The organism is Zeimonas arvi (assembly GCF_008039575.1).
In the GTDB taxonomy this organism is placed as follows: Bacteria; Pseudomonadota; Gammaproteobacteria; order Burkholderiales; family Burkholderiaceae_E; genus Zeimonas; species Zeimonas arvi.
Genome location: NZ_VDUY01000004.1, coordinates 276039 through 332373, shown reverse-complemented (window position 1 = coordinate 332373; position 56335 = coordinate 276039). Strand labels below are relative to the sequence as shown.

Genomic DNA, 56335 nt, shown 5'->3' with positions numbered 1-56335 from the left:
CGAATCCGGCGCAGTCGCTGTCGGGCGGCGAGCGCCGCCGGGTCGAGATCGCGCGGGCGCTGGCGGGCGCGCCCCGCTTCATCCTGCTCGACGAGCCCTTCGCCGGCGTGGATCCGATCGCGGTCATCGAGATCCAGCGGATCGTGCGATTTCTCAAGGAAAGGCGAATCGGGGTGCTGATTACGGACCACAACGTCCGCGAGACCCTTGGCATCTGCGATCGCGCGTATATCATCAGGGCTGGTACCGTTCTTGCTTATGGCCGCCCCGACGAGGTCGTCCAGAACGAGGACGTCCGACGCTACTACCTGGGCGAGCACTTCTCGATGTAGCCGCGGGGTCCGCCCGGCGGCCGCCCGGCAAGGCGCCCGCAGCCCCCGCGACGATGAAACCCTCTCTCCAGCTCAAGCTTTCCCAGCATCTGGCATTGACGCCCCAGCTGCAGCAGTCGATCCGGCTGCTGCAGCTGTCCACGCTGGAGCTGAACCAGGAGCTCGAGCAGATCCTCTCCGAGAACCCCCTGCTCGAACGGCTCGACGACCCGCTGCAGTCCTGCGTGGCCATCGCCCCCAACGGTGGCCTGGACGGCGTAGCGCCGGTGTCGAGCCTGGCGGGCGGCGATGCGCGCGAGCAAGGCGCCGAGGGGGCATCGGGGGAATCGCCGGCAGGCGAGCGTGGGGAAGCCAGCGAGGCGGCCCCCGACAGCTGGGACGACGCCGGCGGCGACTCGCCGCAGGACTGGGGCAGCGAGGCCGGCGCCCGGACCCGCAGCGACGACGGCGAAGACGAGCGCGACTGGCCGCAACTGACCGGAGGCGAGATCGGCCTGCGCGAACACCTGGTGTCGCAGCTCGCGGGCACGCACGTGTCGCCGCGCGACCGGGCCCTGGTCACGCTGCTGATCGACGAGCTGAACGGCGACGGCATGCTCGAAACGGCGCTGGACGAGATCGCGGCCTCTCTGCCCGCCGAGCTCGACGTGGAGCCCGAGGAACTCAGCGCGGCGCTGCGCCTGCTGCAGAGCTTCGATCCGGCCGGCATCGGCGCCCGCGACCTGCGCGAGTGCCTGTTGCTGCAACTGGCCGCGGGCGGCTTCGATGCCCGGCCCGAGGCGGCACTGCGGGCCGCGCGCGAGATCGTGGCCAACCACCTGGATGCGCTGGCCGCGCGGGACTATCCGCGGATCAAGCGGGCGCTGCGCTGCGATGACGACGCGCTGCGCGAGGCGCAGGCGCTGATCAGGCAGCTGAACCCGCGCCCGGGCGCGAGCTTCTCGAGCGAGGCGCCCGGCTACGTGGTGCCCGACGTGATCGTGAAGAAGGGCCGCAGCGGCTGGACGGTGTCGCTGAACCCCGACGTGATGCCGCGGCTCCGAATCAACGAAATGTACGCCGACATCCTCAGGCGCAACAGGGGTAGCCACACGGAATTGTCGGGTCGATTGCAGGAAGCTCGCTGGCTGGTGAAGAATGTCCAGCAGCGGTTCGACACCATCCTGCGGGTCTCGCAGGCGATCGTCGACCGCCAGCGAGCGTTCTTTTCGCATGGCCCGGTCGCCATGCGCCCGCTGGTCCTGCGGGAAATCGCTGACACCTTGGGATTGCACGAATCGACCGTATCCCGGGTCACGACGCAGAAGTACATGCTCACGCCTGCAGGCACCTTCGAGCTCAAGTATTTCTTCGGGAGCCACGTGGCGACCGACTCCGGCGGCGCGGCCTCCAGCACGGCGATCCGTGAAATGATCAGGCAACTCGTCTCGGCGGAGGACCCCACCCGACCCCTATCGGACAGCCGCATCGCAGAACTGCTCGGCGAGCAGGGTTTCGTGGTGGCGCGGCGCACGGTCGCCAAGTACCGCGAGGCACTGCGGATTCCCGCCGTCGCCCAGCGACGAGCGCTCTAGACACCGCGGTGTCTGGCAGCGCCGCCCCGGCGCCGGCTCGCCGGGTCGCGTGAACCCCATCGCGCGGCGCCCATCGCATGGCGCCGGCCACAGGAGGATGCATGAATCTCGCCATCAGCGGTCATCACGTCAGCGTCAGCCCGGCCCTTCGCGACTACGTCGCCTCGAAGCTCGACCGGATACGCAGGCACTTCGATCAGGTCATCGACGTCAACGTATTCCTGTCGGTCGACAAGCTGATCCAGAAGGCGGAGATCCATCTGAGAGTGCGCGGCAAGGCGCTCTTCGCCGAGGCGAGCGACGAGAACCTGTACGCGGCGATCGACCTGCTGGTCGACAAGCTCGACCGGCAGGTGATCAAATACAAGGACAAGCGCGTCGGTTTCGAGCATGATGCGCTCAAGCATCAGCCCGTCCCGACCTGACGAAACTGTCGAAACCCGACGAAAACGTGCCACCCGCTGGCCGGATGCCCCGGAAGGGCCGAGGAACTCCGTTGTTGCAATGCGGAAATTCCTCATTCCCTTTCGTGGCCCGGCCTTTATAATCCAGCATTCTCGAGACTTGCCCCTGAGGTAATTTCGGATGCTGCAAAGCGTCAAGGCAAGCCCCTGGGGCGCCAGTGCCATGAATCGTCTCTCCAGATTGCTGGCCCCGACCAACGTGGTCATCGACCTGTCGGTCACCAGCAAGAAGCGGTTGTTCGAGCAGGTCGGACTTCTCTTCGAGAACAACCAGGGCATCGAACGCAGCAAGGTGTTCGACTCGCTCTTCGCCCGCGAACGGCTCGGCTCCACCGGGCTCGGCGAGGGCGTTGCCATCCCGCACGGCCGCATCAAGGGCCTGAAGGAGGCCGTGGCCGCCGTGGTCCGCGTGGCCGAGCCGCTGGCCTTCGACGCGCCCGACGGAAAGCCGGTCCGGCTGCTGGTCTTCCTGCTCGTGCCCGAGCACGCCACCGAAGAGCACCTGGAACTGCTGTCCGAGCTCGCCGAACTGCTGTCCGACGATTCCGTCCGCCAGTCGCTGGCCACCGCCGACGATCCGGCGCAGGTGCACCGGATCCTCTCGAGCTGGGAACCCTGCCGCCCGGCGGCCTGAGCCCGCGGGCGCACCGTTTGCCGCGCGCATGAACCTCACCGTCCGCGCGCTCTTCGACCTGCACCGCGACGAGCTACGGCTCACCTGGCTGGCCGGCCACGCCGGCGGCGACAGGGCCGCGGCCGACGCAGCTTCCGAGCCAGCCGACCTGGTCGGCTACCTCAACCTGATCCACCCGAACCGGATCCACGTCTTCGGCTCGGCCGAGCGCGCCTACACGCAGCGGCTCGATCCGGCCCGCCGACGGGCGATCCTCGACGAGCTGGCGGCCGGACACCCGCCCGCGGTCATCGTGGCCGACGGCCTCGACCCCTCCTCCGAGCTGTCCCAGCGGGCCGAAGCCGACGGCCTGCCGCTGCTCGGCACGCCGCTGCCGGCCGCGCGCGTGATAGAGGCCCTGCGCATGTCGCTGGCCAAGACCGTAGCCCAGACCACCTCGATGCACGGCGTGTGCATGGACGTGCTCGGGATGGGGGTGCTGATCTCCGGCGAATCGGGTCTGGGCAAGAGCGAGCTCGCGCTGGAGCTGGTGAGCCGCGGCCACGGGCTGGTGGCCGACGACGTGGTCGAGTTCAGCCGGATCGCCCCGCATGTCGTGGAGGCGCGCTGCCCGCCCCTGCTGCAGAACCTGCTCGAAGTCCGCGGCCTGGGCCTGCTGGACATCCGCACGATCTTCGGCGAAACCGCGGTGCGCCGGAAGATGAAGCTCAACCTGATCGTGCACCTGGTGCGCACGCGCACGCTCGAGGACGAGTACCAGCGGATGCCGCTCGAGGCGCTGACCCAGGACGTTCTCGGCCTGCCGATCCGCAAGATGGTGATCCCCGTTGCGGCCGGGCGCAACCTGGCGGTGCTGACTGAGGCGGCGGTGCGCAGCACCATCCTGCAGCTTCGCGGCATCGACACCACCGGCGACTTCGTCGCCCGCCAGCGCGCGCTGATCGAGACGCAGGGGTGATCGCCCGCGCGGGCGCGGATTCGCACCCGCGCGATGTGGATTCGCCCCCGGCGAAGGCCTTTCACCGTAACATCAGGACATGCGTCTCGTTCTGATCACCGGCATCTCGGGCTCGGGAAAGTCCATCGCGCTGAACGTGCTCGAGGACGACGGGTTCTTCTGCATCGATAACCTGCCCGTGCGCTTCCTCGACGAGGTGATCGGCTCGCTGGCCGCGGCGGGTCACGAACGGCTCGCGGTGGCGATCGACGCGCGCAGCGGAGACTCGGTCGAGGGGCTCAAGCAGTCGGTCGGCGGGCTTGCCCGGCACGGTCACGACATCAAGATCCTCTTCCTGAACGCGCGCACCGACACGCTGGTGCAGCGCTACTCGGAAACCCGGCGCCGGCACCCGCTCTCGCTTCGCGTGCCGCGCGACGGCGAGCCCCCGACGCTGCTCGAGGCGATCGAGCAGGAGCGCGAGCTGATGTCGGTGCTCGAGAACATCGGCGTGTCGATCGACACCAGCGACCTGCATCCGAACGTGCTGCGCGGCTGGGTGCGCGACGTCGTCGGCGCCGAGCGCGCGCCGATCACGCTGCTGTTCGAATCCTTCGCCTTCAAGCACGGCGTGCCGCTCGATGCAGACCTGGTCTTCGACGCGCGCTGCCTGCCGAACCCCTACTACACGCCCGAGCTGCGGCCCATGACTGGCCAGGACGAACCGGTGGCCCAGTACCTGCGCGCGATTCCCTCGGTGCGGCGGCTGATCGACGACATCTCGGCCTTCCTGCACGCCTGGCTGCCGCACTACCTGCAGGAGAACCGCGCCTACCTGACCGTGGCGATCGGCTGCACCGGCGGCCAGCACCGCTCGGTGTTCTGCGTGGAGGAGCTCGCCCGCGAGTTCCGGCGCATCGAGCACGTGCTGGTCAGGCATCGCTCGCTGGCCAACCGGCTGGCCGGCGGCGCCTGAACCGGCCGAGCCCCGAGAGCGCACCAGGCCACGCGAGCGCGTTGTCGAAGACATGGACCGGACGAGCGAAATCCGCGGCTCGACGGCGAGCACGCCGGCCGAGCTGGCGATCTTCCCGCTGAACACGGTGCTGTTTCCGGGGGGCGTCCTGCCGCTGCGGATCTTCGAGGCGCGCTACATGGACATGGCGCGGGACTGCATGGCCGCGCAAGTCCCGTTCGGCGTGTGCCTGATCACCGCCGGCGGCGAGGTCGGCGAGCCGGCCGAGCACGAGGCGGTCGGCTGCGAAGCGCGGATCGTGGACTGGGACATGCAGCAGCTCGGGCTGCTCCAGGTGCGCACCATCGGCGGCCGGCGCTTCCGGGTGAGCACGCGGCGGGTGCAGCCCGATGGCCTCGTGCGCGCCGCGACCGAGCCGATCCCGGACGACCCGGACCTGCCGATCCCCGGTGAGCTGGCGGTGTGCGCCAGCCTGGTGGGTCGGCTGATCGAGGATCTGGTCGAGAAGGAGATCGATCCGATGAAGAAGATGATCGAGCCGCCCTACCGGCTCGACTCGGCCACCTGGGTCGGCAACCGGCTCTGCGAGTTCCTGCCGATCTCGCCGAAGGCCCGGCAGCGGCTGATGGCGCTCGACGACCCGCTCACGCGGCTGTCGGTGATCCATCAGTATCTGCAGCAGCACCGGGTGGTATAGGGTCGAGCGCCATCAGCAGGCGCTTGACCGGCCTGGGCAGCGCGGCGCCCGGCACCTCGTCCCGTGCGAGCCACACCGCGCCGGGCGCCGCGGCGCCGCGGGCGGCCACGACCCGGCACACGAAGGGCTCGATCCGCAGACGGAAATGCGTGAACGCATGCACGAAGGGCGCTGCCGCCTCGGGTGCTTCCGGCGTCGTGATCACCAGTCCGTGACGCGCCGCCACCTCGGCCGCGAATGCCTGCGCCGAGCCCGGCGCGCCGTCGGCGATCTCGCCCTGCGGCAGGCTCCAGAGCCCGCCCCAGATGCCCGAAGGCGGCCGCTTCTCCACCAGCCAGGCATCGCCTTGCCGAATCGCCAGCATCCGGCATTCGCGAAGCGGCACCGCGCGCGCGGGCCTGGGCGCGGGCAGCCGCCCGACGCTGTCCTCGCGCAAGGCCACGCAGCGCCCTGCGACCGGGCAGCGCTCGCAGGCCGGCCGGCTGCGCGTGCACACGGTGGCGCCCAGGTCCATCAGGCCCTGCGTGTAGGCCTCGATGCCGGCCTGGGGCAGCTCGCGTTCGGCGAGCTCCCAGAGTCGCTTCTCGACCGCGCGCTCGCCCGGCCAGCCCGCCACGCCGAAGGCCCGGCACAGCACCCGCTTCACGTTGCCGTCCAGGATCGCGGCGCGCGCGCCGCCGGCGAAGACCGCGATCGCCGCCGCGGTGGATCGTCCGATGCCCGGGAGCGTTTCCAGCGTGCCGGCATCGACCGGGAAGCGGCCGCCGTGACGCTCGACGACCTCGACCGCACAGCGATGCAGGTTGCGTGCGCGGCTGTAGTAGCCCAGCCCGCTCCACAGCCGCATGACCTGGTCGAGCGGCGCTCCGGCCAGCGCCGCCACGTCGGGAAAGGCCGCCAGGAAACGCTGGTAGTAGGGGACGACCGTCGCCACCTGGGTCTGCTGCAGCATCACCTCGGAGAGCCAGATCCGGTAGGCGTCGCGGGTGCCCTGCCAGGGCAGGTCGTGCCGGCCCTCGCGCCGCTGCCAGTCGACGACCGCCGCGGCGAAGCCGCCGCCGCTCACTGCGCGGCCGCCTGCGTCGCCAGGGCGGGAATCGCTTCGAGTCCTTCGAGCAAGGCACGCAGCTCGCCGGCTGCCGACTCCACCGCCGCGACCCGCTCCTCGATCGCCGCGCGCGCGGCCGACACGTCGGCGATCCGCGCCTCCAGGCTGTCGCTGGCCTCGAGCACGCGCTGCACCGACTCCGCGCGACGGCGCAGGTGCGCCTGGTGCTCGCGCACCTGCGACTCGATCGGCGCCATGACCGCGCGCTGCCAGGAACCGCAGTCGCGCGCCAGCCTCTCGTAGAGCTCGCACATGCGCAGGGCCACCGCCTCGAAGAACTTGCGCATCAGCACGTACTTCTCGTTCGTGACCAGCGACAGCGCGCCAAACTGGCGGCGCTGCATCTGTTCGATGCGGTCGAGCGCCTCGAGGTGCCGGCGCATCGAGAACTGCACCGGGTTGCCCAGCGACAATCCGTGCTCGGAGCTGAAGCTGCGGTACATCGCATTCATCAGCGTGGCGATCTCGGACAGGTGGCGCCCCGCCTCGTCGAAGTCGGCGCGCGCGGCCCCGAGCAGCGAGGCCATCGCGTCGCGCAGGCCGGTCGAGAAGTGACTGCCGCGCATCACGTCGCGGGCGTCGCGCAGGTGCCGCCGGGCCACGTCGGGGCTGATCGCGTCGCCGATGGCCTGGCCGTGCCGCCCGAGCACCGCGCGCAGCGCCTGCAACTGGCGCAGGCTGCGGGTGAACTCCTCGCGGTCGCGCTGCACCTGCGCGGCCATGCGGGCGATCGACTCGCGATTGCGCCCTCGCAGCGAATTCAGCTCCATCTGGAGCTCCACCTGCGCCCGCCTGCGAGCGCCCAGCGTGGCCGCGGCCCGCCGGTGCAGCGCGTCGAAGTCCCGGCGCAGCCGCTCGCGAACGATCTCGCGGCGCTGCCCGACCAGCTGGCCGCCGAGCGCGCGCTCGAGCTCGGGCAGGCGGCTGCGCCGAAGTAGCGCCTCGTCGTCGCGCAGCCGCGCAACCAGGGCCTTCTGGGCCGAGACCGGGAAGATCCTCTCGGCAGGCAGGTCCAGCGTCCGCGAGACGTTGCCGACCTGCCGCGCGATCTCGACCTCGATCTCGACGTCGTCGCGCAGGCCGTCCCAGAGCCCGTCGATCTTGTTCAGCACCACGAAGCGCCCGCGCCCCTGCCCGTGGCTGCGCGCCACATGGTCGCGCCAGATCTCGCCGTCGGAGCGGGTCACGCCGGCGTCGGCGGCGAGCACGAAGAGCACCGCGTCGGCCTCGGGAATCAGCTTGAGCGTGAGCTCGGGCTCGGCGCCGATCGCGTTGAGCCCCGGCGTGTCGATGATCACCAGCCCGCGCGCGAGCAGCGGGTGCGGATGGTTGACGATCGCATGGCGCCAGCGCGGGATCTCGACGACCGCGCTCGCAAGACCCACCGGCTCGTCGTGGCCGAAGCCCATCGCGGCAGCCTCCGCTTCCGGCACCTCGATGGTCTCCGACACGCTGCCGATCGCCCGCTCGAGCGAGGCCGGATCGGCCGGGTCGAAGGAAACGACGTGCCAGGCCGATTCGTCCTCGCGCAACGCGGCGAGCGGCGTGTCGCCGACGCGGGTCTCGATCGGCAGCAGCCGGACCGAGGGCGGGCGCCCCGGATCCCACAGCAGCTCGGTCGGGCACATCGTGGTGCGCCCGGCCGAGGACGGCACGATCCGCCGGCCCGCGTCGCCGAAGAACAGCGCGTTGATGAGCTCCGACTTGCCGCGCGAGAACTCGGCCACGAAGGCCACCGACAATCGCTCGGCGTTCAGCCTATCCTGCATCGCGGCCAGCCGCGCGCGGGCGTCGGCGTCGTCGAAGCGCGCCCCGACCAGTTGCCGGCCGTAGGCGGACAGCGCCCCGGCGACCGCGTCGCGCCATCCGCCGAAGTCGGCCAACTGCCTTTCGATCGATTCCACCGCAAGTCCCCCGATGGCCTTCGCCTCGGCCTGCGCCGGCCCGCCCGCTAGCGCTGGCATGCCGGACACCAGTAAGTGGCCCGCTGCTGGTCGCGGCGCATCGCGACCGGCGTGCCGCAGGCCCGGCAGGGCTGACCAGCGCGTCCGTAGACGAAACAGTCGAGCTGGAAGTATCCGCCCTGGCCGTCGCTGCCTACGAAATCCCGCAGCGAACTGCCGCCGCGGGCGATGGCGTCGGCCAGCGTCTCGCGGATCGCCCCGGCGAGCCGCTCGCAGCGCTCGCGCCCGATCCGGCGCGCCGGAGTGGAAGGCCGGATGCCGGCCCGGAACAGGCTTTCCGACGCGTAGATGTTGCCCACGCCCACCACCACCGTTCCGGAAAGCACCAATTGCTTGATCGCCACCGCGCGGCCGCGGGTCGCCCGGTAGAGCATCTCGCCATCGAACGCGTCGGAGAAGGGCTCGACGCCCAGGCCCGCCAGCAGGGGATGCGAGGCGACGGGGCCGTCCGCAGGCCTGTGCCAGAGCATGGCGCCGAAGCGGCGCGGGTCGTGGTAGCGCAGCAGGCGCTCGCCGAAGTCGATGTCGACGTGGTCGTGGCGGGCGGGCGCCTGCGGCGAGTCGAGGATCCTGAAGTTGCCCGACATGCCGAGGTGGGCGATCAGGGTGGCCCCGCCGAAATCCATCAGCAGGTACTTGCCGCGCCGCCCCACCGACTCGAGCCGGCGCCCGGCCAGCTCGCGGGACAGCCCTTCGGGAACCGGCCAGCGCAGCCTGGGCTCGCGCACCTCGACCCGGCTGACCACGCGCCGAGACAGTCCGGCCTGCAGGCCGCGACGAACCACTTCGACCTCGGGCAATTCGGGCATCTGGCTGCTTGCGATCGCGTCTCGGGTAACCTTGCCCGGCAGTGTAATTGAACCTAACATCGCCCCATGAAATCGAAGGCTCCGGCTCGCTCCGGCAATCTCCTCTGTCGGCTCGCGCCGCGCCATTCGACAGCGCTGCTGGCGCTTCCGTTCGCCGTGTTGCTGGCCGGCTGCGCCACGGGTTCCGCCGATCCGGATTCCGCCGCTGCGGGCGCCCCGGCGCCGGTCGCCCGGCAGGAGCGTGCCAACGACGGTCCGGATGCCACGCCCTCCGGGCGCGAGGCGCCGCGCGCCGGCCCGGCCGGCGACCCGCACCAGGCCGACGACGCCGGCCCGATCCCCGAGGTCGAGCTCAGCTCGCAGCTGATGTTCCAGCTGCTCGCATCCGAGATCGCCGCGCAGCGCGGCGAGCTGGCCAGCGCCACCACGACCTACCTGTCGATGGCGCGCCAGACCCGCGATCCGCGCCTGGCGCGGCGGGCCACCGAGATCGCGCTGGCCGAACGCTCGCTCGAGCGGGCCCTGCCCGCGGCGCAGCTCTGGAGCGAGCTCGCGCCGGGCTCCCGGCTGGCGGCACAGACCCTCGAGATGCTGCTGCTGAGCGCCGGCCGGCTGGCCGAAGCCGAACCGTTGCTCGCCGCCCGGCTGGAGCGCGCGCGCACCGAAGGCGGCCTGCCTGAGGCCTACGACGGGCTGCAGCGCGCGCTCGCCAGGGCGAGCGACCGCACCGCCGCGCTGGCAATGCTCGAACGGCTGGCCACCGCCGACGCCGGCGTGCCGCAGGCTCGCCTGGCACTGGCCGCGCAGGCGGCGGCAGCCGGAGACGGCGCCCGCGCCGCCCTCGAGGCCAGGACCGCGGTGGAGCTCGCGCCCGAGGACGAGTCGATCGCCGTGGCAGCCGCCCAGCACATCGCCGAAGGCGAGGCCCGGCCCGACGGCGCGATCGCGCTGCTCCAGGGCTTCGTCGCCCGCAAGCCCGACTCGCTCGAGGCGCGCTTCGCGCTGGCCAGGCTGCTCGCCTCGGCCGAGCGCAACGACGAGGCGCGGGCCCAGTTCGAGGCGGCGCTGAAACAGCAGCCGCAGAACCCGGCGATCCTCTTCTCGCTGGCGCAGCTCGCCTGGCAGGCCAAGCAGCCCGAGGTCGCGGAGTCCTACCTGAAGCGCTACATCGCGCTGCCCGAGGCCGTCCAGCGCAACGACAACCCGGCCTGGCTCTTCCTTGGCCAGATCGCCGAGAACGCCGGCCGGACCGACGAGGCAATCGCCCGCTACGCGAACGTGCGGCGCGGCGAGCAGTTCATGCCGGCGCTGATCCGCCGCGCCCTGCTGGTCGCCCGCCAGGGCCGGCTCGACGACGCGCGCCAGCTGCTGCGCGAGACCACCGTGTCGACCAACCGCGAGCGGGTCCAGCTGATCTCCGCCGAGGCGCAGCTGCTGCGCGAGGGCCGCCGCTACGACGAGGCGCTCGCGTTTCTCGGCAAGTCGCTCGAGCGCCTGCCGGAGAATCCGGACCTGCTCTACGACCACGCAATGGCCGCGGAGCGGGTCGATCGGCTCGACCTGATGGAAGGCAGCCTGCGCAAGCTGATGTCGCTTCGCCCCGACCACGCGCACGCCTACAACGCGCTCGGCTACACCTTCGCCGACCGGAACATCCGCCTCGAGGAGGCCCAGCAGCTGATCGAGAAGGCGCTGGAGCTGCGCCCCGACGACGCCCACATCCTCGACAGCATGGGCTGGGTGCGTTACCGCCGCGGCGACCTGCCCGGCGCCCTCGACTACCTGCGCCGGGCCTGGCAGGCCAGCCCCGAGGCGGAGATCGCGATCCACCTGGGCGAGGTGCTGTGGGTGAGCGGCGAGCGCGACGAGGCCCGGCGCCTGTGGCGCGAAGCCCGCAAGCTCGAGCCCGACAGTGAAACCCTGCGCGACACGCTGGCGCGACTGGGGGCCCAGCTGTGAGGGGCGCCCCGCGATGACCGGCCGACGGGCCGCGCTCGGCTGGCTGGCCGCGCTGCCGCTGCTCGCGGCCGGCTGCGCCACGCCCGGCGCGCCGCCCGCGCCGCTGCCGGTGTCCTTCGAAGCCAGCCGATGGGCCGGGCGCTTCGCGGTCACGATGACCGAGCCCGGCGCCGAGCCACGGGTGGAGCGCGCCAGCGGTCGCTTCGTCATCGAGTCCCGCTCCGGCGCAACGCTGCTCGAACTGTTCTCCCCGCTCGGCCAGACCCTGGCCACCGCCTCGCTGCAAGGCGGCCGTGCCGAGCTGCTCACCTCCGAGGGGCGGCGCTACGAGGCCGCATCGGCCGAGGATCTCACCGAACAGGTCTTCGGCTGGCGAATGCCGGTGGGCGACCTGCCCCGCTGGCTGCGCGGGCGCCTCGCCAACCCCAGCGAGACGTCGGAGGGTCGCCCGGCGGCGGGCACCGAGCGCGGCTGGGCCATCCGGCTCGACGACTGGCGCCCGGCCGGCCCCGCGCGCCTGAACCTGGACTGGCCTGCCGCCCCGAACGGCAGGCTCGAGATCAACCTGAAGCTGATCGTCGACGACGCCTCCTGAGCGCGCCCTTCCATGATCGAAGAACTGCGCAACCTTCCCGCCCCGGCAAAGCTGAACCTGTTCCTGCACGTCACCGGGCGACGGCACGATGGCTACCACCTGCTCGAGACCGTCTTCGACATGGTCGATCTCTGCGACCGGCTCACACTGCGGGTGCGCAACGACGGCGCGCTGATCCGGCGCGACACGCTGCCGGGCGTCACGCCGGAGCAGGACCTCACGGTGCGCGCCGCCCGCCTGCTGGCCGAGGAAACCGGTTGCCGGCTCGGGGTGGACATCGCCATCGACAAGCGCATCCCGATGGGCGCCGGCCTGGGCGGCGGCAGTTCCGATGCCGCCACGATGCTGCTCGGGCTCAACCGCCTGTGGGACCTCCGTCTGACCCGGCGCCAGCTGATGCGGCTCGCCGTCCGGCTCGGCGCCGACGTGCCCTTCTTCGTGTTCGGGCGCACCGCCTACGCCACCGGGATCGGCGAGAAGCTGCAGGCCCTGCCCCTGCCGCCGGCGCTGCACGTGATCGTGGTCCCGCCGGTCCCGGTCTCCACCGCCGGCGTGTTCTCGGCCCCCGATTTGACACGGGATACGAAACCCCTCACAATCTCAGGTCTTTCGCGAGAGAGTTCCGCTCGTCGCGGAAGAAACGACCTCGAGCCCGTCGTCTGCGCTGCCAATCCGGCGGTGGCAGCGGCACTTTCGGCTCTCGGGCAGGCTGCCAAGCATGTCGGTCTCGATGCCGGTTCGGCTCGAATGACAGGCTCCGGGTCCTGCGTGTTTCTTCCGGTACCCGACGAATCGGTCGCGGCCTCGATCCAGCAGGATCTGTCGCGGCGCCGGAACGGCTCGGCCGAGCCGATCGGAGACGTCGTCGTCGCCCGCTCGCTGGCCAGGCATCCGCTCTCGGACTGGGCTTTTGCCCCGGGTGACTGAAACCGGCCGTCAGGCCGGCGAATGCCACCCGCGGTCAGAATGCTGGGGAGTAGCCAAGTTGGTTAAGGCACCGGATTTTGATTCCGGCATGCGAGGGTTCGAATCCTTCCTCCCCAGCCACCTCTCAAAAACCTCGAGTCGACCATGCTTCACGGTTACCGTCGTAACGCCGACGTCGTGAGTCCGGAAGGTCTGATGATCTTCACGGGCAACGCCAACCCGAAACTGGCGGCCGAGGTCGCGAAGCACCTCCAGCTCCAGCTGGGCCGTGCCACCGTCGCACGCTTCTCCGACGGCGAGGTCAACGTCGAGATCCTCGAGAACGTCCGCGGGAAAGACGTCTTCGTCCTGCAGCCCACCTGCGCGCCCACGAACGACAACCTGATGGAGCTGATCCTGATGGTCGACGCGCTCAAGCGCTCGTCGGCCGGCCGGATCACCGCCGCGGTGCCCTACTTCGGCTATGCCCGCCAGGACCGCCGGGTGCGCTCGATGCGCGTCGCGATCAGCGCCAAGGTGGTCGCGAACATGCTCGAGACCGCCGGCGTCGACCGCGTGCTGACCATGGACCTGCATGCCGACCAGATCCAGGGCTTCTTCGACATCCCGGTCGACAACATCTACGCCGCGCCGCTGCTGCTGGCCGACGTGCACCAGCAGCAGTTCGAAGACCTGCTGGTGGTCTCGCCCGACGTGGGCGGCGTGGTGCGCGCCCGCGCGCTGGCCAAGCGGCTCGATTGCGACCTGGCCATCATCGACAAGCGCAGGCCCAAGGCCAACGTGGCCGAGGTGATGAACATCATCGGCGATGTCGCCGGCCGCACCTGCGTGATCATGGACGACATCGTCGACACCGCGAACACGCTGGTCAAGGGCGCCGCGGCGCTCAAGGCGCACGGCGCCGAGCGGGTGATCGCCTACTGCACGCACGCAGTGCTGTCGGGCGGCGCGATCGCCCGGATCGGTGACCCGGCCCTCGACGAGCTGGTCGTCGTCGACACGATCCCGCTGTCCGATGCGGCGCGCGAGTGCGGCAAGATCCGCCAGCTGTCCTGCGCGCAACTGATGGCCGAGACCATCCTGCGGATCAACCGGGCGGACTCGGTGTCCTCGCTCTTCGTTGACTGATTCCCGGCGATCGCGGCAGGCCCCGGGCGGGGCCTGAGCGACCGCTCCCGATTTTTTGGCGTCCGGCGCCTCGCGGCTGCCGGACAATTCGAGACGCCCCGTCGTTCTGGTCGCGGACCCGGGGCAAACATTGAAAGGAAATGACGATGAAAGTCGTTGCAACATCCCGCAAGGAGCAGGGTTCGAGTGCGAGCCGCCGCCTGCGCCGTGCCGGTCAGGTCCCCGGAATCGTCTACGGCGGAAACGTCGAGCCGACCGCGGTCGCGATCGAGCACAATCCGCTGTATCACTCGCTGCGCGTCGAGGCCTTCCACTCGTCGATCCTCGACATGGAGCTCGACGGCAAGACCGTGCAGGTACTGCTGCGCGACGTCCAGTGGCACCCGTACAAGCCGCTGGTCATGCACATCGATTTCCAGCGAGTCGCCGCCGGCGAACGGATCACCATGAAGGTGCCGCTGCACTTCGTGAACCAGGATATCTCCCCGGCGGTCAAGCTGTCGGCGGCGATCGTGGGCCACGTGGTCAACGAGATCGAGATCACCTGCCTGCCCAAGGATCTGCCGAGCTTCATCGAGGTCGACCTGTCGAACCTGGAAACCACCCAGACCGTCCACGCCAGCGACATCAAGCTGCCGGCCGGCGTGAGCCTGGCGCAGCATGGCGGCGAGAATCCCGCCATCGTGACCGTCACCGTCCCGGCTGGCGCCAAGGGCGAGGAAGGCGAGGAAGCGAAGTAATCCGGAACCTGCACGGCCGGCACTGCTCGCGCAACCGGCCGCGCAACGCGGAAAATGGCGCCGCCGGCACGGGGCGCCCAGGGCCTGTTCACACTCCGATCGTCCCTGCGCCAAGGCCTTCAAGACGGCCAGACGAGGCGCCGGCGACGCGCGTGGCGGTGCCACGCAAGGAGCCGGTAACGATGGATGGCCGTCTTGAAGGCCTTGGCCCGAAGGGTGAGCCCCGAAAGCGCGCGCACTCGGGGCTCACGCAGGGACGATCGGAGTGTGAACAGGCCCTCGGGGCCCGGCTTGTTCCGGGCCCTTTTCATTTGGACCGACGATGAACCCTGAAGCAGACCGACTCTGGCGCGGGCCGCGCTGGGCCCTGGCCGCCCTGCTCGCCACACTGGGCATGCTCGGGCCGTTCTCGATCGACACCTACCTGCCGGCCTTCTCCGGCATCGCGGCCTCGATCGGCGCCACGCCGGTCGAGATGCAGCAGACGCTGTCGGCCTACCTGTTCGGCTTCGCGCTGATGAACCTCTTCCACGGCGCGCTGTCCGACAGCTTCGGCAGGCGCCCGGTGGTGCTGGTCGCGGTCGCCGTCTTCGCGGCGGCGTCGGTCGGCTGCGCGCTCGCCTCGGGGATCGGGCAGCTGGTCTTCTTCCGCACGCTGCAAGGGCTCTCGGCCGGCGCCGGCATGGTGGTCTCGCGCGCGGTGATCCGCGACATGTTCCCGCCCGCCGACGCGCAGCGCGTGATGTCTCAGGTCACGATCTACTTCGGCGTGGCGCCGGCGATCGCGCCGATCATCGGCGGCTGGCTCTTCGTGCACGCGGACTGGCACACGATCTTCTGGTTCCTGGCGGCGATCGCCGCGACGCTTTGGCTGTCGGTCTGGCGCTTCCTGCCCGAGACCCTGCACCACAGCCAGAAGCAGCCCTTCGAGGCCGGCCACCTGTTCCGCGGCTACCTGCAGCTCGGCGCCGACCCGCGCTTCATCCTGCTGGCGCTGGCCAGCGGCGTTCCCTTCAACGGGCTCTTCCTCTACGTGCTGTCGGCGCCCGCCTTCCTGGGCGGGCACCTGGGGCTGGGCCCCACCGAATTCTTCTGGTTCTTCGTGCTCACGATCAGCGGGATCATGGGCGGCGCCTGGGTCAGCGGGCGCATGGCGGGACGAATCCCCAGGCGGCGCCAGGTGCGCCACGGCTTCGTCATCATGTTCGCGATGGCCAGCGTCAACCTGATCGCGAACCTGCTGTTCGATCCCCACGTGTCGTGGGCGCTGATCCCGATCGCGCTCTTTGCCTTCGGCTGGTCGCTGAACGTGCCGGTGGTCACGCTGATGGTGCTGGACCTCTACCCGGCCCGGCGCGGCATGGCTTCTTCGCTGCAGTCCTTCGTGGCCAGCGCGGCCAACGGCGTGGTGGCCGGCGTCATCGCGCCGATGGTCATGCACTCGACCGTTGCCATGGCCTGGATGGCACTGGCGATGCTGGGCGTCGGGCTCGGCGCCTGGCTCTGGCTCCGGCACCGCTGGCCGGACACGATCCGCCTCGAGGGTTGAGATGAACGGAATACGGATGATCGTGGGCCTCGGCAACCCCGGGCCCGAGCACGAAGAGGACCGGCACAACGCCGGCTTCTGGTTCGTGGAGGCCGTGGCCCGCGCCCACGGCGGAAGCTTCTCGAACGAAACGAAGTTCTTCGGCCGGGTCGCCCGCGCTCGCATCGGCCACGAGCAGGTCTGGCTGCTCGAGCCCACGACCTACATGAACCGATCCGGCCTCGCGGTCGCCGCGCTGGCGGGCTTCTACCGGATCGCGCCCGAGCAGATCCTGGTCGCACACGACGAGCTCGACCTGCTGCCCGGCCAGGTCAAGCTCAAGCAGGGCGGTGGCAGCGCCGGCCACAACGGCCTGAAGGACATCACGGCCAGGCTGGGCGGCCCGGGCTTCTGGCGCCTGCGCCTGGGGATCGGCCACCCGCGCAGCCTCCAGCTGAACCAGCAGGTGGCCGACTTCGTGCTGCACCGGCCGGGCCGCGACGACCGGCAGGCGATCGACGAGCAGATCGATCGCGCGCTCGCCTGCCTGCCCGACGCGGTGGCCGGGCACTTCGAGGCCGCCACGATGAAGCTGCACACCCGGGGCTGAGCACCCGGGGGCGCGGTCAGGCGAAGCTGATGTTCGCGTCGCGGATCACCTTGCCCCACTTGTCGTAGTCGGCGCGGATTCGCGCCGCGAAGGCATCCGGGCTGCTTGCCGCCGGCTCGTAGCCCTGCTTGCGGATCGCTTCCTGCACCGCCGGCTCGGCGAGCGCCGCGTTCAGGGCGGCGTTCACCTTCGCCACGATCTCCGCCGGCAGCTTTGCCGGCCCGACGAGCGCGAACCAGACGCTGGCCTCGAAGCCCGGCAGGCCCTGCTCGGCCACCGTGGGCACCTTGGGCAGCGCCGATGCGCGGGTCGACGAGGTCACCGCGATCGCCTTGATCTTGCCGGTGTTCACGTGGGGAATGGCGGTGGCCATCGACGAAAAGAGCAGCGGCACCTGGCCGCCCACCAGGTCGGCAACCGCCTGGCTGCCTCCCTTGTAGGGCACGTGCGTCATCCGGGTGTTCGTCATCGACTGGAACAGCTCGGCGGCCAGGTGGCCCGCACCGCCGATCCCGGAGGTGCCGTAGCCCAGCGCACCCGGCTTCGCCTTCGCCTCGGCGATCAGCTCCTGCACGGTGTTCGCCTTGACCGACGGATGCGCGACGAGCAGGGTGCCGCCGTCGCAGGCCATGCCGATCGGGGTGAAGCTCGCGAACGGGTCGTACCCGAGCTTCTTGCCGTTCGGCAGGATGGTCATCGGGCCGGAATCGATGAAGTGCAGGGTGTAGCCGTCCGAGGGCGCCTTGGAAGTGAAGTCGGCCGCGATCGTGGCACCGGCGCCCGGCTTGTAGTCGAAGAGCAGCGGCTGGCCGAGCATCGCCTGCATCTTCGGCTCGAGCGGGCGCGCGGTGCCGTCGGCCGCGCCGCCCGGCGGATAGCCGAGCACGATCCTGATCGGCTTGTCCGGCCAGGCCCGGGACTGCGCGAACACGCGGCCCATCGCGCCCGCCAGCGGCAGGCCGAGCGCCGCGGCGAGCACCCGCCGGCGATTGTCGTACGTTCGATCTGTCATCTTCTGTCTCCTTCCCGGGCTCGGGACACGTTGGCTCGTCAAAGGGGTCGGGAACGCATCGCTGCAAGACGCTGCCGCGAGCGAAGTCGGGGGTTCCACACGGGCGCTCAGGGCTCGAGCAGGACGGCGCCGCTCAGCGTCCGCCCTTCGAGCAAGGCGTGGGCGCGGGCCGCCTCGCGCAGCGGCAGCTTCGCCGCGATGTCGATCCTGAGCGTGCGGTCGGCGAGCAACTCGAAGAACTCGCGCGACGCGGTCTCGAGGTCGCTGCGCTTCGCGATCCAGGTCCGCAGGGTCGGCCGGCATACCGACAGCGACTTGCTGTGCAGCCGCTGCAGGGGGAAGGGCTCCACCTGCCCGGACGCCGTCCCGTAGTTGATCGCGATGCCCATCGGCCTGAGGCAGTCGAGCGAACCCATGAAGGTGTCGCGGCCGACCGAGTCGTAGACCACCGGAACGCCTTCGCCGCCGGTGATCTGCATCGTCTCGGCGACGAAATCCTGTCGGCTGTAGACGATCGGGTGATCGCAGCCGAGTCCCCGCACGAACTCGGCCTTTGCGTCGGTGCCCACCGTGCCGATCACGACCGCACCCAGCCGTTTCGCCCATTGGACCATCAATTGTCCGACGCCGCCCGCGGCCGCATGCACCAGCACCGTGTCGCCGGGCCTGACGACGTAGAGCCGCTTGAGCAGGTAGTGGCAGGTCAGGCCTCGAAGGTAGGAGGCCGCGACGACATCGTCGTCGAGCACGTCGGGCACGCGGATCAGTCGATCTGCCGGCAGCACCCGGCTCGCCATGTAGCTGCCGATGCCGACGTTCGCGTGCGTCACGCGATCGCCCACCGAGAGTCCGTCCACGCCCGGGCCCACCTGCTCGACGACACCATTGGCCTGCACGCCCGGAATGAAGGGCGGCACCGGACCGTCGCCGTGCAGCTGGCCCACCCGGTGATAGACGTCGACGAAGTTCACGCCGATGCCCGTGTGCCGCACCAGCACCTCCCCGGCGCCCGGCGCGGCGATCTCGATCTCGCCCGCCTCGAGCACCTCAGGAGGCCCGAAGCGGGTGATCCGTACGCAGGCGGTCTTCATGGCCTCAGGCGCCCTTGAACTCGGGCTTGCGCTTCTCCATGAAGGCGCGGGTGCCCTCGCGATAGTCCTCGCTGACCATGCACGCCGCGATCGCGGCTTCGGCTGCGGCCATGTCGCGATCGCCGGGGTCGCGGATCAGCTGGTTGACCGTCTTCTTGAGCGCGCGCAGCGTGAGCGGCGCGTTCTCGGCCACGTTGGCACACCACTCGTCGACCATCTGGTCGAAGCTCTCGGCCGGCGCCGTGCGGCTCACGAAGCCCATCTTCACCGCCTCTTCGGCGCCGAAGATGCGCGCCGAGAAGAAGATGTCCATGGTGTTCTGCAGCCCGAACACGTCGAGGAAGCGGCGCACGCCGATCGCGTTGTAACCCAGGCCGAGCCGGCCCGCCGGCATCCGGAAGCGCGCGTCGTCACGCGCGAAACGGATGTCGCAGGCCGCCGCGAGGCCAAGCCCGCCGCCGAAGCAGATGCCGCGGATCTTCGCGATGACCGGCTTGCTGCAGCGGGTCGGCGCCACGTAGGCGGCTTCCACCGAATCGCCGTACCTGTCCTTGCGCTCCTCGCCGCTGCGCTCGGTCTCGAACTGCGAGATGTCCGCGCCCGACACGAAGGCCTTGTCGCCGTCGCCCTCGATGACGACCAGCCTCACCTCGGGGTCGGCATCGTGCTGCTCGAGCGCCTTGGGCAGCGCCGCCCACATGTCGGTGGACATCGCGTTGTACTTGGCGGGGTTCGAGATGATGACGCGGCCGATCGGGCCGTCGCGCCTGACGATCAATTCGGGCATTGCTTTCTCCAGTGTTCGTTCGTGTTGTTCCGGCTCGTTCGGAAATTCTTCCGCACGAGCCGGGCGTTCGCTAGATCACGCCTTCGGCGCGCATCCGAGCGATCCCGGCGTCGTCGTAGCCGGCCTCGCGCAGGATCTCGTCGGTCTGCTCGCCCCAGTAGGGCGCGGCGGTGGCGACCGCCGCCGGCGTGCGCGACAGCGTCACCGGCTGGGTGATCACACGGATCGGCTTGCCGTCCGAGGTGTGTGTTTCCTCGACCACGCCGAGGTGCCGGATCTGCTCGTCCTCGACCATCTGCGGCACCGTGTACACCGGCCCGCAGGGGACCCCTGCGGCATTCAGCGTGTCGACCCAGTGGCCGACAGTGTTCGTGGCGAACACCTCGTCGAGCGCGGCATTGAGCCGGGCCCGGTTCTTCACGCGCAGCTTCTCGTTGGCCCAGTCCGGCTCGTCGACCCACTCGGGCCGGCCGATCGTGTTGCACAGCCTGACCCAGGTGCCCTGCCCCGACGCGCCCAGGTTCAGCTCGCCGTCGGCGGCGCGGAACATCCCCATCGGCGAGCTGGTCGGGTGGTCGTTGCCCGCGCGCAGGGGCTCGTCGCCCTCGTTCAGGTAGCGCGCGACCTGGAAGTCCATCATGGCCACCTGCGAGTGCAGCAGCGATGCGTGCACCCACTGGCCCTCGCCCGAGCGCTCGCGCTCGCGCAGCGCCACCAGGATGCCGATCGCCGCGTACAGGCCGGTGCTCGAGTCGGCCACCGCGATGCCGGCGCGGATCGGCCCGGTCTCGGGAAAACCGGTCACCGCCATCAGGCCGCCCATGCCCTGGACGATCTGGTCGAATCCCGGGCGCTTCGCATAGGGGCCGTCCTGGCCGAAACCCGAGATGCTCGCCAGGATGATCCGCGGATTGATCGCCTTCAGCGACGCGTAGTCCACCCCGAGTCGTGCCTTGACGTCGGGCCGCCAGTTCTCGACCACGATGTCGGCATCCTTCACCAGCCGCTTGAACACCTCCAGCCCCTCGGGCTTCTTCAGGTTCAGCGTCAGCGCCCGCTTGTTGCGGTTGAGGTTCTGGAAGTCGCCGCCCAGACGATTGCCGGCGAACATGCCCTCGTTCGGATCCACGCCCGGCGGCGGCTCGATGCGGATCACGTCGGCGCCGAAGTCGGCGAGCATGCGCACGCAGGTGGGGCCGGCCCGCACCCGGGAGAGGTCCAGCACACGCAGGCCCTCGAGCGCGCCCGACGCAGTGATCTTCGCCATTCCCCTCACTCCTTGTATGCGGTGAGACTTTATAAATATATTTTTAAAGATTGACAATATTCAGAGGATGAAATAAAAAATTCGGATGAAGGCCAGCGAGCGAATCCGGAACAGCATCGAGTCGCAGATCCGCAGCGGCGCGTTGCTGCCGGGCGACCCGGTGGACGAAGAGCGGCTGATGACGGAGTTCGGGGTCTCCCGCACGCCGGTTCGCGAAGCGCTCCTGCAGTTGCGTGCCGCCGACATGGTGACCGCGTTGCCACGCGGCGGCGCAGTGGTGTCCAAGCTCGATGTGTCGCAGCTCTTCGCCATGTGGGAACTGCTCGCCGACCTCGAAGGCCTGGCCGCCCGCTATGCTTGCGCCCGGATGTCGAAGCCGGAGCGCCAGGCGCTGTCCGACCTGCACCACGAGGCCGAGGCGGTGGTCGGGGCCGACGACGAACGGGGCTGGGAACAGGCCAACATGCGCTTTCACGAGCTGATCTACGCAGGCGCCCGCAATCCCTACCTGCGCCAGGAGATCCTGCGCATGCGCACGCGGACCCAGGCCTATCGCCGGCACGCATTCAGCGCGGTCGTCAGGCTGCGGGTCTCCTACGACGGCCACTCCCGGATCGTCGACGCCATCCTGCGCAACGACTGCGAAACCGCGGCAAGGGAGGGCTTCTCGCACCTGAACCCGGGCGGCTCGCCACTCGTCAGCGACCTGCTGATGAAGTTGCCCCGGGAACTGCTGGATTGACCCCGCCCCGGGGCGCAAGAAGAAGAGAACGAGAGGAGACGACGATGAACGCAGCCGGGATTTCCCGCACCGAGAAGATGATCGCCCGCAAGGACGGCCCGATCGGCTGGATCGTGTTCAACAACCCGGCTCGCCGCAACGCGGTCTCGGTCGACATGTGGGAGGCGCTGGCCGAGATCGTCGACGACTATGCCCGCGACCCGGCGATCCGCGTGATCGTCGCGCGCGGCGCCGGCGGCAAGGCCTTCGTGTCGGGCGCCGACATCTCCGAGTTCGAGCAGAAGCGCTCCACGCCCGAGAGCACCGAGGCCTACCGCCGGATCTCCGAGCGCGGCGGCGAGGCCCTTCGCCTGGTCGGCAAGCCCACGATCGCCATGATCGAGGGCTTCTGCATCGGCGGCGGCGTCTCGCTGGCGCTGTCCTGCGACCTGCGCATCGCCGCCGAGAGCGCGCGCTTCGGCGTGCCGGCCGCGCGCCTCGGCCTGGGCTACGAGCTGCCCGGCGTGAAGAAGCTGGTCGACGTGGTCGGCCCGGCCTTCGCGAAGGAGATCTTCTTCACGGCCCGCCAGTTCAATGCGGCCGAGGCGCTGCAGATGGGCCTGATCAACCGCATGGTGGCAGACGAGCAGCTCGAGGCCTATGTCGCCGACCATGCGCGAATGATCGCGGCCAATGCGCCCCTGACGGTGGCCTCGATCAAGACGATCGTCGGCGAGGCGCTGAAGGACGAGTCGGAGCGCGACGAGGCGCTCTGCGACCGCGTCGTCGATGCATGCTTCAACAGCGAGGACTACGTCGAGGGCCGCCGCGCCTTCATGGAGAAGCGCCCGGCGGCCTTCAAGGGCCGCTGAGCGCACAGTGCCACGCACCGTCGGCCCGCCCAGCCGGCAAGGTGTTCGTTTCCGGGCAAACCCGGGCACCCAGAAGCCGCACAGAGCTTCGCCCACGACATCGAGATGGAGGAGTCACCATGAAACTGCGGATCCGCACCCTGCTCGCGGCCACCTGCGCGGCCCTCGGCCTCTCGGCCGGAAGCGCCGGCGCGCAGATGGCCGACTGGGAGGCCAAGCTCTACGAGGCCGCCAAGGCGGAGAAGGAATTCACCGTCTACACCGCCCACTACAACACCGAGGAGATCGCGAACCTCTGCTCGGTGTTCGAGAAGAAGTATCCGGGCGTGAAGTGCAATTTCGTGCGCACCACCGCGCAAGTGGCCTTCCAGCGCCTGCAGCAGGACCTGAAGGCGAACCGCCCGGTGGCCTCCGTGTTCAGCAGCACCGACGTCAGCCACTACCCGGCGCTTCGCAAGATGGACGCGCTGATGCAGTACAAGCCGCACAACCTCGTGAAGATGGTCGACTCGCTGAAGGAGTACAGCGACCCCGAGCATTACTCGGTGACCACCGCCGCCGCGCTGATGCTGATCACCTACAACTCCGATCTGGTCAAGGAAGCCGACGCGCCCAAGAACTGGCCCGACCTGCTCGACCCGAAGTGGAAGGACAAGGTCTCGATCGGTCACCCGGCCTTCAGCGGCTACGTCGGCACCTGGGTGGTGCTGATGCGCAAGCTCTATGGCTGGGAGTACTTCGAGAAGCTCGAGAAGAACAATCCGCAGATCGGCCGCTCGGTCAACGATACCGTCACCATGCTCAACGCCAAGGAGCGCTGGGTCGCCGCCGGCCCCGAGGCGACCACCCTGCTCAGCCGCGACAAGGGCAACCCGCTGGCGGTCGTCTACCCGACCGACGGCGCGCTGCTGATGGTGTCGCCGAGCTCGGTGCTGGCCAATGCGCCTTCGCCCAACGCGGGCAAGCTGTTCATCGAGTTCCTGCTCGACAAGGAGGCCGCCGAGGCCCAGGTCAAGAGCCACTCCTTGTCGGTGATCAAGGGCATCGCGGTCGGCCCGGGCAAGAAGCCGCTCGAGCAGATCAAGGTCGTCCGCCCGACCGAGGAAGAGATCGCCAAGGGCATCCCCGAAGTGAAGGAGAAGTTCCGCGACACCTTCGGGATCTGATCGCGCGCGCCCCGCGCGCACGCTCCGGACCCAGGCTGTGCCCGCCCGCGGGCAGGCCCCTCGCGGGCCTGCCCCGGGTCCTTCCCGACCGCCCCGGAAATCCGACATGAGTACCGTCACCCCACCCGCCTCGGCCGCGGGCAGGCCAGCTTCGCTCGGCGAGCGGCTGCGCAACATGGATCGCTCCTACTGGGTCTGGATCCTGGCCATCGTCGTGCTGCTCGTGCTGGTCGTGAACCCGCTCGTCCGCCTGCTGCTGGTCAGCTTCCAGGACAGCGAAGGCGCGTTCACGCTGGCCAACTACGCATCGGCCTACGGCCGCTCGCGCCACATCGACGCGCTGCTGAACTCGCTGGTCCTCGGCGTGTCGGCCGCCAGCCTGTGCCTGGTGTTCGGCGTTCCGATGGCCTGGGCGCTGTCGCGCACCGACATGCCCTGGAAGGGGCTGATCTGGATCTCGATCCTTGGCACCTTCATCATCCCGCCCTACCTGGGCGCGGTGGGCTGGATCCTGCTGGCAGGGCCCAACGCCGGCTGGCTGAACCGGGCCTTCGTCGCGCTGACCGGGGCGGACTCCGGGCCGTTCAACATCTACAGCATGTCCGGCCTGGTGCTGGTGATCGCCTGCTACAGCTTCCCCTACGTGTTCGTGTTCACCAAGTCCGCGCTCGACCTGGTGTCCTCGGAGATGGAGGACGCGGCCAACATCCTGGGGGCGGGCAACCTGCGCACCACGCTGTCGATCACGCTGCCGCTTGCGCTGCCGGCGATCATCGGCGCCTTCATCCTGGTCTTCCTCGAAGCGATCGCGCTGTTCGGTTCGCCGGCGCTGCTGGCGCTGCCCGGGCGCTTCCACGTCGTGACCACCCAGCTCTGGCAGTTCTTCGAGTTCCCGCCAAGGGTCGGCGTGGCCTCGGCCTACGCGATGCCGCTGCTGGGCATCACGGTGCTGCTCTTCTGGCTGCAGCGCCGGATCATCAGCCGCAAGGGCTACGTGTCGCTGACCGGCAAGGGCGGCGAGCGCCGGCCGGTGGCGCTGGGCAGGTGGCGCTGGCCGATGCTCGCCTTCTGCCTGGCGGTCTGCACGCTGTCCTTCTTCATGCCGATGGTGGTGATCGTGCAGGCCGCAACCGCCAAGGCATGGGGGCGCGGGTTCTCGCTCGACAACTTCACGCTCGACAACCTGTACTTCACGATCTTCGAGAACAACCTGACCCGCGACGCGACGCTCAATACGTTCACCTACGCGGGCAGCGCCTCGATCATCGCGATCGTGCTGTCGTTGTGCATCGCCTACGCGGTCAACCGCAACCTGGTCGGCAAGCGTCTCGGCAACACGCTGTCCTTCCTCACGATGGCGCCCTTCGTGATCCCGGGCATCGTGCTGGCGATCGGCTTCTACGCGGCCTACGCCAACCCGCCCTTCGCGCTGTACGGCACCGCCTGGATCCTGATCCTGGCCTTCGCCACCCGCTTCCTTCCGATCGCCTACACGAACAGCAGCGCGGCGATACGCAGCATCAACCCGGAACTGGAAGACGCGGTGCGCATCCTGGGCGGCAGCCGCTTCACCGCGATCTGGCGCGTCGTGATCCCGCTGCTCAAGCGCAGCCTGGCCGGCGCCTTCATCCTGGTGTTCATCCCGGCCACCCGGGAGCTGAGCGCCGCGATCTTCCTCTACTCCATCGACACGCAGGTGCTGTCGGTCCTGCTGTTCGACAAGAGCGACGAGGGCAACTTCGAGATGCTCGCGTCGATCGGCCTGATCCTCGTCGTCATCACCGTCGCGCTGATCCTGATCGGCTTCCGCCTGATGGGCCGCGACTTCATGCTCAGGAGAACCTCCGCATGAGCAAGCTCGTGCTTCGCAATGTTTCCCGCGCCTTCGGCGACTATGTGGCCGTCGACAACCTGAACCTGACGATCGAGGAAGGCGAGCTGGTCTCGCTGCTCGGCCCCTCGGGCTGCGGCAAGACCACCACGCTGCGAATGATGGCCGGCTTCCTCTCGCCCACCGGCGGCACGATCTCGGTCGGCGACAAGATCGTCTCCTCGCCCGAGTCCAGCCTGCCGCCGGAGCGGCGAAACATGTCGATGATCTTCCAGAGCTACGCGATCTGGCCGAACATGACGGTGGCCGAGAATGTGGGCTTCGGCCTGAAGATCAGGAAGATCGAATCCTCCGAGATCGCCCGCCGCGTCGACCAGATCCTCGACGTCGTCAAGCTGCGCCACCTGCGCGACCGCTACCCGGCCGAGCTGAGCGGCGGCCAGCAGCAGCGCGTGTCGCTGGCGCGGTCCATCGTCGTGCAACCGTCGGTGCTGCTGCTCGACGAGCCGCTGTCGAACCTCGACGCGAACCTGCGCGAGGAAATGCGCTTCGAGATCCGCCGGCTGCACGACGAATTCAACATCACGATGGTCTACGTCACGCACGACCAGGCCGAGGCGATGGTCACCTCCGACCGGATCGCGGTGATGAACAAGGGCAGGATCGAGCAGATCGACAAGCCCTTCGAGATCTACTGCAGGCCGAAGACCGCCTTCGTGGCGGGCTTCATCGGCCGCACCAACTTCCTGGAAGGCCGCCTGCACGGCGGCGACGTCGATTTCGGGGGCTTCGCGCTGCCGGGCCGCATGCTGGGACAGGGCCTGCCCGAGCAGGTGAAGGTGTCGGTGCGGCCGCAGTGCATCCACCTGCATCGCCGGGCCCCTGCCGCTGCCGACGACCGCTTCTGCGTGTCCGCGCGAATCGACCAGCGCGCCTACCTGGGAGAATCCTGGGATTACCAGATCCGCATCCCGGGACTCTCCGAGCCGCTGCGCGTGACCGCGCGGCCCCAGGAGGTGTTCGAGATGAACGAGGACGTGGTCGCCGAGATCGACGCGACGCAGGTCACCGTCATCGAGTGAAGCGGGCAAGCCATTGAACCAGGCCGGGGCCGCCGCGGCGCGTGGCCCCGGGCAACAGGAGAGAAAAGGAAATGTCACTGCCGCTCGAAGGCGTGAAGGTGATCGACCTCACCAGCGTGATGGCCGGCCCCTACTGCGCGATGGTGCTCGGGGATCTGGGCGCCGATGTGATCAAGATCGAGAGCTTCCCCGACGGCGACGCCTCGCGCCGCTTCGACCCGAAGGTCAACGACGAGTCCTACTGCTTCGCGGTGCTCAACCGCAACAAGCGCAGCGTGGCGCTCGACCTGAAGGACCCGCGCGGCAAGGAAGCCTTCCTGAAGCTGGCCGCCGGCGCCGACATCGTGATGGAGAACTTCCGTCCCGGCGTGGTCAAGCGCCTGGGCATCGACTACGACAGCCTGGCCAGGACCAACGCCGGCCTGGTCTACGCGTCGATGTCGGGCTTCGGCCAGACCGGCCCCTACGGCAAGCGCGGCGGCTACGACATCATCGCGCAAGGCATGTCCGGCATCATGATGATGACCGGCTACCCGGGCGGGCGGCCGGCCAAGGTCGGCATCGCGATGAACGACATCGCCAGCGGCGTCACCGCGCTGTACGGGATCCTCGGCGCCTACATCGGCCGGCTGCGCAGCGGCAAGGGCCAGTACCTGGAGACCTCGCTGCTCGAGGCCGGACTCGCCTGGAGCATCTGGGAATTCGGCGCCTGGGCCGGCGCCGGCGAGATCCCCACGCCCACCGGCACCCGCCACCGGCGCTCCGCGCCCTACCAGGCCTATCGCACACAGGACGGCTACGCCACGGTCGGCGCCGGCAACGAAAAGCTGTGGCAGGCCTTCTGCACCCAGGTCTGCGACAAGCCCGAGTGGCTGGCCGACCCGCGCTACGCGCGGCCGGGCGATCGCCTCGAGCATGCCGACGACCTCGAGCGGGACATCGAGGCGGTGTTCGCCACCGCGCCCAGCGCGCACTGGGTCCGGAAGATGGACGCGGCCGGCGTGCCCGGAGGCCCGGTCTACAGCTTCGAGCAGACGCTCGCCGACCCGCAGGTGGCCGCCCGCAAGATGGTCGTGGAGATGGACCACCCGAAGATCGGCCGGATGAAGACCCTGGGCCTGCCGATCAAGTCGACCGGCGAGCTGACCGAGATCCGCAAACCGGCCCCGCTGCTCGGCCAGCACACGGCCGAGGTGCTCGGCGAACTCGGCTACGGCGAAGCCGACATCACGGCGATGCTGGACGGGGGCGCGGCGTACGACGACGCGCGCGGCGGCGCTGCCTGATCAGCCCTCGTTCGCCACGCCCGACACCACGTGCCCGGCCGGCGCCACCCGCGCCGCCGACTCGCAGTGGCCGGTCTGGTCGTCGAAGAAGAAGTCGGGCTCGAACTCCTTCAGGAAGGGGCCCTTCTCGAGCCCGCCGAGGAACAGCGCCTCGTCGACCTCGATGCCCCAGTGCATCAACGTGCGGATCGCGCGCTCGTGCGCCGGCGCGCTGCGCGCGGTGACCAGCGCGGTGCGGATCCGCATCGGCGCGACGACCGCCATCTCGGCGCCGACCCCCGGGTCCGACGCCTCGCTCTCGCGCTGCAGCCGGTGCAGGGCCTGCAGCAGCGGCATGAACGGGCCGGGCGGGAGCGGCAGCGCGGCGCGGTCCGCCTCGTGCCGCTGGAACGCGTCAAGCCCGCCTGCCTGGAACACCCGCTCGGACTCGTCCGAGAAGAGCACCGCGTCGCCGTCGAAGGCGATGCGGATCTCGTCGGGATGCGACTCCGAGGCCTTGACCGACTCGGGAAACACCCGCGCGGCCGGAATGCCCGCGGCCAGCGCCGCGCGCACGTCGTCGGCGTTGGCCGACAGGAAGAGGTTGGCCTTGAGCGGCGCCAGGTAGCGCCAGGGCGCGCGCCCCCGGGTGAACACGCCGCGCTCGAGCCGCAGGCCGGCGCTGGCGGCCGAGCGGAAGACGCGCAGCCCGCTCACCGGATCGTTGCGCGACACGACCACGACCTCGACCCGGCGGTCGCGCTCGCCGCGGCCCGGCGGGTCGAACTGCAGCAACTTGCGCACCAACGCCCAGGCCACGCCGGGCAGGGCGGGGCTGTCCAGCCGCTCGCGCTGCAGCGCCATGTAGGCGGCGTCGTCGTCCTGCTCGAACACGCGGTTCTCTTCTTCGAAGTCGAAGACCGCGCGCGAGGAGATCGCGACCACCAGTTTTCCGTCGAGGCTTGCGGGCATGCCGGCAGGTTAGCATTGCGGCCATGAAGCTCAGCAACCGCCTGTTCGACGAGATCGCGATCGGCGACCGCGCAAGCATCCGCCGCGTCTGCACCGAGGCCGACCTCTACGTCTTCGCCAACGTTTCGGGCAACCTGAATCCGGCGAACCTGCCGGACCTGGAAGCCCGGTTCGACACCGACGGAGATCCCGGCACCGGCGCGGTGGCCCCGTCGATGTGGCTGGCCTCGCTGATCGGCAACGTGATCGGCACCCGCCTGCCCGGCCCCGGCGCGCTCTACCGGGCCCAGACCCTGGTGTTCCGCGACCGTGCGCGGGTCGGCGACGAACTGCAGGTCACGGTCACCGTGGCCGACAAGCGCGAGCCGCGCCTGCTGCTGCTCGACACCCGGATCGAACGACTCGGCGGCACGACCGGCGGCCAGTCGATCGCCGAGGGCCAGGCCGAGGTCTTCGCGCCGCAGCGCCGGATCGAGATCGCCGACGCGGCGTTGCCGGAAGTGCTGGTGCGTCGGCACGAGCAGTTCGACCGGCTGCTGGCGGCCTGCGCGGGCCTGCCGCCGCTGCCCACCGCGGTGGTCTGCCCCGACGATCCCGCCTCGCTGGAGGGCGCGCTGCAGGCGCGCGACGCCGGCCTGATCGCGCCGGTCCTGGTCGGCGCAGAGGCCGGGATCCGCGAGACCGCGGCCGACCTGGAACGCGATCTGAGCGGCGTGCCAATCGTCAACGTGACGAGCGACGAGGAAGCGGCCCGCCGCGCGATCGCGCTGGCCCGCGAAGGCCGCGTGCGCGCGGTGATGAAGGGCCACCTGCACACCGACACGCTGCTCGCGGCCATCGTGCGCCGCGACGACGGCCTGCGCACCGGACGGCGGATCAGCCACGTCTACGCGATGGACCTGCCCGGCATCGCCGACCTGCTGTTCATCTCCGACGCGGCGATCAACATCGCACCGGACCTCCAGGCCAAGGTCGACATCGTGCAGAACGCGATCGACCTGGCGCGCGCCTGCGGCCTGCCCGAGCCGCGGGTCGGCATCCTGTCCGCGGTGGAGACGGTCACGCCCACGATCCCGTCCACCATCGACGCCGCGGTCCTGTCGAAGATGGCCGAGCGTGGCCAGATCACCGGCGGCCTGGTCGACGGCCCGCTGGCCATGGACAATGCGGTCGACCTGCAAGCCGCCCGCACCAAGGGCATCGCCTCGCTGGTCGCCGGCCGCGCGCAGGTGCTGATCGTGCCGAACCTCGAATCCGGAAACATGCTGGCCAAGGAGCTGACCTTTCTGGCCCACGCCGAGGCGGCGGGGCTGGTCCTCGGGGCGCAGGTGCCCGTGATGCTGACCAGCCGGGCCGACGACGCAAGGTCGCGGCTGGTGTCTTGCGCCCTCGCGCAACTCCACGACTGGTGGCGCGCGCACGGCAGCAGCCGGGTCGCGGGGGCGGGGCGGGCGGACTGATCCGCCGAAGCCAGGGTTCGAAGAGCCCGTCGAGGGCGGCGCCTGCGCTCTTTCCCGCGCCCTTGTGCAAGCCGAGCGCCACCGAAAGGAATTCCGCGGGACCCGCTCGTCGGGGCGAAGCCCCTACGAGGCGGGTGCGGAATTCCGAGGTGGGCGAGGGCAGCCCCGCCGCAGGCGGGGCCGCGGCACCGGGCGCGGGAAAGAGCGCAGGCGCCGCCCTCGACGGGCCCGCCTCAGCACAGACAGGAGGGGATCAGTCCGCCCGCCCCGCCCCCGCGATCCGGCCGAACACGCGAACCTGAGACAATCGGGGTTTCGACGAATTCGGCCGCACGGCGCGCAGCACGAGCCCGCGCCGTCCCGCGGCCCGCCCGGAGCTTCCACACATGTCTCTCAAATGCGGCATCGTCGGCCTGCCCAACGTCGGCAAGTCGACCCTGTTCAACGCCCTGACCAAGGCCGGCATCGCGGCCGAGAACTATCCCTTCTGCACGATCGAGCCCAATGTGGGCATCGTCGAGGTGCCGGACCCGCGGCTCGACAGGCTGGCCGGGATCGTCAAACCGCAGCGGGTGCTGCCGGCCACGGTCGAGTTCGTCGACATCGCGGGCCTGGTGGCGGGCGCCTCGAAGGGCGAGGGGCTGGGCAACCAGTTCCTGGCCAACATCCGCGAGACCGACGCGATCGTTCACGTGGTGCGTTGCTTCGAGGACGAGAACGTGGTCCACGTGAGCGGCAAGATCGATCCGCTGTCCGACATCGAAGTCATCGACACCGAGCTCGCGCTGGCCGACATGGCCACGGTGGAGAAGGCGCTGGTCCGCTACGGCAAGCAGGCGCGCGCCGGCGGCGACAAGGAGGCCCAGCGGCTGGTGGCCGTCCTCGAGAAGTGCATGACGGTGCTCAACGAGGCGAAGCCCGTGCGCTCGCTCGACCTGTACGAGGAAGAGAAGGCGGTGCTCGCGCCGCTGTGCCTGATCACCGCCAAGCCCACCATGTACGTGGCCAACGTGCGCGAGGGCGGCTTCGAGAACAACCCCTACCTCGAGGCCGTGAAGAAGCACGCGGCCGCCGAGAACTCGATCGTGGTGCCGGTCTGCGCGGCGATCGAGGCCGAGATCGGCGACATGTCCGACGAGGACAAGGCGGTCTTCCTCGAGGACATGGGCATGGACGAGCCGGGCCTGAACCGGGTGATCCGCGCGGCCTTCGCACTGCTCGGGCTGCAGACCTACTTCACCGCCGGCGAGAAGGAGGTCCGCGCCTGGACCGTGCCGGTGGGCGCCACCGCGCCCCAGGCCGCCGGCGTGATCCACACCGACTTCGAGCGCGGCTTCATCCGCGCCGAGACCATCGCCTACGACGATTTCGTCGCCTGCGACGGCGAGTCGGGCGCGAAGGAAAAGGGCAAGATGCGGCTCGAAGGCAAGGACTACGTCGTGAAGGACGGCGACGTGATGCACTTCAGGTTCAACGTCTGACGGAGACTCCATGAACACCACCGAACTCTTCTCCCTCGCCGGCCGGGTGGCGCTGGTCACCGGCGGCTCGCGCGGCATCGGCAAGATGATCGCCACCGGCTTCCTGGCAGCCGGCGCGAAACGTGTCTACATCTCCTCGCGCAAGGCCGATGCCTGCAACGCCACCGCGGCCGAGCTCGGCAAGCTCGGCGACTGCGTGTCCCTCCCGGCCGACGTGTCCACCGTGGAAGGCGCGAAGGCGCTGGCCGCCGAGATCGCGAAGCGCGAGCCGCAGCTCGACATCCTGGTGAACAACGCGGGCGCGGCCTGGGGCGCGCCCTTCGATGAATTCCCGGAGAGCGGCTGGGACAAGGTGGTCGACCTGAACATGAAGTCGCCCTTCTTCCTCACGCAGGCGCTCTCACCGCAGCTGCGCGCCGCAGCGAAGGCCCGCCCGGCCAAGGTGATCAACATCGCCTCGATCGACGGCATCTCGGTGAATCCCTGGGAAACCTACTCTTACGCGGCCAGCAAGGCCGGACTGATCCACCTGACCAAGCGCATGTCGCTGCGGCTGGCGCAGGACAACATCGTGATGTCGGCGATCGCCCCGGGCCCCTTCCGCTCCGAGATGAACCGCGAGGCGCGCGACCATGCCGACGAGGTCGCGCGCCGCGTGCCCGCCCGTCGCGTCGGCGAGGACGAGGACATGGCTGGCGCGGCCATCTACCTGGCCTCGCGCGCCGGCGACTACGTGGTCGGCGAGATCGTGGTGGTCGACGGCGGCGTGACGCTCACCCGCGGGTCCTGAGCCCGGCACGGAGCGCGCCCGTGGACAGGTTCCGACGACTGCTCTGCGCGACCGACTTCTCGGAGCACGCCGGCATCGCGACGCGTCGCGCCGCCACGGTCGCGGCAACGCTGGGCGCGGAGCTGCAACTGCTGCACGTGCTGAGCGAGCCTGCGCTGCGCACGCTGGTGGCGCTCTTCCCGGGATCGGCCGACGCCGAGATCCGGCTCTCCGAGGACGCGCGCCGCATGATCGAGGCCGAGGCCGGGCGGCTGCGCGAGGCCATCGACGGCGTGGCGGTGACCACGCGCCTGGGCAACGGCGATCCCGACGACGAGATCCTGGCCGCGACCGAATCGGCCGACCTGCTGGTGCTCGGCGCCCACGGCCAGAATCCGCTGCGCGACATGGTCATCGGCAGCACCGCGGAGCGCCTGCTGCGCAAGGCCACCCGGCCCGTGCTGGTCAGCCGCGCCGCGCCGGAGCCGCCTTACCGTCGCGCGCTGGTGCCGGTCGACTTCACCGGTCATTCGGCCGGCGCGATGCGCGCGGCAGCCGCGATCGCGCCCGACGCCGAGCTGACCGCGCTTCACGTCTTCGAGCTGCCCTTCGAGGGCAAGCTCTGGCTGGCCGGGGTGTCCGACGACGAGGTCAATCGCTTCCGGGCCCTGGCTCGCGCGCAGGCCCTGAAGCGCGTGCTCGAGCTGGCGGCCGGTCTCGGCGAGGCCGGGTCGCGGATACGCCCCCAGGTGGTGCAGGGCTCCGCGGCGCGGAGCATCCTGGAGGCCGCGGAGGAGATCGACGCAGACCTGATCGTGATGGGCCGGCACGGCAAGTCCGCGGCCGAAGCCTTCTTCATCGGCAGCGTCACGCGGCATGTGCTGTCCGATGCGACCTGCGACGTGCTGATCATGCCGGCCTGAGGCTATGCTTGCCCGTCGACCAAGAAAGGAGCCTCCGATGACCCACCCCTCCCCCGGCCGGCACGCAGGCCGCGCGCCGCGCCGGCGTGCCGCGATGGCGCTGATCTCGGCCCTCGGCCTGGCGGCCTCCTTCGCCAGCCTGTCGTGGGCCGGCGCGGCTGCCGCGCAGACCGGCCGCTCGGCCTCCGGCGTGATCGCGCCCGCGCAGGCCCAGCCGGCCATGCCCGAGTTTCCGCAGCTCACGCTGTCCGCGGACGCCTGGCGAGAGGTGGCGCAGGATCGGGTGTCGGTGACCCTGTATTCGAGCCACGAAGCGCCCGAACCGGGTCCCGCGCAGGCCCGCGTCAACGAGCAGCTCGATCCGGTGCTGCAGCGCCTGAAGGAGCGCAAGGACCTCGAGGTGCAGAGCGCCGGCTACCGCACCGATCCGGTCTGGAAGGATTCCCGGATCGTCGCCTGGCGCGCGCGCGGCGCGATCCGGCTCACCGCCGCGCCGTCGGCGGACTTCAACAAGCTGGTCGGCGAGCTTGCCGGCACGCTCAACGTGGAGTCGGTCGCCTATTTCCTCAGCCGGGAGGCGCGCACCGCGGTCGAGCGCGAGCTGATCGCCGAGGCGGTGGCGGCCTTCCGGGCCAAGGCGCAGGCCGCCTCGCAGGCGCTGGGCTACAAGGGTTTTGCGGTGCGCGCCGTTTCGGTCAGCGATTCCGGCCCCGGGCAGCCCGAGCCGGCTCCCAAGGCGATGATGGCGCGCGCCGCCATGGCCGAGGCGGCGCCGATGCCGATCGCCGAGGGGAAGACCACGGTCAGCGTCAGCGTGAGCGGGTCGGTGCTGCTGGAACGTTGAAACGCCGGCAGCTGCCGGCTGGCACGGCCCTTCGTCCCGTTCGGGCGACCATCGGTCTGACTGCCGTACCGGGGCGGGCGTGGTACGTGGGGTCTTCGGTATCCTTCCGGCGCCGTCATCAAATGGAGCCTGTGAATCGATGCCCAGACCGGTTTTCAGTCGCCCTCGAATTCTCGTCAGCCTCGCAAGCGCCGCACTGCTCGCGACCAGCGTGGGCAGCGCGGCGGCGCAAACCCCGAGCGCCTGCCCCCCGACCTTCCTCGAAGGCACCGATCGCACTGCGCGAACATTCGGAGAGTTCTTCGACAGGATCTCGACTTACGGCAGCGAGGCCTGGGTCTTCCTCGACTGGTACCGCGCACGAGCCGCCGGCAACCTCGACGCCCTGAAGGGCAGGCCCTGGGCGCAGTGGAAAGCTGCCGACTGGCAGGCGCTGCTGGCTGTCCTGCGCGGCACGATGGACACCCTGCAGACCGCGGACTTCATCAGGAACATGTACGACGGCCCCCGCAAGCAGGTGCTCGACAATTTCGAACGCAAGATCGCGGCCGTGGATTGCTTCGCGCGGGCTGCCGAAGCGGCCGCGGGCGGCAAGCCGGCCGGGACGGGCCTTGGCGCCGAGTCTCAGGCTTCGGCACGGCCGGCCCCGCCCGCACGCCCCGCCGCAACCGCCTTCAAGCCGAAGGATCCGCAGGCCAATCACGAGGGGCAGGCGTGCAGCTACTTCACTCGACCGGCGGTCGAAGCGGACGGCGCGCGCTTGAACTACTACGCGAACGGCGCATGGGCCGCCTACGGCAAATGGATGTACCGCTGCGAGAACCGTCGCTGGGTGCGCGCAGGCCCCGCCGACGCATGGCAGGACGCGGCGCGCTACCAGGCCGAGCGCCAGGAGCGGCGCGGCGCCGATCCCGACATCTACCAGAAGGATTGAGCGGCCATGCGCTGGCACATCCCGATCGTGATCCTCGCCGCGCTGGCGGCGCCGGTCATCGTCCTGGCCGACTGCGAGCTCGACCACATGTCGTGCGTCAACACCTGCGCCGGCGGCGGCCTTGCCGCGGCCCTGCTCAGCAAGGGCCGCAGCGATGTCGAGTCCGCAATGAAACAGTGCACGAGCCGCTGCGATTCCGCCCAGTCGATGTGCCTGCGTCGGGAGCAGGCGCGGCAGCGGCAGGAGGAGGCCGCGGCGCGGGAACGCGAAGCGCGGAACCGTGAGCGCGCCGAGCGCGAACTTGCCGAGGCGCACAACGCGGAGCGAAAGGCTCGCCTGGAGATCGTCCAGCAGCAGGGCAGCATGCCGCCGCTGCCGGCGCCGTCACTGAAGTCGCCGGACCTGCTTGTCGATTTCGCCGCAGACATCGACGCCGAGCGCCCCGACGAGGCGGAGCGCCTGTATCGCCTGGCTGCCGAGACGAGCGGACCCCACGGCGAACGGGCCCGCGAGAGGCTCGACGCCCTGGCACGCCCGGCCGAGCCGGGGGCCGACGGCCTGCTGCCGAGGCGCCGGCTGCCTCCTGGAAAGCTGCAAGCGCTGTTGCCCGCCGAGATCCGCCGCCAGCTCGAATCCGATTCGCGCTTCGCGGTGCCGCCGCCGTTGCGGCAGGTCGTCTACGAAACCCAGGGGCGCGCCACGGACGGCAGCCACCAGTCGGCCGAAGCGATCCGCCTCTCGCCCGCCGGCAGCGGATTCTGGCTCCGGCAGACGCGATCGCGCAGCGAGATCGGGGACCGCGTCGTCGAGTCGTCGTCGAACCACATGTCCGCCCTGGCGGGCCTGGTCACGCTGGCCTACGCCGACGGCTCGGACGAGGCAGGCAAGAACGGCCATTCCTACCGGAGCTGGCCGGCGAGGATCGAACTGACCGGAACGATCTTCCCACTCGTCGCGGGCCAGCGCTTCCTGCTCGCGACGGACTACGAGTCCGCTTCGAGGTGGGGCGACCGGCCCGAGCAGCGCAAGCGCTGGCGACTCAGCGCAGACTGCACGGTGGGCCCCGACGTCGATGCGGCGAGCGTGCGGCCCGAGTTTCCCGGTCGCGCGACCACGCTCGACTGCAACTGGACGACCATCGACGAAGGTCGCACGACCCGCCTGAGCCGTCGTGACCACTTCCTGCCCGAGCTCGGACTCTTCGCAAGCCAGGTGACCGGCTCGGAGTTCCAGAGCGAGCAGTATCGCCGGACGATCTCGCGCCTGGCGATCGAATAGGGACAGCGTGGTTCGCGGCGAAGCCCCCGACCCGCCGATCGACCCGGGGATCGGGAACCGGGTGGCGATCGGCGCGTTCAGGCCCGCTCCGAGAGCCCCCGCGCCGCCAGGTTACCGAGCAAGGCTCGCAGCCCGAAGGCCCAGGGCTGCGCCCGGTCCGAGGTGGTGACCCGGTTGCGCAGCGCGCCCAGTTGCGCGCTGCGGATGGTGACCACGTCGCCCACGTGGTGGGTGAAGCCGGCGCCCGGCGCGCCGCGGTCCTCGGTGGGCGCGAACAGCGTGCCCAGGAACAGCATGAAACCGTCCGGGTACTGGTGGTTCGCGTTCAGGGTCTGGGCGGCCAGGTCCGCCGGGTCGCGGCTGATCCGCTTCATCGTGCTGGCCCCGCGCATCACGAAGCCGTCGGTGCCCTCCACGCGCAGGTCCAGGTCCTGGGCGCGGACGTCGTCGAGCGAGAAGGTCTCGTCGAAGAGCCGCAGGAAGGGCCCGATCGCGCACGAGGCGTTGTTGTCCTTGGCCTTGCCCAGCAACAGCGCGCTGCGGCCCTCGAAATCGCGCAGGTTCACGTCGTTGCCCAGCGTGGCGCCCACGATCCTGCCGGCGCTGTTCACCGCCAGCACCACCTCCGGCTCGGGGTTGTTCCACTCCGACTGCGGGTGGATGCCGATCTCGGCCCCGGTGCCCACCGCCGACAGCACCGGGGCCTTGGTGAAGACCTCGGCGTCGGGGCCGATGCCCACCTCCAGGTACTGCGACCACATGCCCTGCTCGATCAGCACGGCCTTGAGCTTCGCGGCCGGCTCCGAGCCCGGCCGCACCGCCGACAGGTTGTCGCCGATCACCGCGCGCACGCGGGCGCGCACCGCCTCGGCGCGGGCGGCGTCGCCGCGGGCCTGCTCCTCGATGACGCGCTCGAGCATGCTGTCCACGAAGGTCACGCCGGCGGCCTTGATCACCTGCAGGTCGCAGGGCGCGAGCAGCCGCGGCAGCGAAGCGTCGGGGGCGGCCTTCGCGGTGTTGGCGAGGATCTCGTCCAGGCCGCCGATACGCCGGCCCTTGACCGCCTTGACGATCGCGGCCGGCTCCTCGCGCTCGAGCAGGCCGGCCATCGTGGCCACCGCCTCGCTCAGGTCGTAGACGCCGTCGGCGCGGATCGCGACCACCGCGGGGCCGGCGACGGCGCGCGAGCGGCCGGCGGCCGCATCGGCGGGCAGCCAGGCGCGACCGACCAGGGTGCCGGCGCAGCCGTCGTCGGGAAGGATCTCGTCGGCGTTCAGGGTGACGATGTCGGGGCTCATCAGGGTCCTTTGCGGGTTCGTTGTGATTGTTCCCGCATTATCCCCGTTCGGCCTCGCAGCCTCGGCCCGCGGCCGTCCGCCGCGCGCTTCAGGCGGCCGTGGCCTGCCGCACCGCGTGCTCCCAGGCCTGCATCAGCCCGGCCGCCCGGTCGCGGTCCATCGTGGGCACGAAGCGCCGCTCGGCCCGCCAGTGGCTGGACAGCTCGGCCAGTCCGTCCCAGACCCCGGCCGACAGCCCGGCCAGATAGGCCGCGCCGAGCGCGGTGGTCTCCACCACCTGCGGTCGCACCACCGGGATGCCCAGCAGGTCGGCCTGGAACTGCATCAACAGGTTGTTGACGCAGGCGCCGCCGTCGACTCGCAACTCGGTGATCGGGGCGCCGCTGTCGCGCTGCATCGCCCGCAGCAGCGCGGCGCTCTGGAAGGCAATGGACTCGAGCGCCGCCCGCGCGACGTGGGCGATGGTGCTGCCGCGCGACAGCCCGGTGATCGCACCCTGGGCGTCGGGCCGCCAATAGGGCGCACCCAGTCCGGTGAAGGCGGGCACGAAGACCACGCCCCCCGAGTCCGGCACCGAAGCGGCCAGCGCCTCGACGTCGGACGAGCTCTCGATGGCGCGCAAGCCGTCGCGCAGCCACTGCACGACCGCGCCGCCGATGAACACGCTGCCCTCCAGCGCGTACTGCTTCGTCGCAGCAGGCTGCGCCGCAGCCGTGGCCACCAGCCCGTTGCGCGAAGCCTCGAAGCGCTCGCCAGTGTGCATCAGCATGAAGCAGCCGGTGCCGTAGGTGTTCTTGGCCATGCCGGCATCGAAGCAGGCCTGGCCGAACAGCGCGGCCTGCTGGTCGCCGGCCACCCCGCCGATCGGGATCGCGGCGCCGAGCAGCGCCGGCTCGGTCTCGCCGAAGGCATGGCTGGACGGCAGGACGCTGGGCAGCATCTCGCGCGGCACCCGCATCGCGGCGAGCAGTTCGTCGTCCCAGGCGCCGCGGCGGATGTCGAAGAGCATGGTGCGCGAGGCATTGCTCACGTCGGTGACGTGCATGCGCCCGCCGGTGAGCTGCCAGACCAGCCAGCTGTCGATGGTGCCGAAGGCCAGCTCGCCGCGCCCGGCCGCGTCGCGCGCGCCCGGGACGTTCTCGAGGATCCACTGGATCTTGGTGCCGGAGAAGTACGAGTCGACGATCAGCCCGGTGCGCTGCGCGATCGCCGGCGCCAACCCCGCCTGCCTGAGCGCCTCGCACAGCGGCTCACCCCGGCGGTCCTGCCACACGATCGCCGGATGGATCGGCCGGCCGGTGGCGCGCTCCCAGACCACGGTGGTCTCGCGCTGGTTGGTGATGCCCATCGCGGCGATGTCCTTCGCCTGCAGCTTCGCTCCGGCCAGCGCCTCGCGCGCGGTCTCGAGCTGGGTGCTCCAGATCTCGAGCGGGTCGTGCTCGACCCAGCCGGGCCGGGGATAGTGCTGGCGGAACTCGCGCTGGGCCTGCGCGACGATGCGGCCGGCGGCGTCGAAGACGATGCTGCGCGAACTCGAGGTGCCCTGGTCCAGGGCGAGCAGGTACTTCATTCGTGTCTCGTGCGTTCTCGTTCACGCGATCTTAATTCGGTTCGTCCTAGAATCGGCAACGAAAGCGAACGATCGCCCTGACGACAGACCGACCGACAGACCGGCCGAAGAACCACCGCCACCGATGCCCGACCTCCCCCTTGCCGCCGCCGGATCCCTTGGCGGCCTCCCCGAGCGCTGCGACCTGCTGGTCGTGGGCGGCGGCATCAACGGCGCCGGCATCGCGCGCGACGCCGCCGGCCGCGGCCTGTCGGTGGTGCTCGTCGAGCAGCACGACCTGGCCGCGCACACCTCGTCGGCGTCGACCAAGCTGATCCACGGCGGCCTGCGCTACCTGGAGCATTACGAGTTCGGGCTGGTGCGCAAGGCGCTGATCGAGCGCGAGGTGCTGCTGCGCTCGGCGCCGCACATCATGTGGCCGCTGCGCTTCGTGATGCCGCACGACCCGTCGATGCGGCCTGCCTGGATGATCCGGATGGGCGTCTGGCTCTACGACCATCTGGCGCGCCGCGAAGTGCTGCCTGGGTCGGAGGCCATCCGGCTCGCCGGGCATCCGGCCGGCGAGCCCCTCAAGCCGGAGTTCTCGAGGGCCTTCGTCTATTCCGACGGCTGGGTCGACGACGCGCGGCTGGTGGTGCTCGCCGCGCGCGATGCCGCCGACCGCGGCGCGGCGGTGCTGACCCGCACGCGGGTGACCGGCGCGGAGCAGGCCGAAGGCGGTTGGCGGGTGCATCTGCGCGACACGGGGCGCGCGGACGCCACCGATGGCGACGGCCGCAGCACGGGCGCGCCCGGCGCGCGCACGGTCCGGGCGCGGGCGCTGGTCAACGCGGCCGGCCCCTGGGCCATGCAGTTCCTGCAGGGCGGCATGCAGCGCGCCGGCCGGCGTTCGCTGCGCCTGGTCAAGGGCAGCCACATCGTGGTGCCGAAGCTTTTCGACCACCCCATGGCCTACCTCTTCCAGAACGCGGACAAGCGGATCGTGTTCGCGATCCCCTACGAGCGCGACTTCACGCTGATCGGCACCACCGACGTCGAGCATCGCGAGGACCCGGGCCGCGCGCGGGCCGACGCCGGCGAGATCGCCTACCTGTGCGAACTGGCCGGCCGTTACTTCCGCAAGCCGATCGCGCCTTCCGACGTTGTCTGGAGCTACGCCGGCGTGCGCCCGCTGCTCGACGACGAGTCGGGCGACCCGTCGGCGGTGACCCGCGACTACCTGCTGGAGTTCGAAACCGCACCGGCGCCGCTGCTCACCGTGTGGGGCGGCAAGATCACCACCTTCCGCAAGCTCGCCGAAGAAGCGGTGGACACGCTCGCCCCGGCGCTCGGTCACCACGCGCCGGCCTGGACGCGCGGCGCGAAGCTGCCCGGCGGCGACCTGTCGGCGACGATCCCGGAGACCGGCTTGCCGGACCGGGATTTCCAGTCCTTCCTGCAGGCCAGCGCGCGGGCGCTGCCCTGGTTGCCGCAGCCGCTGCTCGCCCGCCTGGCGCGGCTGTACGGTTCGCGGATCGACCGGGTGATCGGCGACGCCAGGTCGCTGGCCGACCTGGGCGAGGAGGTCGCGCCGGGCCTGCACGAGGCCGAGCTGCGCTACCTGGTGCGCGAGGAGTGGGCGCGCGAAGCCGCCGACGTGGTGTGGCGCAGGACCAAGCTGGGGCTGAGGCTAAGCGCCGCCGATGTCGCGCGTGTCGAGGACTGGCTGCGGGCGCATTGCTGAGCGGCTCGGCGCCCTGGGAAACGACAGCGGAAACGAAAATGGGCAGCGAGGCCCGAAGGCCTGCCGCCCGCCGACGGGGAGCCTCGTGTTGGCCGCGCCATCCGGCGCGGCCAATCGAGCCCCTCCCGCCAGGCTTCAGCCGAGCAGCTTTCGCCCGTCGGCGCGGCGCACCACCACCGTGGCCGAGCGCGGCCGGCCGCCCGAAGCCTCGGGCCACTTCGAGAACGCGAGCGGGTCGCGCGCGATGTCGTTGTCGCCGTAGGTCGAGCCGTCCGCCTTCTTCGGACGGTTCGGGTGACTGCCGATCTCGCCCGGGTGCTGGATGTTCACGAACATCGTCCGCATGTCGGGCGTGAAGGCCAGGCCGGTCACCTCGCAGCCGCTCGGGCCCAAGAGGAAGCGCTGCAGCTCACCGGTCTTCAAGTCCGCAACCAGCATCTGGTTGTTGCCCTGGCCCTGGTAGTCATTGACGTTCGAGAAGTTGCCGTCGGTCTGGATCCAGAGTCGGCCGTCGTGGTCGAAGGCGATGCCGTCCGGACTGTTGAAGGTGTTCTCGGCGGTAATCACGGCCGAGCCGGAACGCAGGTCCTGACGGTCCGAGTAGGCGATCGGGTTGCCGGCGACCAGGAACAGGTCCCAGTCGAAGCTGAGCGCGGTGGCGTCGCCGCCCGCCTCGTTCCAGCGCACGATCTGGCCGTAGCGGTTGGCCATTCGCGGGTTGGCGTCGTCGGTGACCGTGCGGCCGCTGTTGTTGGTCAGCGCGCAGAACACCTCGCCGGCCGTCTTCGGGTTGGCGGCGATCCACTCTGGGCGGTCCATCTTCGTCGCGCCGAGCAGGTCGGCCGCGCCGCGGGTGTCGACCAGCACGTCGGCCTGGCTGGCGAAACCATTCGCGGCAGTCAGCGGACCCATGCCGTGGACCATCGGGACCCACTCGCCGACGCCCTTGAAGTCACCCGTCGCGTCGCCATTGTCGAACTTCGCGACGTAGAGCGTGCCCGAATCGAGCAGGTCGCGATTGGTCGCCTGGTTGCGCGGATCGTACTTGCCGTCCGAGACGAACTTGTAGATGTAATCGTTGGCCTGGTCGTCGCCCATGTACACCACGACGCGGCCGTCCCTGGCAATCACGACTTCGGCGTTCTCGTGCTTGAAGCGGCCGAGCGCGGTGCGCTTCTTGGGGGTGCTGGCCGGATTGAACGGATCGATCTCGACGATCCACCCGAAGCGATTCGGCTCGTTCGGGTTCTTGCTGATGTCGAAACGCTCGTCGACTTCGTGCCAGCGGTAGCTGCTCGAGGTGTTGACCCCGTAGCGGCGCTCCAGCGCGGTGCGGACGTAGGCCGGATCGGTCGACCCGAAGTAGCCGTTGAAGTTCTCTTCGCAGGCCAGGTAGGTGCCCCAGGGCGTCTTGCCGTTGGCGCAGTCGTTCAGCGTACCAAGCACACGCGTGCCGGTCGGATCATCGGCGGTCTTGAGCGACTCGGCTCCCGCGGCCGGACCCGTGATCTCCATCGGCGTGTAACCGGTGATGCGGCGGTTGTACTGCGAGCCCGGCACGTAGGACATCGCGCCGTCCCTGGCACGCCTGACCTCGATGATCGACACGCCGTGACCGGCCATGGCTTTCTTCGCCTTGTCAGCGGTCCAGGGCGCGAGCCAATCGGCTGCATCGTTGCCCGGCGAGTAGAAGTACTCGTAGTTCACGTACTCGTGGTTCATCACGAGCAGACCCGATTCGCTGGCGCCGTCGGCGTTCGCGACGAGCGGGAAGTAGCTCATCCCGTCGTGGTTGTCGCCGGCCTGGTTCTCCTGCTCGGCCCAGCCTTCCGAGGCGTCGCCGCGCCAGCCATGGGCCGTCGAGTTGGTCAGAGGGTCGCCCCAGCGGTACAGGACCTCGGCCACGTAACCCTCGGGCACGACCACCGCGTCGCCAGTCGAGATCGCAACCGGCGTGAAGGCCTTGCGCAGGGGCTTGGCCTGCTCGACGACCGTCGAGGCGACCGCTGCATCGTCGCCGCCGCTGCCGCAGGCGACCAGCGCGCCGAAGAAGGGCAGGGTCGCGATGCCGAGGCCGGACTTCAGGATCGCGCGGCGCGAGACCGTGCGGTCGACGATCTGCTGCAGGCTGGGATTGGAGGACGGATTGCTCGGGATGTCGTCGTTGTCGAAATTCATGTTCGTGCTCCGTGGATGGGGTCGATGAACCCCACGGATGCTAGGAGGCGACGATGACGGCTCCGTTCAGGAACGATGACAGCCAGATGAACGATCGATGACGGCGCCGATCGCCGACCGTGTCGATCGCCGGCGGCGCCGAGGCAGGCGGCGCGGCCCGACCGGCCGCCCGTCAGCCGGCCGCCAGCCGCGCCAGCAGCTCCATCTGCGCCTGGTGCCGCTTGCCCCCCTTGCGGGGCTTGCGCTGCGCGTAGCGGCCATCGGCGTCCATCAGCCAGGCGTTGACGTTGTCGCGCAGGTGGACCTCGATTGCTTCCTCGATTACCCGGTCGCGCAGCTTGCGATCCCGCATCGGGAAGGCGACCTCGACCCGGCGAAACAGGTTGCGGTCCATCCAGTCGGCCGACGAGAGCCAGACGTCCTTCTTGCCGCCGTTCCAGAAGTAGTAGACGCGGCTGTGCTCGAGGAAGCGCCCCACGATCGAGCGCACGCGGATGTTCTCCGACAGGCCCGGCACGCCGGGCCGCAGCGCGCAGACGCCGCGAACGATCAGGTCGATCCTCACGCCGGCGTTGCTGGCCTCGTAGAGCGCGTCGATGACCGTGGGCTCGAGCAGCGCGTTGACCTTGGCAGCGATGCGCGCCTTGCGCCCCGCGCGGGCGTTGGCTGCCTCGCGGCGGATCGAGGCCAGCACCATCTCGTGCAGCGTGAACGGCGCCTGGGCCAGCTGCCTGAGCGTGCCGCGCTGGCCCAGCCCGGTGAGCCGGCGGAAGACCTCGTGCACGTCGCTGCAGATGTCCTCGTTGGCGGTGAACAGCCCGAAGTCCTCGTACAGGCGCGCGGTGCGAGGATGGTAGTTGCCGGTGCCCAGGTGCGCGTAGCGCCGCAGCTTCGTGCCGTCCCTGCCCGACTCGCGGCGCAGCACCATTGCCATCTTGGCGTGAGTCTTGTGGCCGACCACGCCGTAGACCACGTGGGCGCCGGCGCGCTCGAGCTTGTCGGCCCAGTTGATGTTGGTTTCCTCGTCGAAGCGCGCCATCAGCTCGACGACCACGGTCACTTCCTTGCCGGCCTGGGCCGCGTCGATCAGCGCCTGCATCAGTGCCGAGTCGGCCCCGGTGCGATACACGGTCTGCTTGATCGCGACGACCTTCGGATCGCGCGCGGCGCTGACCAGGAACTCCATCACCGGCGAGAAGGACTCGTAGGGATGGTGGACCAGGATGTCGCGCTTGCGGATGGCCGCGAACAGGTCCTTCTCGCGCAGCACCGCCGGCACGGCCGGCTCGAAGGGCGCGAACTTGAGCTCGGGGAGGTCCACCAGGCCGATGATCTGCTGCAGCCTCACCAGGTTGACCGGGCCGGCCACCCGGTAGCAGTCGTGCTCGTCGAGCTCGAACTCGCGCAGCAGCAGGCCCACCAGCGAATCCGGGATGCCGGCCGAGACCTCGAGCCTCACCTCGTCGCCGTAGTGGCGCTGCGAAAGCTCGCCCTGCAGGGCCTCGCGCAGGTCGGTGACCTCCTCGTCGTCGACGAACAGGTCGCTGTCTCGCGTGAGCCGGAACTGGTGCACCGAGCGCACCGTCATGCCCGGGAAGAGCCGGTCGACGAAGCCCTGCACGATCGAGGACAGCAGCATCACGCCGTGCGGCGCGCCGGACACCTCGGGCGGCACCTTCAGCACCCGCGGCAGCGCGCGCGGCGCCTGCACGACGGCCACGCCGGCCTTGCGGCCGAAGGCGTCCTGGCCATGCAGCTCGACGATGAAGTTCAGGCTCTTGTTCAGGATGCGCGGGAACGGGTGCGAGGGATCCAGCGCGATCGGCGTGAGCAGCGGCTCGACCTCGGAATCGAAGTAGCGCTCGGCCCAGGCGCGCTGCGCCTCGGTCCAGGTGCCGCTCAGGTGGATGACCACGCCGTGCGTGGCCAGCGCCGGCAGGATCGTGTTGTTCAGCAGCGCGTACTGGCGCTCCACCAGCCTTCTCGCCCGGGCGACGATCTCGTCGCGGGCCGCCCGCGACTCGGCGGGCTCGCGACCGCGCAGGCGCAATTGCTTGAGCTCGGCGATCCGGATCTCGAAGAACTCGTCGAGGTTGTTGCTGACGATCGTGAGGAAGCGCAGCCGCTCGAGCAGCGGCATGTCGGGGTCTTCGGCCTGCGCGAGCACGCGCTCGTTGAAGGCGAGGATGCCGAGTTCCCGATTGAGCAGGCGGGGACCTGAAGCAGCCGTAGCATTCATCGCGCGGAGTCTGCCGCGCTTTCGTGACGGTTCGATGACGGACCTGCGGGGTGACACGGATTTGCCATACTGTCGACGTAGAGTCGAAGATGCCACAAGATTTCGCATGCCGGAACAACAACTGCTCGCCGCGGTCGACCTCGGGTCGAACAGCTTCAGGCTGATGATCGGCCGAGTCGCGCCCGGCGCAGACGGCCACGTCATCGAACCGCTGGACAACCTCAAGCGCACGGTCAGGCTCGCTGCCGGTCTGCGCGACGACGGCATGCTCGATGCGGAATCGCAGACCCGCGGGGTCGAGGCGCTGGCCCGCTTCGGCGAGCGATTGCGCTCCTTCGCGCCGCAGACCGTGCGCGCGGTCGCCACCAATACCCTGCGGGTCGCCGGCAACGCCGGCCACTTCCTGGCCACGGCCGAGGCCGCGCTGGGCTTTCCGATCGAGGTGATCTCGGGCCACGAAGAGGCCCGACTGATCTACCTGGGCGCGGCGCACGCGCTGCCGCGCGATGGCCGGCAGCGGCTGGTGATCGATATCGGCGGAGGCTCCACCGAATGCATCGTGGGCGCCGATTTCGAGCCCCGGGTGCTGGACTCGGCCGGTGCGGGCTGCGTGGCGCTGACCCGCCGCTTCTTCGCCGATGGCGAGGTCACCGAAGAACGCTTCGGCCGCGCCTACGCGGCCGCCCGCGCCCGGTTCGAGGAGCTCTCCCACCCCTTCGTGGCGCGCGGCTGGGACTACGCGGTGGGCACCTCGGGAACGGCCAAGGCGCTGGTCCAGATCGCCCGCTCGGAGTTCGGCCTGCCGCTGCTCGACCGCGACGCGCTGTCCCGCATCCGCGCCGCGCTGGTCGTGGCCGGCCATGCCGACCGGCTCTCCCTGCAGGGCCTGAAGCCGGACCGTCGGCCGGTGCTGGCCGGCGGGCTCGCGGTGATGACGGCGGCCTTCGACGAGTTCGGCATCGACTCGCTCGACTACTGCGGCGGCGCGCTGCGCCACGGCGTGCTGCACGATCTGGTCCGCCGCAGCGACGGCGCCGACCTGCGCACCACCACGGTCGCCCAGATGATCTCGCGGCACGGCATCGACGCCCGCCAGGCCGGTCGCGTGCGCGACACCGCGCTGGCGCTGTTCGACCAGGGCGCGCGAAGCTCGCAGGAGGAACTGCAGGCGCGCCGCAAGCTGCTCGAGTGGGCGGCGCTGCTGGCCGAAAGCGGGATGAGCATCTCGCACGAGAGCTTCCACAAGCACTCGGCCTACATTCTGACCTGGGCGGACATGCCGGGCTTTTCGCGCCCGGAACAGAACACGCTTGCGCTGCTCGCGCTGGCCCAGGTGGGCGGGCTGCGCAAGCTGCGCGGGCGCATCGACGACGACCTGAGCTGGCTGATGGTCGTGGCGCTGCGCGTCGCGCGCATCCTGCACCGAAGCCGCGAGGACGAGGATCTGCCGACACCCGCGCTGTTCTTCAAGCGCCGCTCGCTGCGCCTCGAGATGCCCCGCGCCTGGGCCGACCGGCAGCCGCTGGGGCACGCCAGCCTGGCCGGCGAGGCTGCGCTTTGGAACGAGGCCAGGGTGTTCGAGCAGTTCGCCTACCAGACGATCTGAGGCAGGCCGCGGCCGGGCGACTCGCGCGGCGCCTTCCCGACCGTGGCGGCCTTGCGCGCCTGCCCGACGAAGCGCCGCTGGTAGCGCGCCTTCAGCCCGGTCAGGTCCAGCATCATCGGGAAGTCCGCGCAGTTGAACTGGGCGTCGACGTGGGGTTCGCCCAGCAGGCAGGCGCCCGCGCGCAGGTAGCCCTTGACCAGCGGCGGCGCGACCGCTCCGGCCACGTGCGGGTGCCGCTCGACCTCGAGGCGCTCGCGCGGCCACACACGCAGGGTATCGTCGGCCAGGTGGCTTGCGGCGAGCTCGCGATAGAGGTTCGCGGCGAAGCCGCCGCCGTCGGCCATCGGAACGCTCACGCAGCCGATCAGGTAGCGGATCTCCGAGCGGGCGAGCAGCGCGCCCAGCCCCGACCACAGCAGCATCATCACGCCGCCCGAGCGGTGATCGGCGCGCACGCAGCTGCGGCCCAGCTCCACCATTTTCGGGCGCAAGGCGTCGAGCCGGGTCAGCCAGAACTCGCCGTCGCTGTACAGGCAGCCGATCCGGCGCGCGGCGCCCGGCATGAGCAGCCGATAGGTGCCGATCACGTCGCCGCCGTTCCGGTCGATGACGACCAAGTGCTCGCAGTACGGGTCGAAGACGTCCCGATCGACGCCCGCCGGCGAGCCCAGCGCGGCGCCCAGCTCGCCGGCGAAGACCTGCCAGCGCAGGCGCATCGCGCGCTCGATCTCGGCGTCGTCGCGGGCGAGCCGCACCTCCAGCGTACCCGCCGATGCCAGCGGCCCCGCAGGGACCGGCGACGCGGCGTGGCGGCCGAGGCGGCCGGCCGGCCCGCCGGCAATCAGGTCGGCGCGGACGCGGCCGCGTCCTTCCAGTCGTTCGAATCGTGCTGACAAGGGCCTTCTCCGTCGAGGATCGCGGAGACAGCCTGACCCGGCCGCATTGCAGCGCGGTGACGGATCGGTGACGCTACGATGAACCGCGCCCGGTCGTTCAGACGAGGTCCGGCCCGATCACCGCCCGCAGCACGATCTGTGCCCTGCCCTCGCGCTCGCGGGTGGACAGCCACCAGATCGAGCCCTTCTTGACGCTCCAGTCGGCCTCGCTGCCCGACAGCAGCAAGCTGGCCAGCCGGCCGAGCTGCGGCTGGTGGCCGACCAGGACCAGGTGCCGCACGCGCGCCTCGGGACCCTCGGGCCAGTTCAGCACGGCCAGGTGATCGGCGACGTCGGCGCCGGGGGCCAGGCCCGGCTCGGTCTTGAACTTCACGCCCAGCGCGGCCGCGGTTTCGCGCGCGCGGGCCGCCGGGCTGGACAGCAACAGGTAGCGCTCGGGCAACCGCGCGAGCAGCCAGCGCGCCACACGGTCGGCCTGCTTGCGGCCGCGATCGGTCAGCCGCCGGTCGAGGTCGGCGGACGGATCGGCGACCGGGTCGCCGGCATCGGCGTGGCGCCAGATGATCAGGTCCATGTCGGGCATCCCCGGAAAAGCCGAATCGTCGCGCCGGCCCATGACGATTCCGTGACCGCCGCTCAGTTCTTCATGGCGCCGGGCAGCCAGAGCGACAGCGCAGGCACGTAGGTCAGCACCAGCAAGGCCGCGATCAGGATTCCCACGTAGGGCCAGACTTCCCGGATCACCTCGCCGAGCCGGACCTTCGTGACCGAGCTGGAGACGAAGAGCAGGACACCGATCGGGGGCGTGAGCTGGCCGATCGTGAGGTTGATCAGCAGCACGATGCCGAAGTGCGTCAGGTCGATGCCGAAGTGGGTCAGCACAGGGATCAGGATCGGGACCAGGATGATCATGATCGCGATCGTTTCCATGAAGCAGCCGAGCAGCAGCAAGACGGCGTTGAGCAGGAGCAGCACGACCCAGGGACTGTCCGTGGCCGCCTGCAGGGCCTGGGCGATCATCTGCGGCGCCTGCTCGATTCCCAGGATCCAGCTGAAGGGCGCCGCACCGGCGACGATCAGCAGGATGACCGCGGTCTCCCGGGCCGTGACCAGCAGGATCCGCGGCAGCTGCGAGAGCTTGACCGTGCGGTAGACGAACATCCCGACCAGCAGCGAATACGCTGCGGCCACGCCGGCGATCTCGGTCGCGGTGAACACGCCCATCCGGAATCCGACCAGGATCAGCACCGGCATCAGCAGCGCCCACAGCGCCCCCTTGAAACCGCTCCAGAGCCGGTCGAGCGAGAAGCCGTCGTCCTTCGGGTAGTTGCGCCGCGACGCGATCCACCCGGTGACGGCCAGCATGCCGGCCGCCATGACGAGGCCCGGTATCACGCCGGCCCAGAAGAGGTCGCCGAGCGAGATGTTCGCCTGCCAGGCATAGATGACCATCAGGATGGACGGAGGGATGATCGGCCCGAGCGTCGCGCAGGCCGCGCACAGCGCCGCCGCGAATCCCTGGCTGTACCCCGCGCGCGCGAGTTGCGGCACGAAGACCCGCGAGGTGGCTGCGCAATCGGCGACCGAGGAGCCCGAGATGCCCGACAGGAAGATGTTGCCGACCACCGCCGTCTGGGCCAGGCCGCCGCGTATGTGGCCGACGAAGGCCCGGGTGAAGGCGAACAGCCGCTCGCTGATGCCGGACTCGTTCATCAGCGTGCCGGCCAGCGTGAACAGCGGGATCGCAAGCAAGGGGAACGACTGCACCCCGGTGATCACGCGCTGGGCCACGACCGAAAGCGGTATGCCTTCGATGAGGATCACCAGCAGGGACGACCCCATCATCGCGATCGCGATGGGCAGCCCCGCCAGGAGCAGGACGGCGAAGGACGCAAGCAGCAGAATCATGCCTCGCCCCCCTCGGTGAGCGACTCGACCTCGCCACGGAAGACACCTGCGGCGCCCTGCTCGACCCACAGCCTCAGCACGTGCACGGCCGCGAGCACCATGCCGACGGGCATCGCCGCCAGGAACCAGGCCTTCGAGACGCCGAGCATCGGCAGCTCGACCACCCACTCCTGCGCCAGCTGCTCGAGACTGGCCCAGGTCATGACGCCGAGGATCGCCAGGCCCACGATCACGGTCGCCAGGTTCATCCAGCGCAAGGCGGGGCGCCGCCACAGCGGCGCCATCGCGTCGATCCGGATGTGCATGTGCGCGCGCAGCGCGGAGGCAGCCGCGACGAAGACCATCCAGGTGAACAATCCGATGATCAGCTCCTCGCCCCAGGTGAGCGGGTCGTTGAACACGTAGCGCAACGCGACCCCCGCGATCACCAGGACAGCGATCGCGGCGTGGGCGACGATCAGGAACAGGTTCTCGACGGCCACCAGCGCGTCGTCGATCCGGACGAGGAGCTGTCTCATGGTCAGTTCTTGCGACGGGCGGCAATCGCCTCGCGGGCGCGCTTCAGGTTGTCCGCACCCCAGCGCGCTTCGAGCCGTTCATAGGCGGGGCCCATCTTCGCCGCGAATGCGTCGCGATCCGGGTTGTCGACGATCGCGGTCTTGCCGCTCTTGCGGATGTCCTCCAGCATCGACCGCTCGCGCTCCTGCTGCAGCTTCGAGTTCTTCGCCGAGGCCGCGGCAGCTTCCTCGAGGAGGACCTTCTGGTGCTCGGGCGAGAGCTTCTCGAACGAGCGCTTGTTCACGATGATCGTGTTGTTCTGCAACATGTGGCGCGTCATCGACAGGTGCCCCTGCACTTCGTAGAACTTGCGCGCGAAGATCGTCGGGATCGGGTTCTCCTGGCCGTCGACCGTCTTCTGCTGCAGGGCGGTGTAGACCTCACCGAAGGGGATCGGCGTCGGGGCGGCGCCCATGGCGCGAATCATCTCGACCCACACCGGCGATTCGGGCACGCGGATCTTCAGGCCGGCCAGGTCATCCGGCGTGCCGACCGCCTTCGGCCCGGTCGTGATGTTGCGCCAGCCCCAGTACCAGATCTTCGACAGCATCAGCACGTTGTGCTTGTCGCGCAGGTCGTCGAACTGCGGCTGGAAGGCCGGGCCGCGGATGATGGCTTCGGCCTCGTCCCAGTCCTTCCACATGAAGGGGCCGCTCGCGATCTCGAGCGCCGGGACCAGCGACGACAGCGCCGGCATGGACGGCGCCGAGATGTCCAGGGCGCCGGACTTCACCTGCAGGAGCAGATCGCCTTCCTTGCCGAGCTGCTCGGCGGGGAAGATCCGGATGTTGACCTCACCCTTGGTCCGCTCCTTCACCTTGTCCGCGAACTCCTGGAACAGGTCGGTGGCGATCTCGCCGGCGCTGTTGGCATGGCCGAAACGCAGCGTGGTGGCGGCCTGGGCGGCCGAGTGGACGGTCGCAAAGGCGACCAGGGTCGAGATGATCAGACGGCGCATGACTCCTCCTGTGGATCTGTCGTGTCTGTGCGGCGGACGCCGCGGGGATTTCCGCTCGACCCGGGGCACGTTCTCCGTGCCCCGGGGCGCTCATTGGAATGTGTGAAGGGCTGTCCGGTGGCGCGCGATCCAGTCCCAGTCGTAGTCGACGCCAAGGCCCGGGCCCTCGGGCACCGGCACCGTGCCGTCGGCGTCGATGCAGTCGAGCTGGTCAGTGTAGCCGCAGGCGTAGACCGGCGGGATCAGGTTCGGACACTTGGGTCCGACCAGCGCCACTTCGTAGAAGTTCGTGTTGCGCATCGCGGCCATCAGGTGACGATGTGCCGGCCCGCTGGCGTGGATTTCGCAGTCCAGGCCGAGCGCCTCGGCCAGATGCGCGATCTTCAGCGAGCCGGTGATGCCCATGTCGTACTCCGGATCCACGCGCAGCAGGTCCGTGCCGCCGGCCAGCACGAAGTCGGCCTTCGGCTCGACGCCACGCACATGCTCGGTCTGCAGGATCGGCGTGCGGATCATCTCCCGCAGCTTGCGGTGCGCGAAAGCCGACGTGCCGCCGTCGCGGAACGGATCCTCGTACCAGAAGAAGCCCGCATCGTCGCAGGCTCGGCCGACGTGGAGCGCGTCGGCGAAGGTCCGCAGCTCGCAGGCGGGGTCGAGCATCAGTGTCATCCGGTCGCCGACCGCCCGCGCGACGTGCGCGACGTTGGCCGCTTCCTCGCGCGCGTTGCCGTCGTTCCAGCCATGGATCTTGAACGCGCGGTACCCGAGTGCATGGCATTGCCCGGCGAAGTCGGCGAACGCCTCCTTGCTCGACAGGCCCCCTGCCCGGTCGCCGTGGTAGGTGCTCGCGTAGGCGGGCAGGCGCTTGCGATAGCCCCCCAGCAGCTCCGAGATCGACGCACCGTAGCGCCGACCGGCCCAGTCCCACAGTGCGATGTCCAGCGCGCCGTGGCCCATGTGGTCGTACTGCCGGATCTCGCGCTTCAGATCTTCGTAGATCGCCACCCGCTCGCGCGCATCCTTGCCGACCAGACGCGGCGCAAGCATCAGCGTCTGCCCGAGGGAGGACTTGCTCGCCACCCAGTGGGTGACGTAGTCGCCGCGACCGCCGTCGTCGGTGTGGATCGACACCGCGTACTTCGAGACCGGCAGCCGCGAACCTTCGCGGTAGGTGATCGTCTGCGCGAGCCCGTCACGGTGCAGGTTCTGCACCGCGTACTCGAACTCATGGACTTCGACACGAACGATCGCACTCAAGGCGGGGCCTCCCTGAATCCGGACGCATCGATCCCTGCGCGGCGCCTGCGTGCGTCGACTGGGCTCGACCCTTCCCGGACCGGCGTTTCCTGGTTCTTTGTTTATTGTGTACAACGTACATTTTAACGGTACACAGACCGGCCCCATCCGGTCAAGTCCGGAAATCCAGGTTTCGGGGAGGCGCCGCAGGCCGGGTCGCGCCACCGCGTGGCGTCCGGGCGTCCGGGCGTCACCGGCGTGCGGGCGCTCAGCGATCGGCGAGCGCGCTGAGATAGGGCGGGAATGGCGGGTGCGACAAGGGGCGAACGCGTTCGAGACGCTCGAGCCAGTGGCCGCACGAGGCCCTCAGATGCGCCTCAAGCGCCATAGCGGCCCGGCGCGCATCGCCGGCGAGCAAGGCGTCGAGCACTTCCAGATGCTCGCGCAACGAGCCCGCGATCACCTCGACCGGAATGCCCAGGAACAGGTCGAAGACATAGCGATTGGAGACCAGCAGGACGCGCGTGGCTTCGAGCGCACGCAGCATCTCGCGATTCCGGCATCCGGCGAGCAGCTCGACATGAAGTTCGTGCTCGAGACGATCGAGCAGAGGGCTGTCGGCCGACGGCATGTTCGCAAGCGTCGCGACGAGCGCCGCGCGCATCTGCCGCAGCCGGCCTGCTCCGATTCCGGGCGCCGAATGGCACAGCGCCTGCGGCTCGAGAAGCCAGCGGATCTCGTAGAGGTCGCGAATGCGTTCAGGGGTGAGTCGCTCGGCGACCCAGCGACCCAGGCGGTCCTTGTCCAGCAATCCGATCGCCTGCATTCGCACCAGCACGTCACGCGCCACGGTCCGGCTCACGCCGAAGCAGGCGGCCAGTCGCTCCTCCGTGATCCGGACCGCGCCGAACAGCGCATGCGAGCTCAGGGCCTGCTCGACTTCCACGAGAATGCGCTCCCAGCGGGGCGCCGGTTCGATCGGGAAATCGCCAGGCAGGCTCGCGAAGCCCTGCGGATGATCCGCGGCGAGCGGAGAACTTCCTGCGACGACGAAGCCGCGTCCATCGACCTTGCGAAGCAGGCCCTCTCGCAACAACATCGCCAGCGCGGCGCGGGCTGGCGAGCGGCTGACGCCGAACGCCTGGGCGACACGGACCTCGAGCAGCCTCTCGCCCGGCCGGATCGCGCCCGATCGGATCAGGCGACGCAGCCGGTCGGAGACGCGCGACTGCATGGGCCCCGTCTCACGCTCCGCCTGTCCGCCACCGTCGGTGGCTTCGAACGGCCTGGACGATCCTGGAGCGGAGGCAGTCACGCCTTGGCTGACGGACCGTCGATCTCGCTGTCCGCATCCTGCAGCCTCAGGTACTTCGCGAACAGCTGCGCGTGGGTCTCGGGGCGGGACGGGTCCCTGGGGATGCATGACACCGGGCAGACCTGCACGCACTGCGGCTCGTCGTGGTGGCCGACGCACTCGGTGCACTTGTCCGGGTCGATCTGGTAGATCTCCGGACCCATGTAGATCGCGCCGTTCGGGCACTCCGGCTCGCAGACGTCGCAGTTGATGCACTCGTCGGTGATCATCAGCGCCATCTCGTGGATCTCCTTTGCAGGGGGGCGCGCAGCGCGGGCTCGCCCTGGCAGCGCCTCAGGACGCGGCCTCGTCGCCAGGGACCTTCGCGCCGAGCTGCACCAGCTTCTTGCGCAGCGACGCCTCGACCTGGGGCGGCACGAACTTGCCGACGTCGCCGCCCATCAGCGCGATCTCGCGCACCAGCGTGCCCGAGATGAACTGGTACTGGTCGGTCGGGGTCATGAAGATGGTCTCGATTTCGGGCATCAGCTGGCGGTTCATGCCGGCCAGCTGGAACTCGTACTCGAAGTCGGTGACAGCGCGCAGCCCGCGCACGACGACGTCGGCCCGCTGCGCGCGCACGAGATTCACCAGCAGGCCCGAGAAACCCAGCACTTCGACGTTCCGGTAGGGCGCCAGCACCTCGCGGGCGATCGCGATCCGCTCCTCGAGCGTGAAGATCGGCCGCTTGCCGCGGCTGTCGGCGACCGCGACGACGACCGAGCCGAACAGCTTCGAGGCGCGGTGCACGATGTCCTCGTGCCCGCGGGTCAGCGGATCGAAGGTGCCCGGATAGATCGCCCTGGTCATTCGTTCACTCCCTGTTCGCCGGCGCCCGCGCCGGCCAGGCCAACGGCCGGAGCGGCCTCGTTCGCCATCACGAACAGATGATAATGGACTTGCCCCGCGCGGCCGGCGCGGATCCGTTCGAATCCGGGGGGCGGTGCGACCGACGCCTCGCTTTCCACATACACCCGCGCGCCGGGCGCGAGCAGCGGCGCCAGCCCGGCCAGCGCCTTCTCGGCGAGCCCGGTGCCGAAGGGCGGATCGAGGAACACCAGGTCGAAGCGCTCGCCGGCAGCCGCGCGGCGCGCGAATTCCACGAAGGCGTCTCCACCGGCCAGCTCCACGCGATCCGCGGCGCCGAGCCTGCCGACGGTGTCGCGGATCGCCGCCAGCGCGGTGCGGTCGCGCTCGATCATCAGCACGCGGGCGGCCCCGCGCGACGCGGCCTCCAGGCCCAGCGCGCCGCTGCCGGCGAAGGCGTCGAGGCAGCGCAGCCCGTCGAGCGTCTGGCCCAGCCAGTTGAACAGCGTCTCGCGCACCCGGTCGGGCGTGGGCCGCAGGCCGGGCAGGTCCGGCACCCGCAGCGGCGTGCGCTTCCAGGCACCGCCCACGATCCGCACCCGGTGCGGCGCGGCCGCACCGGCCTGCCGGGCGCCCGCGATGCGCCCGCCGGCCACCGGGCTGGCGGGCGGGCGGCCACCCGGCTCAGCGCGCCGCCGGTTCACCGTCGCCGACCACGACGGTTGCCAGCGCATCGGGCTTCACGTGCCGCGCGAAGGCCTCGCGCACCTGCTCGAGCGTGACCTCGGACACCCGGTCGGTCCAGCGATCCAGGTAATCGAGCGGGAGCCGGTAGAAGCCGATCATCGCCAGGTTGTCGAGGATCTTGCGGTTGGAGTCGATCCGCAGCGCGAAGCCGCCGACCAGGTTGGACTTCGCCGCGGCGAGCTCCTCCTCGGTGGGACCTTCGCGCACGAAACGCTCGAGCGTCTCGCGCACCACCTTCAGCGCATCGGCGGTCTGCGCCTTCTGCGTCTGCAGCCCGATGGTGAAGGGCCCGGGCTGCAGTTGCGGCGAGAAGTAGGCGTACACGCTGTAGGCCAGGCCGCGCTTCTCGCGCACCTCGTTGTACAGCCGCGAGACGAAGCCGCCGCCGCCGAGCACGTAGTTGCCCACGAGCAGCGGAAAAAAGTCGGGATGGCCGCGCTCGATCGCCGGGGCGCCGATCAGGATGTGGCTCTGCGAGGCAGGATGCGCGATCCGCCGCTCCACGGCGCGGACCAGCGGC

52 protein-coding genes, 1 tRNA gene and 1 pseudogene (2 of these 54 only partly in view) are annotated in these 56335 nt (G+C 70.0%); 30 read left to right on the top strand and 24 right to left on the bottom strand.

All coding sequences use genetic code 11. From position 1 onward, the window contains the following. The 7 genes from lptB to FHP08_RS11850 all read left to right on the top strand — a co-directional run. Positions 1–332 carry the 3' portion of an LPS export ABC transporter ATP-binding protein gene (gene lptB, locus FHP08_RS11880; RefSeq protein WP_147704664.1) on the top strand. The gene continues 445 nt to the left of window position 1, outside the view, so only the last 332 of its 777 coding nucleotides appear in the window; its start codon lies off the left edge, out of view; it ends in the stop codon at positions 330–332. A gap of 53 nt (positions 333–385) precedes the next feature. Beyond that, entirely contained in the window at positions 386–1906 is a 1521-nt protein-coding gene (locus tag FHP08_RS11875; RefSeq protein ID WP_147704663.1) for an RNA polymerase factor sigma-54, read from the top strand. A gap of 101 nt (positions 1907–2007) precedes the next feature. Further along, entirely contained in the window at positions 2008–2331 is a 324-nt protein-coding gene (gene hpf, locus FHP08_RS11870) for a ribosome hibernation-promoting factor, HPF/YfiA family (protein WP_147704662.1), read from the top strand. Between the two features lie 202 nt (positions 2332–2533). Then, on the top strand, positions 2534–3004 hold the full coding sequence (ptsN, locus tag FHP08_RS11865; RefSeq protein WP_147704661.1) for a PTS IIA-like nitrogen regulatory protein PtsN: 471 nt from the start codon (positions 2534–2536) through the stop codon (positions 3002–3004). 28 nt (positions 3005–3032) lie between these two features. Further along, positions 3033–3962 (top strand): HPr(Ser) kinase/phosphatase, encoded by a 930-nt coding sequence (hprK, locus tag FHP08_RS11860; protein ID WP_147704660.1) that lies wholly within the window; start codon positions 3033–3035, stop codon positions 3960–3962. A 79-nt stretch (positions 3963–4041) separates the two neighbouring features. Next, positions 4042–4917: an RNase adapter RapZ gene (gene rapZ / locus FHP08_RS11855; RefSeq protein ID WP_147704659.1), complete on the top strand. Its 876-nt coding sequence runs from the start codon at positions 4042–4044 to the stop codon at positions 4915–4917. A 52-nt stretch (positions 4918–4969) separates the two neighbouring features. Beyond that, a complete protein-coding gene (locus FHP08_RS11850; RefSeq protein ID WP_147704658.1) occupies positions 4970–5614 on the top strand; it encodes an LON peptidase substrate-binding domain-containing protein in 645 nt (214 codons plus the stop codon). Here FHP08_RS11850 and mutY read toward each other — a convergent pair. The 3 genes from mutY to mutM are packed head-to-tail and all read right to left on the bottom strand — an operon-like array spanning position 5562 to position 9495. After that, entirely contained in the window at positions 5562–6680 is a 1119-nt protein-coding gene (gene mutY / locus FHP08_RS11845; protein WP_147704657.1) for an A/G-specific adenine glycosylase, read from the bottom strand. The two genes, FHP08_RS11850 and mutY, sit on opposite strands and share 53 nt — an antisense overlap. Continuing rightward, entirely contained in the window at positions 6677–8686 is a 2010-nt protein-coding gene (locus FHP08_RS11840; RefSeq protein WP_147704656.1) for a dynamin family protein, read from the bottom strand. Before FHP08_RS11840 ends, mutY begins: the two co-directional genes overlap by 4 nt. Then, on the bottom strand, positions 8674–9495 hold the full coding sequence (gene mutM / locus FHP08_RS11835) for a bifunctional DNA-formamidopyrimidine glycosylase/DNA-(apurinic or apyrimidinic site) lyase (RefSeq protein WP_147704655.1): 822 nt from the start codon (positions 9493–9495) through the stop codon (positions 8674–8676). Before mutM ends, FHP08_RS11840 begins: the two co-directional genes overlap by 13 nt. Positions 9496–9561: 66 nt before the next feature. On the opposite strand from mutM, the gene FHP08_RS11830 reads away from it, so the two are divergent. From FHP08_RS11830 to pth, 8 genes are all read left to right on the top strand, one after another. Beyond that, on the top strand, positions 9562–11454 hold the full coding sequence (locus tag FHP08_RS11830; RefSeq protein WP_147704654.1) for a tetratricopeptide repeat protein: 1893 nt from the start codon (positions 9562–9564) through the stop codon (positions 11452–11454). Between the two features lie 13 nt (positions 11455–11467). After that, entirely contained in the window at positions 11468–12049 is a 582-nt protein-coding gene (locus FHP08_RS11825; protein ID WP_147704653.1) for an outer membrane lipoprotein LolB, read from the top strand. 12 nt (positions 12050–12061) lie between these two features. After that, positions 12062–12976, top strand: coding sequence for a 4-(cytidine 5'-diphospho)-2-C-methyl-D-erythritol kinase (gene ispE, locus FHP08_RS11820; protein WP_147704652.1), 915 nt, complete (start codon positions 12062–12064; stop codon positions 12974–12976). 43 nt (positions 12977–13019) lie between these two features. Beyond that, positions 13020–13096: transfer RNA gene (locus FHP08_RS11815), tRNA-Gln, on the top strand. Positions 13097–13153: 57 nt separating this feature from the next. Further along, positions 13154–14104: a ribose-phosphate pyrophosphokinase gene (locus FHP08_RS11810; RefSeq protein ID WP_147704651.1), complete on the top strand. Its 951-nt coding sequence runs from the start codon at positions 13154–13156 to the stop codon at positions 14102–14104. 146 nt (positions 14105–14250) lie between these two features. Beyond that, positions 14251–14844, top strand: a complete 594-nt coding sequence (locus FHP08_RS11805) for a 50S ribosomal protein L25/general stress protein Ctc (protein ID WP_147704650.1) — start codon at positions 14251–14253, stop codon at positions 14842–14844. Between the two features lie 322 nt (positions 14845–15166). After that, complete coding sequence (locus FHP08_RS11800) at positions 15167–16393, top strand: multidrug effflux MFS transporter (RefSeq protein WP_147704649.1); 1227 nt, start codon at positions 15167–15169, stop codon at positions 16391–16393. A 1-nt stretch (position 16394) separates the two neighbouring features. Continuing rightward, the gene (gene pth, locus FHP08_RS11795) at positions 16395–16982 is read left to right on the top strand and encodes an aminoacyl-tRNA hydrolase (protein ID WP_147704648.1); all 588 of its coding nucleotides are present in this window, start codon (positions 16395–16397) and stop codon (positions 16980–16982) included. A gap of 16 nt (positions 16983–16998) precedes the next feature. Here pth and FHP08_RS11790 read toward each other — a convergent pair whose 3' ends face one another. The 4 genes from FHP08_RS11790 to FHP08_RS11775 all read right to left on the bottom strand — a co-directional run bounded on the left by FHP08_RS11790 (position 16999) and on the right by FHP08_RS11775 (position 21139). Further along, entirely contained in the window at positions 16999–17994 is a 996-nt protein-coding gene (locus FHP08_RS11790) for a tripartite tricarboxylate transporter substrate binding protein (protein WP_147704647.1), read from the bottom strand. Between the two features lie 107 nt (positions 17995–18101). Further along, positions 18102–19085, bottom strand: coding sequence for a quinone oxidoreductase family protein (locus tag FHP08_RS11785; protein WP_147704646.1), 984 nt, complete (start codon positions 19083–19085; stop codon positions 18102–18104). A 4-nt stretch (positions 19086–19089) separates the two neighbouring features. Beyond that, the gene (locus FHP08_RS11780) at positions 19090–19872 is read right to left on the bottom strand and encodes an enoyl-CoA hydratase (RefSeq protein WP_147704645.1); all 783 of its coding nucleotides are present in this window, start codon (positions 19870–19872) and stop codon (positions 19090–19092) included. Between the two features lie 70 nt (positions 19873–19942). Then, positions 19943–21139 carry a CaiB/BaiF CoA transferase family protein gene (locus FHP08_RS11775; protein WP_147704644.1) on the bottom strand — a complete coding sequence of 399 codons (1197 nt, stop codon included), beginning with the start codon at positions 21137–21139 and terminating at the stop codon, positions 19943–19945. An 85-nt stretch (positions 21140–21224) separates the two neighbouring features. Between FHP08_RS11775 and FHP08_RS11770 the strand changes: the two genes are divergently transcribed. From FHP08_RS11770 to FHP08_RS11745, 6 genes are all read left to right on the top strand, one after another. Next, positions 21225–21881, top strand: coding sequence for a GntR family transcriptional regulator (locus FHP08_RS11770; protein ID WP_147704643.1), 657 nt, complete (start codon positions 21225–21227; stop codon positions 21879–21881). Positions 21882–21925: 44 nt separating this feature from the next. Beyond that, the gene (locus FHP08_RS11765) at positions 21926–22732 is read left to right on the top strand and encodes an enoyl-CoA hydratase (protein WP_222707878.1); all 807 of its coding nucleotides are present in this window, start codon (positions 21926–21928) and stop codon (positions 22730–22732) included. Between the two features lie 119 nt (positions 22733–22851). Beyond that, positions 22852–23898 carry an ABC transporter substrate-binding protein gene (locus tag FHP08_RS11760; RefSeq protein WP_187272277.1) on the top strand — a complete coding sequence of 349 codons (1047 nt, stop codon included), beginning with the start codon at positions 22852–22854 and terminating at the stop codon, positions 23896–23898. A 106-nt stretch (positions 23899–24004) separates the two neighbouring features. Then, a complete protein-coding gene (locus tag FHP08_RS11755; protein ID WP_147704641.1) occupies positions 24005–25750 on the top strand; it encodes an ABC transporter permease in 1746 nt (581 codons plus the stop codon). Continuing rightward, complete coding sequence (locus tag FHP08_RS11750; RefSeq protein ID WP_147704640.1) at positions 25747–26811, top strand: ABC transporter ATP-binding protein; 1065 nt, start codon at positions 25747–25749, stop codon at positions 26809–26811. The genes FHP08_RS11755 and FHP08_RS11750 overlap by 4 nt, the downstream gene beginning before the upstream one ends. A gap of 71 nt (positions 26812–26882) precedes the next feature. Continuing rightward, positions 26883–28097, top strand: coding sequence for a CaiB/BaiF CoA transferase family protein (locus FHP08_RS11745; RefSeq protein ID WP_147704639.1), 1215 nt, complete (start codon positions 26883–26885; stop codon positions 28095–28097). Here the strand turns inward: FHP08_RS11745 and FHP08_RS11740 are convergent, their stop codons facing one another. Further along, positions 28098–29048 (bottom strand): 5'-nucleotidase, encoded by a 951-nt coding sequence (locus tag FHP08_RS11740; protein WP_147704638.1) that lies wholly within the window; start codon positions 29046–29048, stop codon positions 28098–28100. It lies immediately after the preceding gene. Between the two features lie 23 nt (positions 29049–29071). Here FHP08_RS11740 and FHP08_RS11735 point away from each other — a divergent pair, with 23 nt between their 5' ends. The 7 genes from FHP08_RS11735 to FHP08_RS11705 all read left to right on the top strand — a co-directional run bounded on the left by FHP08_RS11735 (position 29072) and on the right by FHP08_RS11705 (position 36737). Then, positions 29072–30508, top strand: a complete 1437-nt coding sequence (locus FHP08_RS11735; RefSeq protein ID WP_147704637.1) for a bifunctional enoyl-CoA hydratase/phosphate acetyltransferase — start codon at positions 29072–29074, stop codon at positions 30506–30508. A gap of 386 nt (positions 30509–30894) precedes the next feature. Further along, positions 30895–31989, top strand: a complete 1095-nt coding sequence (gene ychF / locus FHP08_RS11730; protein WP_147704636.1) for a redox-regulated ATPase YchF — start codon at positions 30895–30897, stop codon at positions 31987–31989. A 10-nt stretch (positions 31990–31999) separates the two neighbouring features. Continuing rightward, on the top strand, positions 32000–32779 hold the full coding sequence (locus tag FHP08_RS11725) for an SDR family oxidoreductase (protein ID WP_147704635.1): 780 nt from the start codon (positions 32000–32002) through the stop codon (positions 32777–32779). Positions 32780–32799: 20 nt separating this feature from the next. Next, positions 32800–33681 (top strand): universal stress protein, encoded by an 882-nt coding sequence (locus FHP08_RS11720; RefSeq protein ID WP_147704634.1) that lies wholly within the window; start codon positions 32800–32802, stop codon positions 33679–33681. A 37-nt stretch (positions 33682–33718) separates the two neighbouring features. Further along, positions 33719–34525 (top strand): SIMPL domain-containing protein, encoded by an 807-nt coding sequence (locus FHP08_RS11715; protein ID WP_187272276.1) that lies wholly within the window; start codon positions 33719–33721, stop codon positions 34523–34525. A gap of 139 nt (positions 34526–34664) precedes the next feature. Then, complete coding sequence (locus FHP08_RS11710; RefSeq protein ID WP_147704632.1) at positions 34665–35459, top strand: hypothetical protein; 795 nt, start codon at positions 34665–34667, stop codon at positions 35457–35459. 6 nt (positions 35460–35465) lie between these two features. Beyond that, positions 35466–36737 carry a hypothetical protein gene (locus tag FHP08_RS11705; RefSeq protein ID WP_147704631.1) on the top strand — a complete coding sequence of 424 codons (1272 nt, stop codon included), beginning with the start codon at positions 35466–35468 and terminating at the stop codon, positions 36735–36737. 77 nt (positions 36738–36814) lie between these two features. Here FHP08_RS11705 and FHP08_RS11700 read toward each other — a convergent pair whose 3' ends face one another. Next, positions 36815–38035, bottom strand: a complete 1221-nt coding sequence (locus FHP08_RS11700) for a fumarylacetoacetate hydrolase family protein (protein WP_147704630.1) — start codon at positions 38033–38035, stop codon at positions 36815–36817. 88 nt (positions 38036–38123) lie between these two features. Further along, the gene (gene glpK, locus FHP08_RS11695) at positions 38124–39605 is read right to left on the bottom strand and encodes a glycerol kinase GlpK (RefSeq protein WP_147704629.1); all 1482 of its coding nucleotides are present in this window, start codon (positions 39603–39605) and stop codon (positions 38124–38126) included. A gap of 124 nt (positions 39606–39729) precedes the next feature. Between glpK and glpD the strand changes: the two genes are divergently transcribed. Then, complete coding sequence (glpD, locus tag FHP08_RS11690) at positions 39730–41328, top strand: glycerol-3-phosphate dehydrogenase (protein WP_147704628.1); 1599 nt, start codon at positions 39730–39732, stop codon at positions 41326–41328. 135 nt (positions 41329–41463) lie between these two features. On the opposite strand, the gene FHP08_RS11685 is transcribed toward glpD, so the two are convergent. Continuing rightward, a complete protein-coding gene (locus FHP08_RS11685; RefSeq protein ID WP_147704627.1) occupies positions 41464–43506 on the bottom strand; it encodes a PhoX family protein in 2043 nt (680 codons plus the stop codon). 172 nt (positions 43507–43678) lie between these two features. Beyond that, positions 43679–45745 carry a polyphosphate kinase 1 gene (ppk1, locus tag FHP08_RS11680; protein ID WP_147704626.1) on the bottom strand — a complete coding sequence of 689 codons (2067 nt, stop codon included), beginning with the start codon at positions 45743–45745 and terminating at the stop codon, positions 43679–43681. A gap of 106 nt (positions 45746–45851) precedes the next feature. On the opposite strand from ppk1, the gene FHP08_RS11675 reads away from it, so the two are divergent. Next, entirely contained in the window at positions 45852–47351 is a 1500-nt protein-coding gene (locus FHP08_RS11675; RefSeq protein ID WP_147704625.1) for a Ppx/GppA phosphatase family protein, read from the top strand. Here FHP08_RS11675 and FHP08_RS11670 read toward each other — a convergent pair. The 12 genes and pseudogenes from FHP08_RS11670 to FHP08_RS11620 all read right to left on the bottom strand — a co-directional run. Then, entirely contained in the window at positions 47336–48247 is a 912-nt protein-coding gene (locus FHP08_RS11670) for a GNAT family N-acetyltransferase (RefSeq protein ID WP_222707877.1), read from the bottom strand. The two genes, FHP08_RS11675 and FHP08_RS11670, sit on opposite strands and share 16 nt — an antisense overlap. Before the next feature lie 97 nt (positions 48248–48344). Continuing rightward, on the bottom strand, positions 48345–48821 hold the full coding sequence (locus tag FHP08_RS11665; RefSeq protein ID WP_147704624.1) for a SixA phosphatase family protein: 477 nt from the start codon (positions 48819–48821) through the stop codon (positions 48345–48347). Between the two features lie 62 nt (positions 48822–48883). Beyond that, positions 48884–50155 carry a TRAP transporter large permease gene (locus FHP08_RS11660; protein ID WP_147704623.1) on the bottom strand — a complete coding sequence of 424 codons (1272 nt, stop codon included), beginning with the start codon at positions 50153–50155 and terminating at the stop codon, positions 48884–48886. Then, positions 50152–50673 (bottom strand): TRAP transporter small permease, encoded by a 522-nt coding sequence (locus FHP08_RS11655; RefSeq protein ID WP_147704622.1) that lies wholly within the window; start codon positions 50671–50673, stop codon positions 50152–50154. The genes FHP08_RS11660 and FHP08_RS11655 overlap by 4 nt, the downstream gene beginning before the upstream one ends. Positions 50674–50675: 2 nt before the next feature. After that, complete coding sequence (locus FHP08_RS11650; RefSeq protein WP_147704621.1) at positions 50676–51671, bottom strand: TRAP transporter substrate-binding protein; 996 nt, start codon at positions 51669–51671, stop codon at positions 50676–50678. 90 nt (positions 51672–51761) lie between these two features. Then, on the bottom strand, positions 51762–52928 hold the full coding sequence (locus tag FHP08_RS11645; protein ID WP_222707876.1) for an enolase C-terminal domain-like protein: 1167 nt from the start codon (positions 52926–52928) through the stop codon (positions 51762–51764). 247 nt (positions 52929–53175) lie between these two features. Then, positions 53176–53853 carry a GntR family transcriptional regulator gene (locus FHP08_RS11640; protein WP_225879124.1) on the bottom strand — a complete coding sequence of 226 codons (678 nt, stop codon included), beginning with the start codon at positions 53851–53853 and terminating at the stop codon, positions 53176–53178. A gap of 111 nt (positions 53854–53964) precedes the next feature. Continuing rightward, positions 53965–54141 (bottom strand): annotated as a pseudogene (locus tag FHP08_RS18820) (GntR family transcriptional regulator); the annotation flags it as partial. Positions 54142–54218: 77 nt separating this feature from the next. Beyond that, positions 54219–54500: a YfhL family 4Fe-4S dicluster ferredoxin gene (locus FHP08_RS11635; protein WP_147704618.1), complete on the bottom strand. Its 282-nt coding sequence runs from the start codon at positions 54498–54500 to the stop codon at positions 54219–54221. 55 nt (positions 54501–54555) lie between these two features. Next, the gene (coaD, locus tag FHP08_RS11630; protein WP_147704617.1) at positions 54556–55071 is read right to left on the bottom strand and encodes a pantetheine-phosphate adenylyltransferase; all 516 of its coding nucleotides are present in this window, start codon (positions 55069–55071) and stop codon (positions 54556–54558) included. After that, positions 55068–55802 carry a 16S rRNA (guanine(966)-N(2))-methyltransferase RsmD gene (gene rsmD, locus FHP08_RS11625; RefSeq protein ID WP_147704616.1) on the bottom strand — a complete coding sequence of 245 codons (735 nt, stop codon included), beginning with the start codon at positions 55800–55802 and terminating at the stop codon, positions 55068–55070. The genes coaD and rsmD overlap by 4 nt, the downstream gene beginning before the upstream one ends. Then, positions 55753–56335, bottom strand: partial view of a M16 family metallopeptidase gene (locus tag FHP08_RS11620; protein WP_147704799.1) — the end only. It continues 776 nt past the right edge of the window; 583 of the gene's 1359 nt are visible here — the last part of the coding sequence; its start codon lies beyond the right edge, outside the window — the gene reads right to left on this strand; its stop codon occupies positions 55753–55755. The genes rsmD and FHP08_RS11620 overlap by 50 nt, the downstream gene beginning before the upstream one ends.

Bases quoted from the DNA above. Each gene is read 5' to 3' on its own strand.
- hpf (WP_147704662.1), top strand. From the start codon at position 2,008: ATGAATCTCGCCATCAGCGGTCATCACGTCAGCGTCAGCCCGGCCCTT.
- FHP08_RS11830 (WP_147704654.1), top strand. From the start codon at position 9,562: ATGAAATCGAAGGCTCCGGCTCGCTCCGGCAATCTCCTCTGTCGGCTC.
- glpD (WP_147704628.1), top strand. From the start codon at position 39,730: ATGCCCGACCTCCCCCTTGCCGCCGCCGGATCCCTTGGCGGCCTCCCC.
- ptsN (WP_147704661.1), top strand. From the start codon at position 2,534: ATGAATCGTCTCTCCAGATTGCTGGCCCCGACCAACGTGGTCATCGAC.
- FHP08_RS11760 (WP_187272277.1), top strand. From the start codon at position 22,852: ATGAAACTGCGGATCCGCACCCTGCTCGCGGCCACCTGCGCGGCCCTC.
- FHP08_RS11715 (WP_187272276.1), top strand. From the start codon at position 33,719: ATGACCCACCCCTCCCCCGGCCGGCACGCAGGCCGCGCGCCGCGCCGG.
- FHP08_RS11775 (WP_147704644.1), bottom strand. From the start codon at position 21,139: ATGGCGAAGATCACTGCGTCGGGCGCGCTCGAGGGCCTGCGTGTGCTG.
- FHP08_RS11755 (WP_147704641.1), top strand. From the start codon at position 24,005: ATGAGTACCGTCACCCCACCCGCCTCGGCCGCGGGCAGGCCAGCTTCG.
- ychF (WP_147704636.1), top strand. From the start codon at position 30,895: ATGTCTCTCAAATGCGGCATCGTCGGCCTGCCCAACGTCGGCAAGTCG.
- FHP08_RS11780 (WP_147704645.1), bottom strand. From the start codon at position 19,872: ATGCCCGAATTGATCGTCAGGCGCGACGGCCCGATCGGCCGCGTCATC.
- FHP08_RS11660 (WP_147704623.1), bottom strand. From the start codon at position 50,155: ATGATTCTGCTGCTTGCGTCCTTCGCCGTCCTGCTCCTGGCGGGGCTG.
- rsmD (WP_147704616.1), bottom strand. From the start codon at position 55,802: ATGCGCTGGCAACCGTCGTGGTCGGCGACGGTGAACCGGCGGCGCGCT.
- FHP08_RS11770 (WP_147704643.1), top strand. From the start codon at position 21,225: ATGAAGGCCAGCGAGCGAATCCGGAACAGCATCGAGTCGCAGATCCGC.
- FHP08_RS11745 (WP_147704639.1), top strand. From the start codon at position 26,883: ATGTCACTGCCGCTCGAAGGCGTGAAGGTGATCGACCTCACCAGCGTG.
- ispE (WP_147704652.1), top strand. From the start codon at position 12,062: ATGATCGAAGAACTGCGCAACCTTCCCGCCCCGGCAAAGCTGAACCTG.
- ppk1 (WP_147704626.1), bottom strand. From the start codon at position 45,745: ATGAATGCTACGGCTGCTTCAGGTCCCCGCCTGCTCAATCGGGAACTC.
- FHP08_RS11750 (WP_147704640.1), top strand. From the start codon at position 25,747: ATGAGCAAGCTCGTGCTTCGCAATGTTTCCCGCGCCTTCGGCGACTAT.
- FHP08_RS11705 (WP_147704631.1), top strand. From the start codon at position 35,466: ATGCGCTGGCACATCCCGATCGTGATCCTCGCCGCGCTGGCGGCGCCG.
- FHP08_RS11710 (WP_147704632.1), top strand. From the start codon at position 34,665: ATGCCCAGACCGGTTTTCAGTCGCCCTCGAATTCTCGTCAGCCTCGCA.
- FHP08_RS11675 (WP_147704625.1), top strand. From the start codon at position 45,852: ATGCCGGAACAACAACTGCTCGCCGCGGTCGACCTCGGGTCGAACAGC.
- FHP08_RS11635 (WP_147704618.1), bottom strand. From the start codon at position 54,500: ATGGCGCTGATGATCACCGACGAGTGCATCAACTGCGACGTCTGCGAG.
- FHP08_RS11825 (WP_147704653.1), top strand. From the start codon at position 11,468: ATGACCGGCCGACGGGCCGCGCTCGGCTGGCTGGCCGCGCTGCCGCTG.
- FHP08_RS11805 (WP_147704650.1), top strand. From the start codon at position 14,251: ATGAAAGTCGTTGCAACATCCCGCAAGGAGCAGGGTTCGAGTGCGAGC.
- FHP08_RS11700 (WP_147704630.1), bottom strand. From the start codon at position 38,035: ATGAGCCCCGACATCGTCACCCTGAACGCCGACGAGATCCTTCCCGAC.
- FHP08_RS11725 (WP_147704635.1), top strand. From the start codon at position 32,000: ATGAACACCACCGAACTCTTCTCCCTCGCCGGCCGGGTGGCGCTGGTC.
- FHP08_RS11735 (WP_147704637.1), top strand. From the start codon at position 29,072: ATGAAGCTCAGCAACCGCCTGTTCGACGAGATCGCGATCGGCGACCGC.
- rapZ (WP_147704659.1), top strand. From the start codon at position 4,042: ATGCGTCTCGTTCTGATCACCGGCATCTCGGGCTCGGGAAAGTCCATC.
- hprK (WP_147704660.1), top strand. From the start codon at position 3,033: ATGAACCTCACCGTCCGCGCGCTCTTCGACCTGCACCGCGACGAGCTA.
- FHP08_RS11875 (WP_147704663.1), top strand. From the start codon at position 386: ATGAAACCCTCTCTCCAGCTCAAGCTTTCCCAGCATCTGGCATTGACG.
- coaD (WP_147704617.1), bottom strand. From the start codon at position 55,071: ATGACCAGGGCGATCTATCCGGGCACCTTCGATCCGCTGACCCGCGGG.
- mutM (WP_147704655.1), bottom strand. From the start codon at position 9,495: ATGCCCGAATTGCCCGAGGTCGAAGTGGTTCGTCGCGGCCTGCAGGCC.
- FHP08_RS11785 (WP_147704646.1), bottom strand. From the start codon at position 19,085: ATGAAGACCGCCTGCGTACGGATCACCCGCTTCGGGCCTCCTGAGGTG.
- FHP08_RS11655 (WP_147704622.1), bottom strand. From the start codon at position 50,673: ATGAGACAGCTCCTCGTCCGGATCGACGACGCGCTGGTGGCCGTCGAG.
- FHP08_RS11740 (WP_147704638.1), bottom strand. From the start codon at position 29,048: ATGCCCGCAAGCCTCGACGGAAAACTGGTGGTCGCGATCTCCTCGCGC.
- FHP08_RS11685 (WP_147704627.1), bottom strand. From the start codon at position 43,506: ATGAATTTCGACAACGACGACATCCCGAGCAATCCGTCCTCCAATCCC.
- pth (WP_147704648.1), top strand. From the start codon at position 16,395: ATGAACGGAATACGGATGATCGTGGGCCTCGGCAACCCCGGGCCCGAG.
- FHP08_RS11790 (WP_147704647.1), bottom strand. From the start codon at position 17,994: ATGACAGATCGAACGTACGACAATCGCCGGCGGGTGCTCGCCGCGGCG.
- FHP08_RS11850 (WP_147704658.1), top strand. From the start codon at position 4,970: ATGGACCGGACGAGCGAAATCCGCGGCTCGACGGCGAGCACGCCGGCC.
- FHP08_RS11650 (WP_147704621.1), bottom strand. From the start codon at position 51,671: ATGCGCCGTCTGATCATCTCGACCCTGGTCGCCTTTGCGACCGTCCAC.
- FHP08_RS11800 (WP_147704649.1), top strand. From the start codon at position 15,167: ATGAACCCTGAAGCAGACCGACTCTGGCGCGGGCCGCGCTGGGCCCTG.
- FHP08_RS11765 (WP_222707878.1), top strand. From the start codon at position 21,926: ATGAACGCAGCCGGGATTTCCCGCACCGAGAAGATGATCGCCCGCAAG.
- glpK (WP_147704629.1), bottom strand. From the start codon at position 39,605: ATGAAGTACCTGCTCGCCCTGGACCAGGGCACCTCGAGTTCGCGCAGC.
- FHP08_RS11840 (WP_147704656.1), bottom strand. From the start codon at position 8,686: ATGCCAGCGCTAGCGGGCGGGCCGGCGCAGGCCGAGGCGAAGGCCATC.
- FHP08_RS11665 (WP_147704624.1), bottom strand. From the start codon at position 48,821: ATGGACCTGATCATCTGGCGCCACGCCGATGCCGGCGACCCGGTCGCC.